The sequence below is a fragment of the Vibrio sp. 10N.261.46.A3 genome, assembly GCF_041472995.1.
In the GTDB taxonomy this organism is placed as follows: domain Bacteria; phylum Pseudomonadota; class Gammaproteobacteria; order Enterobacterales; family Vibrionaceae; genus Vibrio; species Vibrio coralliirubri.
In genome coordinates this window covers 7,055-64,725 of record NZ_JBFRRH010000054.1, presented here as the reverse complement: position 1 = coordinate 64,725, position 57,671 = coordinate 7,055, and the positions used below count along the sequence as shown (strand labels likewise).

The 57,671-nt window shown below is 44.2% G+C and carries 54 protein-coding genes (1 of these 54 cut by a window edge); 28 read left to right on the top strand and 26 right to left on the bottom strand.

Translation table 11 applies throughout. From position 1 onward, the window contains the following. The 4 genes from ptsI to cysZ all read right to left on the bottom strand — a co-directional run. Positions 1-757, bottom strand: partial view of a phosphoenolpyruvate-protein phosphotransferase PtsI gene (gene ptsI / locus AB4484_RS13580; protein ID WP_372078680.1) — the 5' end (the start) only. It extends 968 nt beyond the left edge of the window; the window shows 757 of its 1,725 coding nt (coding positions 1-757); it begins with the start codon at positions 755-757; the stop codon falls past the left edge of the window. Between the two features lie 136 nt (positions 758-893). Further along, positions 894-1,151 carry an HPr family phosphocarrier protein gene (locus AB4484_RS13575; RefSeq protein ID WP_004734263.1) on the bottom strand — a complete coding sequence of 86 codons (258 nt, stop codon included), beginning with the start codon at positions 1,149-1,151 and terminating at the stop codon, positions 894-896. A gap of 302 nt (positions 1,152-1,453) precedes the next feature. Beyond that, positions 1,454-2,422: a cysteine synthase A gene (gene cysK / locus AB4484_RS13570; RefSeq protein WP_017061934.1), complete on the bottom strand. Its 969-nt coding sequence runs from the start codon at positions 2,420-2,422 to the stop codon at positions 1,454-1,456. A gap of 237 nt (positions 2,423-2,659) precedes the next feature. Continuing rightward, positions 2,660-3,418 (bottom strand): sulfate transporter CysZ, encoded by a 759-nt coding sequence (gene cysZ, locus AB4484_RS13565; protein ID WP_029235129.1) that lies wholly within the window; start codon positions 3,416-3,418, stop codon positions 2,660-2,662. A gap of 229 nt (positions 3,419-3,647) precedes the next feature. Between cysZ and zipA the strand changes: the two genes are divergently transcribed. The 5 genes from zipA (at position 3,648) to cueR (ending at position 9,873) form a co-directional block, all read left to right on the top strand. Further along, positions 3,648-4,691: a cell division protein ZipA gene (zipA, locus tag AB4484_RS13560; protein ID WP_372078678.1), complete on the top strand. Its 1,044-nt coding sequence runs from the start codon at positions 3,648-3,650 to the stop codon at positions 4,689-4,691. A 92-nt stretch (positions 4,692-4,783) separates the two neighbouring features. Further along, positions 4,784-6,796: an NAD-dependent DNA ligase LigA gene (ligA, locus tag AB4484_RS13555; RefSeq protein WP_372078675.1), complete on the top strand. Its 2,013-nt coding sequence runs from the start codon at positions 4,784-4,786 to the stop codon at positions 6,794-6,796. A 525-nt stretch (positions 6,797-7,321) separates the two neighbouring features. Further along, a complete protein-coding gene (locus AB4484_RS13550) occupies positions 7,322-8,485 on the top strand; it encodes a porin (protein ID WP_048606511.1) in 1,164 nt (387 codons plus the stop codon). A gap of 98 nt (positions 8,486-8,583) precedes the next feature. After that, entirely contained in the window at positions 8,584-9,387 is an 804-nt protein-coding gene (locus AB4484_RS13545; protein ID WP_372078673.1) for a DUF2057 domain-containing protein, read from the top strand. A gap of 93 nt (positions 9,388-9,480) precedes the next feature. Continuing rightward, positions 9,481-9,873, top strand: a complete 393-nt coding sequence (cueR, locus tag AB4484_RS13540; RefSeq protein ID WP_048606508.1) for a Cu(I)-responsive transcriptional regulator — start codon at positions 9,481-9,483, stop codon at positions 9,871-9,873. Positions 9,874-9,937: 64 nt separating this feature from the next. On the opposite strand, the gene AB4484_RS13535 is transcribed toward cueR, so the two are convergent. From AB4484_RS13535 to AB4484_RS13510, 6 genes are all read right to left on the bottom strand, one after another. Continuing rightward, positions 9,938-10,117, bottom strand: coding sequence for a hypothetical protein (locus AB4484_RS13535; RefSeq protein ID WP_372078671.1), 180 nt, complete (start codon positions 10,115-10,117; stop codon positions 9,938-9,940). Between the two features lie 319 nt (positions 10,118-10,436). After that, on the bottom strand, positions 10,437-10,886 hold the full coding sequence (locus tag AB4484_RS13530; RefSeq protein WP_372078670.1) for an NfeD family protein: 450 nt from the start codon (positions 10,884-10,886) through the stop codon (positions 10,437-10,439). 3 nt (positions 10,887-10,889) lie between these two features. Then, positions 10,890-11,819 (bottom strand): SPFH domain-containing protein, encoded by a 930-nt coding sequence (locus AB4484_RS13525; RefSeq protein WP_048617816.1) that lies wholly within the window; start codon positions 11,817-11,819, stop codon positions 10,890-10,892. Between the two features lie 197 nt (positions 11,820-12,016). Continuing rightward, on the bottom strand, positions 12,017-12,871 hold the full coding sequence (locus tag AB4484_RS13520) for a co-chaperone YbbN (RefSeq protein ID WP_372078668.1): 855 nt from the start codon (positions 12,869-12,871) through the stop codon (positions 12,017-12,019). Between the two features lie 396 nt (positions 12,872-13,267). Then, positions 13,268-14,095, bottom strand: coding sequence for an SDR family oxidoreductase (locus AB4484_RS13515; RefSeq protein WP_017061923.1), 828 nt, complete (start codon positions 14,093-14,095; stop codon positions 13,268-13,270). Between the two features lie 43 nt (positions 14,096-14,138). Continuing rightward, complete coding sequence (locus tag AB4484_RS13510) at positions 14,139-15,053, bottom strand: TIGR01777 family oxidoreductase (protein WP_048606498.1); 915 nt, start codon at positions 15,051-15,053, stop codon at positions 14,139-14,141. A gap of 289 nt (positions 15,054-15,342) precedes the next feature. Between AB4484_RS13510 and AB4484_RS13505 the strand changes: the two genes are divergently transcribed. The 5 genes from AB4484_RS13505 to yfcE are packed head-to-tail and all read left to right on the top strand — an operon-like array spanning position 15,343 to position 18,205. Next, positions 15,343-16,077: a DUF1538 domain-containing protein gene (locus tag AB4484_RS13505; RefSeq protein ID WP_019820230.1), complete on the top strand. Its 735-nt coding sequence runs from the start codon at positions 15,343-15,345 to the stop codon at positions 16,075-16,077. Beyond that, positions 16,074-16,868: a DUF1538 domain-containing protein gene (locus tag AB4484_RS13500; RefSeq protein WP_372078666.1), complete on the top strand. Its 795-nt coding sequence runs from the start codon at positions 16,074-16,076 to the stop codon at positions 16,866-16,868. Before AB4484_RS13505 ends, AB4484_RS13500 begins: the two co-directional genes overlap by 4 nt. After that, positions 16,858-17,208, top strand: coding sequence for a P-II family nitrogen regulator (locus AB4484_RS13495; protein WP_017062207.1), 351 nt, complete (start codon positions 16,858-16,860; stop codon positions 17,206-17,208). The genes AB4484_RS13500 and AB4484_RS13495 overlap by 11 nt, the downstream gene beginning before the upstream one ends. Further along, complete coding sequence (locus AB4484_RS13490; protein ID WP_017062206.1) at positions 17,205-17,612, top strand: CBS domain-containing protein; 408 nt, start codon at positions 17,205-17,207, stop codon at positions 17,610-17,612. Before AB4484_RS13495 ends, AB4484_RS13490 begins: the two co-directional genes overlap by 4 nt. Before the next feature lie 47 nt (positions 17,613-17,659). Continuing rightward, positions 17,660-18,205 carry a phosphodiesterase gene (gene yfcE / locus AB4484_RS13485; protein WP_372078664.1) on the top strand — a complete coding sequence of 182 codons (546 nt, stop codon included), beginning with the start codon at positions 17,660-17,662 and terminating at the stop codon, positions 18,203-18,205. A 25-nt stretch (positions 18,206-18,230) separates the two neighbouring features. Here yfcE and AB4484_RS13480 read toward each other — a convergent pair whose 3' ends face one another. The 4 genes from AB4484_RS13480 to AB4484_RS13465 all read right to left on the bottom strand — a co-directional run bounded on the left by AB4484_RS13480 (position 18,231) and on the right by AB4484_RS13465 (position 20,863). Continuing rightward, the gene (locus AB4484_RS13480; RefSeq protein ID WP_372078661.1) at positions 18,231-18,551 is read right to left on the bottom strand and encodes a SelT/SelW/SelH family protein; all 321 of its coding nucleotides are present in this window, start codon (positions 18,549-18,551) and stop codon (positions 18,231-18,233) included. A gap of 18 nt (positions 18,552-18,569) precedes the next feature. After that, entirely contained in the window at positions 18,570-19,325 is a 756-nt protein-coding gene (locus AB4484_RS13475) for a sulfite exporter TauE/SafE family protein (protein WP_372078659.1), read from the bottom strand. A 109-nt stretch (positions 19,326-19,434) separates the two neighbouring features. After that, positions 19,435-19,950 (bottom strand): regulatory protein ToxS, encoded by a 516-nt coding sequence (locus AB4484_RS13470; protein WP_017066005.1) that lies wholly within the window; start codon positions 19,948-19,950, stop codon positions 19,435-19,437. Between the two features lies 1 nt (position 19,951). After that, the gene (locus AB4484_RS13465; RefSeq protein WP_372078657.1) at positions 19,952-20,863 is read right to left on the bottom strand and encodes a winged helix-turn-helix domain-containing protein; all 912 of its coding nucleotides are present in this window, start codon (positions 20,861-20,863) and stop codon (positions 19,952-19,954) included. Positions 20,864-21,133: 270 nt separating this feature from the next. Between AB4484_RS13465 and htpG the strand changes: the two genes are divergently transcribed. From htpG to hemH, 3 genes are all read left to right on the top strand, one after another. After that, positions 21,134-23,038 (top strand): molecular chaperone HtpG, encoded by a 1,905-nt coding sequence (gene htpG, locus AB4484_RS13460; protein ID WP_372078655.1) that lies wholly within the window; start codon positions 21,134-21,136, stop codon positions 23,036-23,038. Positions 23,039-23,427: 389 nt separating this feature from the next. Continuing rightward, entirely contained in the window at positions 23,428-24,072 is a 645-nt protein-coding gene (gene adk, locus AB4484_RS13455) for an adenylate kinase (RefSeq protein ID WP_048617835.1), read from the top strand. 277 nt (positions 24,073-24,349) lie between these two features. Continuing rightward, positions 24,350-25,312, top strand: coding sequence for a ferrochelatase (gene hemH / locus AB4484_RS13450; RefSeq protein ID WP_050633832.1), 963 nt, complete (start codon positions 24,350-24,352; stop codon positions 25,310-25,312). A gap of 126 nt (positions 25,313-25,438) precedes the next feature. On the opposite strand, the gene AB4484_RS13445 is transcribed toward hemH, so the two are convergent. Beyond that, positions 25,439-26,836, bottom strand: a complete 1,398-nt coding sequence (locus AB4484_RS13445) for a peptide MFS transporter (protein WP_017062198.1) — start codon at positions 26,834-26,836, stop codon at positions 25,439-25,441. A 502-nt stretch (positions 26,837-27,338) separates the two neighbouring features. On the opposite strand from AB4484_RS13445, the gene rfaH reads away from it, so the two are divergent. Further along, on the top strand, positions 27,339-27,845 hold the full coding sequence (gene rfaH / locus AB4484_RS13440; RefSeq protein WP_017062197.1) for a transcription/translation regulatory transformer protein RfaH: 507 nt from the start codon (positions 27,339-27,341) through the stop codon (positions 27,843-27,845). An 80-nt stretch (positions 27,846-27,925) separates the two neighbouring features. On the opposite strand, the gene asnB is transcribed toward rfaH, so the two are convergent. The 4 genes from asnB to nagA all read right to left on the bottom strand — a co-directional run bounded on the left by asnB (position 27,926) and on the right by nagA (position 33,856). Next, positions 27,926-29,596 carry an asparagine synthase B gene (gene asnB, locus AB4484_RS13435; RefSeq protein WP_017062196.1) on the bottom strand — a complete coding sequence of 557 codons (1,671 nt, stop codon included), beginning with the start codon at positions 29,594-29,596 and terminating at the stop codon, positions 27,926-27,928. 235 nt (positions 29,597-29,831) lie between these two features. Then, on the bottom strand, positions 29,832-31,418 hold the full coding sequence (locus tag AB4484_RS13430) for a cation:proton antiporter family protein (RefSeq protein ID WP_019820253.1): 1,587 nt from the start codon (positions 31,416-31,418) through the stop codon (positions 29,832-29,834). 84 nt (positions 31,419-31,502) lie between these two features. Then, positions 31,503-32,717: an ROK family protein gene (locus AB4484_RS13425; RefSeq protein ID WP_017062194.1), complete on the bottom strand. Its 1,215-nt coding sequence runs from the start codon at positions 32,715-32,717 to the stop codon at positions 31,503-31,505. A gap of 2 nt (positions 32,718-32,719) precedes the next feature. Next, positions 32,720-33,856, bottom strand: coding sequence for an N-acetylglucosamine-6-phosphate deacetylase (nagA, locus tag AB4484_RS13420; protein ID WP_048617843.1), 1,137 nt, complete (start codon positions 33,854-33,856; stop codon positions 32,720-32,722). Between the two features lie 475 nt (positions 33,857-34,331). Here nagA and nagE point away from each other — a divergent pair, with 475 nt between their 5' ends. Further along, complete coding sequence (nagE, locus tag AB4484_RS13415) at positions 34,332-35,891, top strand: N-acetylglucosamine-specific PTS transporter subunit IIBC (protein WP_048606474.1); 1,560 nt, start codon at positions 34,332-34,334, stop codon at positions 35,889-35,891. A gap of 302 nt (positions 35,892-36,193) precedes the next feature. Further along, positions 36,194-37,861, top strand: coding sequence for a glutamine--tRNA ligase (gene glnS / locus AB4484_RS13410; protein ID WP_017063407.1), 1,668 nt, complete (start codon positions 36,194-36,196; stop codon positions 37,859-37,861). Positions 37,862-37,993: 132 nt separating this feature from the next. On the opposite strand, the gene AB4484_RS13405 is transcribed toward glnS, so the two are convergent. Both AB4484_RS13405 and fcrX read right to left on the bottom strand, forming a co-directional pair. Beyond that, the gene (locus AB4484_RS13405; RefSeq protein ID WP_372078652.1) at positions 37,994-38,611 is read right to left on the bottom strand and encodes a prepilin-type N-terminal cleavage/methylation domain-containing protein; all 618 of its coding nucleotides are present in this window, start codon (positions 38,609-38,611) and stop codon (positions 37,994-37,996) included. 54 nt (positions 38,612-38,665) lie between these two features. Beyond that, positions 38,666-39,115 (bottom strand): ferric iron uptake transcriptional regulator FcrX, encoded by a 450-nt coding sequence (fcrX, locus tag AB4484_RS13400; RefSeq protein ID WP_048606469.1) that lies wholly within the window; start codon positions 39,113-39,115, stop codon positions 38,666-38,668. Positions 39,116-39,322: 207 nt separating this feature from the next. Between fcrX and AB4484_RS13395 the strand changes: the two genes are divergently transcribed. Next, entirely contained in the window at positions 39,323-39,829 is a 507-nt protein-coding gene (locus AB4484_RS13395) for a DUF4442 domain-containing protein (protein ID WP_372078650.1), read from the top strand. 96 nt (positions 39,830-39,925) lie between these two features. On the opposite strand, the gene fldA is transcribed toward AB4484_RS13395, so the two are convergent. The 3 genes from fldA to AB4484_RS13380 all read right to left on the bottom strand — a co-directional run bounded on the left by fldA (position 39,926) and on the right by AB4484_RS13380 (position 41,606). Beyond that, entirely contained in the window at positions 39,926-40,459 is a 534-nt protein-coding gene (gene fldA / locus AB4484_RS13390; protein ID WP_372078648.1) for a flavodoxin FldA, read from the bottom strand. Between the two features lie 58 nt (positions 40,460-40,517). Beyond that, a complete protein-coding gene (locus tag AB4484_RS13385) occupies positions 40,518-40,736 on the bottom strand; it encodes a DUF2788 domain-containing protein (RefSeq protein ID WP_004737900.1) in 219 nt (72 codons plus the stop codon). A 108-nt stretch (positions 40,737-40,844) separates the two neighbouring features. After that, complete coding sequence (locus AB4484_RS13380; RefSeq protein WP_372078684.1) at positions 40,845-41,606, bottom strand: alpha/beta fold hydrolase; 762 nt, start codon at positions 41,604-41,606, stop codon at positions 40,845-40,847. A 93-nt stretch (positions 41,607-41,699) separates the two neighbouring features. Between AB4484_RS13380 and seqA the strand changes: the two genes are divergently transcribed. Together seqA and pgm are read left to right on the top strand one after the other, a co-directional pair. Next, positions 41,700-42,239, top strand: coding sequence for a replication initiation negative regulator SeqA (gene seqA, locus AB4484_RS13375; protein ID WP_019820493.1), 540 nt, complete (start codon positions 41,700-41,702; stop codon positions 42,237-42,239). Between the two features lie 91 nt (positions 42,240-42,330). Beyond that, a complete protein-coding gene (pgm, locus tag AB4484_RS13370; protein WP_372078646.1) occupies positions 42,331-43,977 on the top strand; it encodes a phosphoglucomutase (alpha-D-glucose-1,6-bisphosphate-dependent) in 1,647 nt (548 codons plus the stop codon). Between the two features lie 121 nt (positions 43,978-44,098). Here pgm and AB4484_RS13365 read toward each other — a convergent pair whose 3' ends face one another. Further along, positions 44,099-44,857, bottom strand: a complete 759-nt coding sequence (locus tag AB4484_RS13365; protein ID WP_372078644.1) for a DUF1853 family protein — start codon at positions 44,855-44,857, stop codon at positions 44,099-44,101. A gap of 90 nt (positions 44,858-44,947) precedes the next feature. Here AB4484_RS13365 and AB4484_RS13360 point away from each other — a divergent pair, with 90 nt between their 5' ends. Continuing rightward, the gene (locus tag AB4484_RS13360) at positions 44,948-45,706 is read left to right on the top strand and encodes a Nif3-like dinuclear metal center hexameric protein (protein WP_372078642.1); all 759 of its coding nucleotides are present in this window, start codon (positions 44,948-44,950) and stop codon (positions 45,704-45,706) included. A 534-nt stretch (positions 45,707-46,240) separates the two neighbouring features. Here AB4484_RS13360 and AB4484_RS13355 read toward each other — a convergent pair. After that, the gene (locus AB4484_RS13355; RefSeq protein ID WP_048617859.1) at positions 46,241-47,530 is read right to left on the bottom strand and encodes a citrate synthase; all 1,290 of its coding nucleotides are present in this window, start codon (positions 47,528-47,530) and stop codon (positions 46,241-46,243) included. Between the two features lie 417 nt (positions 47,531-47,947). On the opposite strand from AB4484_RS13355, the gene sdhC reads away from it, so the two are divergent. The 8 genes from sdhC to sucD all read left to right on the top strand — a co-directional run bounded on the left by sdhC (position 47,948) and on the right by sucD (position 57,563). After that, a complete protein-coding gene (sdhC, locus tag AB4484_RS13350) occupies positions 47,948-48,340 on the top strand; it encodes a succinate dehydrogenase cytochrome b556 subunit (RefSeq protein WP_017061948.1) in 393 nt (130 codons plus the stop codon). After that, positions 48,334-48,681 (top strand): succinate dehydrogenase, hydrophobic membrane anchor protein, encoded by a 348-nt coding sequence (sdhD, locus tag AB4484_RS13345; RefSeq protein WP_010436768.1) that lies wholly within the window; start codon positions 48,334-48,336, stop codon positions 48,679-48,681. Before sdhC ends, sdhD begins: the two co-directional genes overlap by 7 nt. Further along, positions 48,682-50,448 carry a succinate dehydrogenase flavoprotein subunit gene (gene sdhA / locus AB4484_RS13340; RefSeq protein WP_372078640.1) on the top strand — a complete coding sequence of 589 codons (1,767 nt, stop codon included), beginning with the start codon at positions 48,682-48,684 and terminating at the stop codon, positions 50,446-50,448. A gap of 12 nt (positions 50,449-50,460) precedes the next feature. Continuing rightward, positions 50,461-51,174 carry a succinate dehydrogenase iron-sulfur subunit gene (locus AB4484_RS13335; RefSeq protein WP_010436773.1) on the top strand — a complete coding sequence of 238 codons (714 nt, stop codon included), beginning with the start codon at positions 50,461-50,463 and terminating at the stop codon, positions 51,172-51,174. Positions 51,175-51,271: 97 nt separating this feature from the next. After that, complete coding sequence (sucA, locus tag AB4484_RS13330; RefSeq protein WP_017061946.1) at positions 51,272-54,088, top strand: 2-oxoglutarate dehydrogenase E1 component; 2,817 nt, start codon at positions 51,272-51,274, stop codon at positions 54,086-54,088. Positions 54,089-54,109: 21 nt separating this feature from the next. Next, complete coding sequence (odhB, locus tag AB4484_RS13325; protein WP_017056410.1) at positions 54,110-55,318, top strand: 2-oxoglutarate dehydrogenase complex dihydrolipoyllysine-residue succinyltransferase; 1,209 nt, start codon at positions 54,110-54,112, stop codon at positions 55,316-55,318. A 206-nt stretch (positions 55,319-55,524) separates the two neighbouring features. Beyond that, the gene (sucC, locus tag AB4484_RS13320; RefSeq protein ID WP_010436793.1) at positions 55,525-56,691 is read left to right on the top strand and encodes an ADP-forming succinate--CoA ligase subunit beta; all 1,167 of its coding nucleotides are present in this window, start codon (positions 55,525-55,527) and stop codon (positions 56,689-56,691) included. After that, on the top strand, positions 56,691-57,563 hold the full coding sequence (sucD, locus tag AB4484_RS13315; RefSeq protein ID WP_004734209.1) for a succinate--CoA ligase subunit alpha: 873 nt from the start codon (positions 56,691-56,693) through the stop codon (positions 57,561-57,563). The genes sucC and sucD overlap by 1 nt, the downstream gene beginning before the upstream one ends. Positions 57,564-57,671: the final 108 nt, after the last annotated feature.

Below are 57,671 nucleotides of genomic sequence, written 5' to 3'. Positions count from 1 at the left end.
GTTCAACCGCTTCTGCTTCGAAATCTTCTTTGATTTTCTTAGCTTCTGCTAATTCAGCGTCTGAAGGGTTGATGATGATCTTGTTGTTCATCGCGTCTAGCACAAGCATGTCGCCGTTCTTAACTTGCTTAGTGATATCGTTAGTACCAACGATAGCTGGAAGCTCAAGAGAACGTGCCATGATTGAAGTATGAGATGTACGACCGCCGATGTCACAAGCGAAACCAAGAACGTAGTCTAGGTTGATTTGTGCAGTTTCAGATGGCGTTAGGTCGTAAGCTACTAGGATAACTTCTTCATTGATATCTGCTAGAGATACAATGTTGATGCCTAGAGCATTTTTAACGAAACGAGTACCGATATCACGGATATCAGTTGCACGTTCTTTTAGGTACTCATCATCAAGAGACTCTAGTGCAACAGCTTGCTCTTCGATCACAGTGTGGATCGCGTTGTCTGCGTGCATTTTGTCTTTCTTGATGAGTGCTAAAATCTCTTCTTCTAGCTCTTCATCTTCAAGCAGCATGATGTGGCCTTCAAAGATTGCTTCTTTTTCTTCGCCAAAAGTTTCAAGTGCTTTTTGCTTAACAACTTCAAGTTGCTGAGAAGATTTGTTACGAGCGTCAAAGAAACGCTGTACTTCTGCTTCAACTTGGTCGTCAGAGATAGATTGAGTGTTTAGGACAATTTCATCTTCTTGAAGTAGTAGTGCTTTACCGAAAGCAATACCAGGAGATGCTAGGATGCCTGAAATCATAGCCTTACCTTAGTTGTTCAACTGTAAACGGGAGAGTGTGTGACTTTAAGTCGTCGACTAATGTCGCGCTTATTCCTATCTATTTCGAACAAAGCCACTTTGCTATGCAAAATGGCTTTGAAAGAAGGAGACCGTATTAGTGTAGTTGATCCATAAGAGCAACTAGGTGGTCTACTGCTTGCTGAGCTTGAGGACCTTCAGCTGAAATAGTAACGTTAGTACCTTTTACTAGGCCTAAAGTTTGTAGTTTGAACAGGCTTTTCGCGCTAGCGCTTTTGCCGTTAGAAGTCACTGTGATGTCAGCGTCGAAAGATTTTGCTTCTTTAACGAACTGTGCAGCTGGACGAGTGTGAAGACCGTTTTCTGCTGTGATTTCTACTTGCTTCTCGTACATTTTATATACCCCAATTAATTTATTTTTTGTAAGTTTGTAACCAGATTAGCTTAACTGCTTTAGCCCAAATGCGCTAGAGGCTAGTACGCCATGTTCGTGTTAGAACTTAGACTGGTTATAAATTTTTATCCAGCCATGGTCGTCTTTTGTTGAGTACTCATGACTTTCAGAATTTGTTTATTGCTTCTTTTATTTTGAAGCGAAAAATAAAACAGACCCGATATTACCAAAGGTGGGGCAGGGATCAACAAAAAAGCCCCTAAACGGGGCTTTTTTGGACGAAAAATTGATTTGACCACATATTATTGTTGGTTCTCTTTTTCCGTAAAGATGCCAGCAAATAGGGCTGTACTTAGGTAACGTTCACCAGAACTTGGCAGTACAGTAACAATGGTTTTTCCTGCAAATTCAGGTAGTTCGGCGATTCTGTTCGCTGCTACAACTGCCGCGCCAGATGAGATGCCAGCAAGAATACCTTCTTCTTTCATTAGGCGTTGAGCCATCTCAATCGCTTCTTCAGAAGTTACCGATTCAACACGGTCAATAATCTCTAAATCTAGGTTTCCAGGGATGAAACCTGCACCGATACCTTGAATTTTGTGTGGAGCTGGCTTGATTTCTTCACCTGCAAGCGCTTGTGCAATGACTGGAGACTCAGCTGGCTCAACCGCTACTGAAGTGATCGCTTTGCCTTTTTCACCTTTAATGTAACGACTTGTACCAGTGATAGTACCGCCCGTACCAACACCCGCTACAAACACGTCGATTTCGCCGTCTGTTGCTTCCCAAATTTCAGGACCAGTCGTCTGCTCGTGAATCTGTGGGTTCGCTGGGTTGTTGAACTGTTGTAGTAGTAGGTACTTGTCTGGGTCTGAAGCGACAATTTCTTCTGCTTTAGCAATCGCGCCGTTCATGCCTTTTGGTGCTTCAGTCAGCACTAGGTTTGCGCCAAGCGCTTTAAGCAGCTTACGACGTTCTAGGCTCATTGATTCAGGCATAGTTAGCGTTAGTTTGTAACCGCGTGCTGCTGCTACGAATGCAAGTGCAACACCTGTGTTACCACTGGTAGGCTCAACAAGTTCGATACCTGGCTTAAGCGTACCCGCTTTTTCTGCTTCCCAGATCATGTTTGAACCGATACGACACTTAACACTGAAGCTTGGGTTACGAGCTTCGATCTTAGCTAGGACGTTACCTTTGCTTACTTTGTTAAGGCGGACTAGAGGTGTGTTACCAATCGTTAGGGTGTTGTCTTCGTAGATCTTGCTCATGCGATATTCCTTCATTTATTGACAGAACTAAACGTAGTATATCAATCACTTTACCGTCTAGTGTCTTTCGATGTTTGTTCAGCTTGAATTTAGATTAAACAAGTTGAAAAAAAGGTAAAAGGATTAAAAAGTTATATCATATAGATATGTAGCAGAATTCACGCCTATCTTTATTGAGATCAGAACTTCAAAAAGATAGGCGAAACTAGGAAGTATAGGCGGGGTAATAGACGAGAACTATAGACGAGAACGCAGAGCTTGGTCTTTAAACTCAGCAACCCACATCGCCGTCGCGCCGCAAACGGCAACGGGCATTACGATCAGGTTTAGAATTGGAATTGTGGTGAACACAGAAACAAGCGCGCCAAAGCTGTAGCTCTTGCCTTGTTTTTGTTTCAAATTGTTTCTCATGTCATCAAACTTGATTTTATGGTTATCGAACGGGTAGTCGGCGTATTGAATCGCTAACATCCATGCTGTGAAAATGAACCATAAAAACGGTGCAACGGTTTGTCCTAGTGCTGGAATTAACAAAAGCAGGAATAAACCGATCGCTTTTGGCAGAATGTAGACAAGCTTGCGCCATTCTCTCGCTAATATACGTGGGGTATCTTTGAGGACATCAAGTAAACCATCGTCATTAACTTTTTTACCACTCAACAACTCTTCAACTTTTTCCGCGAGTAAGCCGTTGAACGGTGCGGCAATGAAGTTAGCGAGCGTACTAAAGAAATACGAGAACGTGGCCAAGACGGTTAACACAAGCAGTGGCCATAAAATGTATGACAACCACGACAAGAAGCTTGGCAATGCACCAATCCAACCTTCAATCCAAGTATTTAGGTTGGAGAAGATATAAAACAAGGCACCACCAACGAGTAACACGTTCGCGATAAGTGGCATTAGTACAAACTTACGAATGCTCGGTGATAAAGCGATTTTTATTCCGAAAATAAAATAGCCAAAGCCGGAGCGGGGAACAGATTCAATAGTCATATTTAAATTAGGTCACATGTGAATTTGGTTAAATAGCAAACATGTCTAGTGTACTCGACCGAAATTAAGAAAAAAAGCGTGGTGAAAATCACACCATGTAAGGAACTAATTGTATTAAGTTGTTCTAAAACAGTGGCTACTTTTGATAGAGTAGTGAGATTAGCCAAATTAACCCAACTTAGTGACAGCGTGTTTATAGCTAGTTGACTAAGAAAGCTGAGAGCGAAAAATGCAGGAATTGCGATTTGTACTCATTATTGTTGGCGCATTAGCTATCGCCGCATTATTGTTCCATGGTCTATGGACGAGTAAAAAAGAAGGGAAAGCAAAGTTTGGAGATAAGCCGCTCGGTAAGCTTGATAACGACAGCTTAGATGAAGCAGAAACTATTCCAAACCGTTCATTCGCCCCAGAAGATGATTTTGAGATAATCCGAAAAGAACGTAAAGAGCCGGATTTTGCTGTTTCACCCTCTGAGACTGATCCGCTGATCGACTCAGATCCGCTAACAGCGCCACAAGCGAAAGAAGCTTACGAAGATGACATCGAATTGAATGATCTTCCTTCTTTCAGCGTAGAAGACCCAATTAAGGTTGAAAGTGAGCCTGAAGTAATTGAGGAAGAGAAGGTCGTTGAGCCTGAAGTTCCAAGCTTTGAGTTGACTGACGAGCAAAAAGAAAACCATGCCGGCTTTAAAGAGCAGTACGGTTCGTTTGAAGAACCTTCTGAGACAGTTGATGAGCCAGTCGTTCCAACCGAAACGCTTACTCAACGAGAGCCCGTTGTTGCGAAACAAGTCGTGACTCCACAAAGTACGCCTGTTGAAGAAACTCAGCCAGATGAAGAACTTGGCTTAGAAGTGATTGTTCTTAATGTTCACTGCGCTGGAGAGATCCCTTTCGTTGGGACTGAACTTTTCCGCAGCATGGAGAACAACGGTCTAACTTATGGTGAGATGTCTATCTACCACTGCTTTGCACAATCTACAGACGCACCAAAGGTTATTTTCAGCGTAGCAAACATGATGCAGCCAGGAACGTTAGAACATGATGATCCTGCTGACTTCACGACTAAAGGTATTTCGTTCTTTATGACGTTGCCTTGTTACGGTCAAGCTGATCAAAACTTCAATGTGATGCTGAGTGCGGCGCAGAAAATTGCCGACGATATGGGCGGAAACGTGTTGGATGAGTCACGCAACTTAATGACACCAAACCGTTTATCTGATTACCGCAAGCAAATCAGAGACTTTATGACGGCATCGAATGCCTAGCCGTATTGTTTAGCCTTGTAAATAATCTATATTTATAGAAAAGGGCTCCTAAGGGAGCCCTTTTTGATATTTCAATCACGACAGAGAATGATATGAAAGAATCGATTCAAGTTACCTTAGAGCAGTTAAGAGAAACTCTGCATTATCACGCCGTTCGTTATTACGTAGAAGATAGCCCTGAGATCCCTGATGTCGAGTACGATCGATTAATGCAGCAATTGCTAAAGATCGAAGAAGAGAACCCAGAGCTAGTGACGGTAGATTCTCCGAGCCAGCGTGTAGGTGGTCAGCCTCTCGATGGCTTCACTCAAGTGACTCATGAGATCCCAATGCTTTCTCTGGACAATGCTTTCTCTGATGGAGATTTGGATGCGTTCAATAAGCGAATGTCTGATAGAGCGCCAACCGCTAACCTCAAGACTTTCTGTTGTGAACCTAAGCTTGATGGCCTTGCAGTTAGCTTGCTCTATGTGAATGGTACTTTAGTTCAGGCTGCGACACGTGGCGACGGTGCCACGGGTGAAAACATCACTGAAAACGTGCGTACGATCAGCTCTATTCCACTAAAGTTGCAAGGTGAAGGCTGGCCGGAGCGTATTGAAGTTCGTGGCGAAGTGTTTATGCCAAAAGCGGGTTTCGATAAGTTGAATGAGATGGCGTTGAAGAAAGGCGAGAAAGTCTTTGTTAACCCACGTAATGCCGCTGCAGGTAGCCTGCGTCAACTTGATTCTCGTATTACAGCGAAACGTCCGCTGGCTTTCTACGCATACAGTGTCGGTGTTGTACAAGGCGCTGAGCTATCAAATAGTCACTACCAACGCTTCTTACAGCTTAAAGGTTGGGGCTTACCTATGTGTCCCGAGACTAAGCAACTGAGCTCTCTTGAAGACGTGAAAGCCTATTACCAAGATATTATGACTCGTCGTGATGCTCTGGCTTACGAGATTGATGGCGTTGTTATCAAAGTCGACGATATCGCGGCTCAAGAAGTGCTTGGCTTTGTTGCTAGAGCACCACGTTGGGCGATTGCTTACAAGTTCCCAGCTCAAGAAGAGATTACCCTGCTCAATGACGTTGAGTTTCAGGTGGGCCGTACTGGCGCTATTACACCGGTTGCTAAACTAGAACCTATCTTCGTAGGCGGCGTGACGGTTAGTAATGCCACCCTTCACAATGCCGATGAGATTGCTCGTTTAGGCGTGAAGGTAGGCGACAGCGTTATTATCCGTCGTGCTGGTGATGTTATTCCGCAAATTGTGGCTGTTGTACAAGATCGTCGCCCTGAAACAGCGAGAGACATTGTTTTCCCTGATGCTTGCCCTGTGTGTAATTCTGCAGTTGAGCGCGTAGAAGGCGAAGCTGTAGCGCGTTGTACTGGCGGTTTAGTATGTCAGGCGCAGCGTAAAGAAGCGCTTAAGCACTTTGTATCGAGAAAGGCATTGGATGTTGATGGTCTTGGTGTAAAGGTGATAGAGCAGCTTGTAGACCGTGAGATGGTAGAAACGCCCGCTGACCTGTTCAAGCTCAGCGCAGGTGTGATTACAGTTCTTGATCGTATGGGGCCTAAATCGGCGCAAAATGTGGTGAGTGCGCTTAATAAAGCCAAAGACACAACATTGGCACGTTTCCTTTATTCGTTAGGTATTCGTGAAGTGGGTGAAGCAACTGCGATGAACTTGGCGCAACACTTCAAAACACTGGAGCTGGTTCAAGCCGCAACCCATGAACAATTAGTTGAAGTGTCCGATATTGGTGACATCGTCGCTAGCCATATCACAAGCTTTTTTTCGCAAGAGAAAAACAGAGCGGTAGTCGATCAGCTGATAGAACTTGGCGTTAACTGGCCTGTCATCGAAGAAGCTGCGGATGACCAAGAGCTACCACTAGAAGGTAAGGTAGTTGTGTTAACAGGGTCACTTTCTCAACTGGGTCGAAGTGAAGCCAAAGCGGCATTGCAAGCATTGGGTGCGAAAGTTACGGGTAGCGTATCTAAGAAAACGGACATCTTGTTTGCCGGTGAAGCTGCGGGTTCTAAATTAACTAAAGCACAAGATTTAGGTATCGAAATAAGAACAGAAGAAGATCTAATAGCCCTTATTTCGTAAGTAAATACAGGTAAAAAAAGCTCAAAGGCACTCCTACCAAGGGAGTGCCTTTTTTGTTTCTGATATAAAAATGAGGGCTTTTTAATTGTTGAGAATTTTGTTCCTATACGAACTCTAAAATCAGGACAGTGACGCTGCTCAACATTAATGAAATACCGTTATAGTTGTATCAAAAATGCGAGTCACTTCTATGTTTATAAGAGTGGTAGTTATTTAAATGTTTGATATTTATTGTTTTTATTGTTTTTGGTTGTGAGCTTTACAATTTATCGATCTGGATCACTAAGTACCTACTAAATTTGCACCAACTCATATTTTTTTAGATGAAAATTAAGTTCTCATTGATCTTTTTGAGGGCGAAGTTAGTCTTAATGCCATGGATGCACACGATGTGCATAACCAGAAAGGAAATGGAGAATTCAGAGTTTAGGGTTCTCAAACAAGAAAAGGTATTTCTCTCTACGGCGGCCAACTTTAGGCGGGGAATATTCAAACAGCTATATCCATTTTTAGGAGTTTTATTCCATGGAAAACAAAATTTTCAAACGCACTCTACTAGGCGCATCCGTTGCACTTTTATCGACAGGCGTAATGGCGAAAGAAGTTGGTATCAACTCTGACTTTAACGTTGACGTATACGGTGTTGCAGCTATCTCTGTAGTTAACTACAACACAACTGACAACAGAGACGACAGCTCAGGTTACGCTGTAGAGAATGAATCTCGTATCGGCTTCCGTGCTCATAAAGATATGTTTGATGATGTATTAATCACAATGCAAATCGAATCTGGCTACGTAGATAGCACAGACTGGTCTCATGGCGGTGTTTCAGGTGGTGTTCTAGGTTTCCGTGATACTTTCGTTGGTGCTTCAGGCTCTTGGGGTAACCTACGTGTGGGTCGTGTTCTTACGCCACTATACGAAATCGTCGACTGGCCATTCTCTAACCCTGGTCTAGGTTCTGTATTCGATTGGGGCGGCATCAACGGTCACTACGATCGTCAATCTAACCAAGTACGTTACGATTCAGCTAAATTTGGTGGTTTCTCTTTTGCAGCTTCTGTTGGTCGTGATGATAACGACAACGGTGGTGGTGCAGCGACTCGTGATGCTAACTTCGTTGGTGCGAGTGCTAAGTACAGCTTTGAAAAAATTACATTTATGGCAGGTGTTGAATCTGGTACTCGTGTAGTAGCTAGTACATCAGACGTGTACGCTGTAGGTACAGCTGCAGATGTAGCGAATGGTGTTAAAGATGCAGATAAAAACTTAGTTACTGAAGGCGATAACTACCTTCAGTCTAAAGGCGTAGCGGGTTATGATGACGACACATTCGCATACATCGTTGGTTTTGAAGCAAGTTTACCAGCAGGTTTCGGTATTGCAGCTGCATATAAAGGCGAAGAGCTAGACAACGGTATCCGTAAGCAAACACAAGACTCTTACTCTGTTATTGGTCAATACTGGAATGGTCCAATCGGTTTCAAATTGGGTTACGCAGCCAACTTAGAGTCTGAATTGAATGGTCAAAAAGAAGCTGGTTCAGATAGCAGCACTATTTCTGGTCAGTTAATGGCTGTTCATAACGGTTTCGTACCTTACCTACGTGTAGCGGGTCGTACTTTCTATAAAGATGGTGTTGAAGACACAGATATCGTAACTCGTATCGGTCTTGAATACGGTTTCTAAGCTAGAGTTTTCAGCTTAAACTGTTAAATAAAAATCAAAACGCTGGTAAATTTTGTTTGCCAGCGTTTTTCCATAGTGAACATAAGGAATTAGTCATAATGAATAAAGTTAGTGTAGTTGTATTATCATTATTTTTGGGAGCTTGTAGTTCACTCGATTCAAAAAGTAATTTTGTAGATTCAGTGGCGGATGTGCAGCCTAAAGGTGGTTATGTTCAAGTTACTGGACAATCTTATGTAGCAGAAAGTAAAGCGAATGTTGGGGCTGACATCCTGAAATCGTCACTCTACTTTACATACAACAAAGAAGTAACACAGAACTCAGCTCCAGAATCTTCAATCACTATGGATGTAAGTTACTTCCAAAGTTATAAAGAGTACGAAACTGTTAGCTTTTTCGGCAAGACGATAGAGCTAGAAGAGAGACAAACCCCAAGAGAAAGTTGCAGCGAACACTGCACAAAGACTCAATATATTAAATTTCCATTGAGCGACGCTGACATCCAGCAAGCAAGAGAAAAGAACCTAGAATTTACACTTGATGGACAAAACTCAGTAATGAGTACAACTTTCATTGTGCCGAAAGCGTATATCGACACAATTTATAACGGTGCAAATAATCATACGGCTATCGCTGTTGCTCCGGTTGCGGTACCTGTTGCGGCTGTAGTTGCTGAAGAACCAAAAGCGTCTCAAGCTCAAGAGATGGTTAATTACTGGTATGGTCAAGCGACAAAAGAAGAGCAAGCTGCAGTGACGGATTGGGCATTCCAAAACCGTAAGAACGCGACGCCGGCATCACTAGAAGGCTCAAAAGAAATCGAAATGGTTTCATACTGGTTTAATAAGCTAAACAGCGAAGAAAAATCTCAAACTATGATTTGGCTGTTGGAGCAAGAGTAGGCTTCTAACGTAAGTCTCTAGCTATGTTTTTCAACCGCAGTATTGTATAACAGCAGTACTGCGGTTTTTCATTTTAGGCTTACAGGTAAGATTGTGAATATTGGTGAAGTAGCGAAACGTGTTGGTACAACAGCGAAATCTATTCGTTTTTACGAAAGTAAAGGCATGATGAGTCCACCGCACCGATCAGAAAATGGTTACAGGCAATATGGCGAGATTCATATAGAACAGTTAGAGTTCGTATTGAGAGCTAAAATGGTTGGCTTCACTCTCGAAGAGTGTAAGTCACTTGTCGAGTTGGCAATGAATCCAAACAGAGAAAGCTACGAAGTAAAGAAGAAGGCCACTCAGAAGTTAGATGAAATAGAGTTGAAGCTTGCGGAGTTAAACAAGATGAAGGCGCAGCTACAATCTTGGGTGCATGACTGCCCTGGAGATACTTCAACGGAATGCCCTATCTTGAATAATCTATCTGGCCGCAGTTAGGTTATTCCAGTTCTAAATAATCGTCAGGCAGCAATTACATTACTAGCCTGACTTTAGTCACCTATCACAGCACCTTTCCGCCGTAATGTTTACAGATCAACAATGGTACATGATTGACTGCGTTACCATCTGAACACTTAACGATAGGCCCCATGTTTCCGTTACCAGGAGACTGGCTGCTCGCTAGAGCGCTTCCAAATGACAAGCTGAAAATAGCCGTTAGAATTATTAAAAAATGTCTCATACAAACTCCATTAGGTTTATCTCTGATTGAGATAAATGAAAGTATGGACAAGGAAAAGAAAATTTCAAAAATTTGACGGACTTAACATTTTTAATGATTATAAATAAGCGAGAGTAAGGTTAACTATTCATATATATATTGGATAATAAATCTAACTTTCTTATATCTTTTTATCTCAATCAAACTTTTTAGCTTTACGAAATAAGAACTTATTTTTTTTTCAATTCAATCTATCGCAATGATAATTCGAATATTATTAAGGTTAAAAAATAGAAAAAGCCTGCATTTATTGAAAATGCAGGCTTCATATAGCTCTTGTTTATAAAGGTTCTATTATTAGAACGATTCCGTCTAAAGCGACAATCTTAATTTCGGTTCCAGATGGAATATCTTGACTGGCCTTTGCTGACCAAGAAGAGTCACCGAACTTAATTCGACAGCTACCTTTCTTTACGTCTTTACTTAAAATAACGGTTTGACCTACCAGTTGTTTTTCTCTTTGGTTTAGCTCTCGCCCTGCATCGGACTGCTTGTCATTAGACAGTTGTCTTCTCCACCACAACCAAGTGGTAATCAGAGAGAAGCTTGCAAAGGACAGCCATTGCATCTGCCAACCGATTGGTAGTGCGCCTAATAGGGCACCGACCAACATGGCAGATATGCCTATCCACAAAAAGTAACCAGCGGTCCCAATTAGCTCAAGCGCTAACAATGCTAGACCAAACGCTAACCAATGCCAGTGGTTTACTTGTTCTAGTAATTCGACCATAAGTTAGTCCTTACTACCTTTGTCACTCTTATGTGCAAACATCTCCGCGATACCCGCGACAGAACCCATAAGGCCAGTTGCTTCGAGTGGTAGCATGATGATCTTGCCGTTTTCAGCTTGGCCTATAGATTTCAATGCGTCGGTGTAACCTTGTGCAATAAAGTAATTGACCGCTTGCATGTCACCTTGAGCAATCGCCGTTGATACCATTTCTGTTGCTTTAGCTTCTGCTTCTGCAGCACGCTCACGGGCTTCTGCTTGCAATATTGCTGCTTGCTTCTCACCTTCGGCTTTCAGGATCTCTGATTGCTTGTGACCTTCTGCTTTCAAGATCTCAGCTTGTCGTACACCTTCTGCTTCTAGGATATCAGCACGTTTATTACGCTCGGCTTTCATCTGGGCATTCATCGCAGCAGTAAGGTCTGCTGGTGGCTGTACGTCTTTAATTTCGATACGGGTGACTTTTACGCCCCAAGGGTTTGTCGCTTCATCAACGATGTTCAGTAGCTTGGTATTGATCATGTCACGCTGGCTCAGCATCTCATCCAGTTCCATCGAGCCAAGCACAGTACGGATATTGGTGAGGGTTAAGTTACGGATCGCATGTTCAAGGTCATTCACTTCATAAGCCGCCTTAGGCGCGTCGATAACTTGAACAAAACAAACCGCATCGATAACCACATTTGCATTATCTTTGGAGATGACTTCTTGTGCTGGGATGTCGAGAACACGCTCCATCATGCTGATGCGCTGTCCAACTTTATCAATAAATGGAATGATTAAGTTAAGACCCGGTTTAAGGGTGTGTGTGTATCGCCCGAAGCGTTCAACGGTCCAGTTGTTGCCTTGTGGGACGGTTTTTACGCCAGCGAAGATAAATAACAGTGCGACGGCAGTAAAGACGCCGATAGTAATCAAGGTATCAATAGGCATACAAAATCCTTTGCAAGTTTAAGTTTTTGATAGTTCAGTATTGATACTGGCTCATATTTAAATTCTGAGCAAATGTATAAACGAGAAATGGGCCATAAAATATTGATTTTATGGCCCATTTTACATTCTATTATGCGATAAACTAATTGATTGAATTGTCAATTTTCGATGTTTAATCTAACGCTTTTTACGTTTAACTAGTAAAGCAGAGAGTACAGTTGTCGACGGTACTTACTGGCTACTGGGTTACCTTGCCCAAGCGCACTCAAGATGTCCATGAACTCTTTTTTCATGTCACCATCGAGAGCATTAAGATCTTTGGCTAGGAAAGACCACAATAGATCCATAGCTTCTTCACTGCGGTTCACTTGGTGATATTGCAATGCTAATTCAGATGCCGTTTTAGCGTCGCTCGAGTTTTGCTGAAGAGCGGCTTCTAATGCTTGTATTTCAGGGCTGTCTGCTGCCTGCTTGTGAAGCTCAAGCTTTGCAACTAAGCCTTTGTAGTAATTGTCTTGGTACTCAAGAGGGATGGTTGCTAGCTGAGCTTCAGCAAGGTCAAATTGTTGCGTTTCTAACAAACACTCTGCGATCGCCAGTTTTACTTCACCTTTATTCGTCAGCTCTGCTGGAAGTTGCTGCATTGCTGCTAGTGCTTGTGTGTGCTCGCCAGCTTGCATTTGCTCAAGAGCTTGACGCAAAGCAAGCTCATCTTGGCTAGGAAGGTGCTTGCTTAGCATATCGACGATAGCTTCTATGCTTTGAGGGCCACCGAGCCCATCGACTGGCTGACCGTTAACAAACAGTGCGATAGTAGGCAGTGCTTGAACACCAAACTGGCTAGCAATAGCTTGCTCTTGTTCGCAATTGAGCAGGGCTAAGGTGAAGGCACCGTTGTATTGCTGAGTTAAAGTTTGAAGTTCAGGAATGACTTGGGCGCTCTCTTGGCTCATTGGTGCCCAAAAATGGATGAGTACAGGGGTCTGCATCGAACCTTCTAATACTTGACGAAAGTTCTGCTCATTAAGTTCAACAATATGCGGAGATTGCATTTACGTTCCTTGAGGTTTGTTTTGTGGATACGTTGCAAATATGGGGGGATTAGTCGGTAACTTCAAGATCTAACTCGGTTATCTCGGATAAAAAGAACCAAAAATAGAAAAACGCTATGCTTCGATGTTGATAGAGTTGTTATCTCAACATGGAAGGCATAGCGTTATCATCGAGGTAGTCAGTGAGGCGTTGCGTGAGATACTCAAAACAGAATAAACAACGTAATAGCCAGACCCACACCTACCCAATTAAGGCGGTTTAAAGTCATGAGATTTCCAGAGTAGAACCATCAATTGGGAATAACTGATGGGATAGGATAATCATGACATCTTATTGTTACGGAAAAATTACATCGTTACATTAAAGTTTGCGACTCTGCATTCAAAGTTAGTAATTTATGCAGCTTTTCTCAAAATAGGGTCTAGCAAGCGACTCGGTAGGATCCTTTTCAATACCGCGAACACTTTAGTTGGGGTGGTAACTCGGTATCTTAGCTTGGGTTTGTCGGCGGTGAGAGCATGGAATACCGGCTCAATACAACTTTCTGGAGGCAGAACAAAAGCGTTATTCGATGACTCTTTTTCAAGTCGATCTTTTTGTTGTTGGTACGCGTCTTGGTGAGCGCTGCCAGAAATGTTGATCCATTTATTGAACGCTTTCAGGGCATTGGTTCTAAATTGAGTCTCAATTGGCCCAGGTTGCAGTAATGAGATCTGTATACCGCTGCCATGCAGTTCTAATCGTAAGGTATCCGTCCAACCCTCAATCGCGAATTTAGAAGCATTATAAGCGCCACGATACTTCATGGCTGCAAAACCTAATACGGAACTGTTTTGTACGATTCGACCTTCGCCACGCTCGCGCATGTGTGGAAGGATCTGGCAGACGAGATGATGCCAACCAAAGAAGTTGGTTTCGAATTGTTCTCTGAGTCCTTGGGTTGGTAAGTCTTCTAGCGCACCTGCTTGACCGTAAGCACCGTTATTGAATAATCCATACAATCCATTAGGTGCGAGATCAATAGCAAGCTTGGCGCCATGCTCAATACTTTCTTGGTTGGAAAGGTCTAATTGAATACAGGTGAGGCCTTCATCTTGAAGGCGTTGAACGTCTTGTGGATCACGACAAGATGCAATGACATGAAAACCACGCTTTTGAAGTGCATGAGCACATGTATAGCCAATACCTGTTGAGCAACCGGTAATAAGAATCGACTTGTTCACACTTAATCCTTTATTAGAGTCTCTATCGCTCTAGGGTAAAGAATTAGTCTTGATGTTGTAACAAGTTTTTTAGTGCTGGCTCGATTCTTGAGTAACTAAAGATGAATCCCATCTCAGTGAGTTTCTTCGGCTTGGAGCGAATGCTGTCAAATAGCAAACAAGATGATTCCCCCATGAGAATCGACATTGCCCATTTCGGCGTGAATAAGAAATGCGGTCGGCCTAATTGTTTAGCTAACGTGCTGCTGAACAGTTTGTTGGTAACAGGGTGAGGGGCACACATATTGAATTCCCCTTGAGCGTGAGGGATAGACAGCAAGTGGTTGATGGCTCTCACCATATCGAGAATGTGAATCCATGGCATGTACTGCTCACCTGAACCTAGTGGACCACCGACGCCGAGCTTATAGGGCAATAACATCTTCTTGAGTGCGCCGCCATTCTCGCCTAGTACAACCCCTGTTCTCAGTAGTATCACGCGTGTGCTTTCTGATTGTGCTCGCTTGGCTATCTCTTCCCAGTGGGCACAGACTTTATGAGGAAAGCTTTCATCTTCTACTTGCAGTGACTCGTCAAATGGGTGCTGCTGTTGATCGCCATAGTAGCCCACGGCTGAACCGCTAATAAAAGCGTGTGGCGGGTTGCTACTGGCATGAATTAATTCGACCAGCTTTTCAGTGATGTGCCAGCGGCTGTTACAGATCCTCTCTTTTTGCTCTGTACTCCAACGCTTATCGGCAATCGGTTCACCCGCGAGGTTGACCACCACATCAAAGTCATTGAGATCACTGAGCTCATCAAGGGATTGAATGTAATGAAGGTTGTTCTGGTTGAGGTGATTTAGGTTTTGCTTCGCATTTTCAGGACTCCGCGTCAGCAGTGTCACGTCGTCAGTGTTCCAACTCTTGACCAATTCAGAGCCAATAAATCCAGTACCACCCGTTAACAATATCTTCATACCAATCTCCCTATTAAACATAATTATAGACATGGCTTGTTTTTAGTCGCCAATCAATACGAAAAAATCACTATAACGATCATAAGGTTTCAATCGTGTGATGCCCAAATTACGCCTTTTTCAATTTACAAAGGAGTGAAATTAAATTCATCAAGTCAGGATGTGTACCGTTATCACACTTACGCACTTTACTCGGATATGTTACCAACTGCGTAATATTTGTCACATAAGCAATGATAAGGATTTGCCATGATTATTATTAATTCATAACCAGCGACAAGGAATTGCGATGACGGCGGTGCTTGCTTTGTTTCGATCCATGTTAGGTAGCCTGAGGGATCTATTGCCAATCGTGGCGGTAATCGCTTTCTTCCAGCTTGCTGTCTTACAAGAGCCACTTCCTCATCTTTTATCTATTCTGACTGGCTTAGTGCTCGTCGTTTTTGGACTCACTTTCTTTATCTTTGGCCTTGAAATGGGGCTGTTTCCGATTGGCGAATCGATGGCTCAAGCATTTGCTAGAAAGGGGAGTGTGTTCTGGTTATTGATCTTCGCCTTTTGTTTGGGTTTTGGTACCACCATAGCCGAGCCAGCGTTAACCGCAGTCGCTGCCGAAGCCGCAGAAGTGGCTGCCGAGGGAGGGGTAATCCCCAATACGTTAGATGAAATGGAGCAGTATGCCGATGGCCTGCGCTTTACTGTGGCACTGTCAGTCGGTATCGCTATTTTACTCGGTGTGCTAAGAATCTTAAAAGGTTGGCCAATCCAGTACATGATCATCGGTGGATATATTGGAGTGGTGGTGCTCACTGCTTTCGCTCCTGAAAACATCATTGGAATTGCGTATGACTCTGGCGGAGTGACGACATCGACGATCACCGTCCCATTAGTGACCGCATTAGGAGTGGGTTTAGCCTCGGCAATTAAAGGGCGTAATCCGATGATCGATGGTTTTGGGTTGATCGCGTTTGCCTCGTTGCTGCCGATGATGTTTGTCATGGTGTACGGGATGGTGGTGACATGATCAGTACTCAACAATTTATCGACACTTTTCTCGGCACTGTGATGGATGTGATCCCGATTGCGGTCATCATATTCGGTTTTCAGTTGGCGGTATTACGAAAGCCAGTCAACAACCTAGCCAAAGTGCTCATCGGTTTCTTTTACGTCATCCTAGGTTTATCTCTATTCTTGATGGGGTTGGAACTCGCGTTGTTTCCTTTAGGGGAGACGATGGCAATGCAACTTACCGAGCCAAGCTTTTTGACTGAGTTTAAGATCAGTTCTGGTCTTGCTTTGGTTTGGTTTGATTATTACTGGGTTTACCTGTTTGCGTTCTGTATTGGCTTTAGTACCACGATCGCCGAACCTTCATTGATTGCGGTGGCGATTAAGGCAAATCAAGTCTCAGGCGGCAGTATCAGCGTCAATGGGCTGAGGATCGCCGTGGCATTGGGCGTTGCTATTGGTATCTCACTGGGCAGCTACCGTATCGTTGCGGGTGATCCGATCCATTACTACATCATTTTTGGTTATGTCGTCGTGGTCATTCAAACCTTTTACGCCCCAAAACTCATTATTCCATTGGCCTACGATTCGGGTGGCGTAACTACATCAACGGTGACAGTCCCTTTAGTGACGGCGCTCGGGCTTGGACTCGCTTCAACCGTACCAGGAAGAAATCCTGTCATTGATGGCTTTGGGTTGATCGCCTTTGCCAGTTTATTTCCCATCATTTCAGTGATGGGCTATGCCCAAATAACACAATGGTTAAACCGTTTACACACCTCTAAGGAGAGCAAAGATGCGCTTTAAACTTATCTTAGCGTTTGTAGAAGAGAGTAAGACCGACACTGTGCTCGATGCCGCGCGTGATGCGGGCGCGACTGGAGCAACGGTGATTAATAACGCCAGAGGGCAAGGCTTAAACCAAAAAACCACCTTCTTCGGCTTAACGTTAGAGGTGCAAAAAGATGTGTTGCTGTTTGTAGTTGAGGAACACTTAGCTCGGCATATTCTTGAAACTATTGGCGAAGTCGGTGAGTTTGACCAGGAGTCAGGACAAGGTATAGCGGTGCAGATCGATATCGAAGACGCAGTCGGGGTAGCGCACCAAGTCGAGACTTTAACTAAGGTTGTGGAGGACGAGTTATGAGTACCAGTGAAAAAATCCGAGTAGGCGATGTCATGGCCAATACGTATGTGATTATCGATGGGCTAACGACAGTGTTAGAAGCGATAGAGATGGCGAAGAAGCACAAAGTGAAAGCAATTATTGTCGATAAGCGCCACGAAGATGATGAATACGGCATCGTATTGATGAATGACATTGCCAAGAAAGTACTGGCTAAGAACCGATCTCCGAAGCGAACTAATGTTTATGAGATCATGACCAAGCCAGCGCTAAGCGTGTCTGCTGAGATGAACGTAAAGTATTGCGCTCGCCTGTTTGAACGCTTTGGTATCAGTCGTGCGCCAGTAGTTCGTGATAACAAGATAGTCGGTATGGTTAGTTACAATAATATCGTGATCAACGGTATGGCGAGAGATGACGTGTAGCATTTAGATACGTACAATAGGCTCATAAATTTTATGGAGAAGTACGTGTGAAATTATTTTTTGCTTCAGACCTACACGGTTCGCTGCCAGCAACAGAAAAGGTATTAGAACTCTACCAAGCGTCTGGTGCGCAATATTTAGTTCTATTGGGTGACATTCTGAATCATGGACCAAGAAACCCGATCCCAGAAGGGTATAACCCGCCGGCGGTTGCAGATAAGTTGAATGCGTTTTCTCAAGAGATCATTGCTGTTCGTGGTAACTGCGATAGCGAAGTGGATCAGATGTTGTTGTCTTTTCCAATGATGATGGATTACTCGTGGGTGCTATTAGAATCAGGTCAACGTATCTTCCTAACGCATGGCCATTTGTACAACACCAATAAACGCCCTGCGCTGAAGGCGGGCGATATCATTGCACACGGTCATACCCATATTCCTGTCGCCGAATACCAAGATGACATCTTTATCTTTAATCCTAGCTCGGTGACATTCCCACGAGAGGGATACGCGGCGAGCTATGGCATCTATGAAAACAATACCTTCAAAGTCATTAGCCTTGAAGGTAATGTTCTCGTGAGTGGCCAGCTTTAAATCATTAGATCGGCCGTTAAAGGGCTTATTTTGAGTCCACGTGGCCGAGATCTCTGTCTGGAGCAATGATGTCTCGCACTCTTTGCTTCAGAACTTTCGCCTCTGGAAAACCGTCATCTGCTTTTCTTTCCCAAATCTGCACACCATTACAAAAGATTTCGAACCTGCCTCCGGTGTCTGGGTGTAAGCTCACTTGTTCAATTTCTTCGCTGAAGGTATGCAGTAGCTCTTGGCATAACCAACTAGAGCGAAGCATCCAATTGCATTGACGGCAATAGTGTATGGCGATTGTGGCTTTTGCTACTGTTTCTTTCGCTGGCGCTAGATTGGGTTGTTCCGTCTTCATGGTTAATCCTTTTAAATTCTATATCAGTAGTTTAATGCCAACGGCAAACGTCAATATTTCAAAAGCGGTTTTGACGAGCTGATTGCTTGAACGGTTGGCTAGATAGGCTCCTAAACTGCCACCTAAAAATGAACTTGCCAACAATATTGGTAGCCATAACCAGTAGACGGGGGCTCCCGCTTGAACGATGGCGAACCCGCCGATGCCATTCCAGAATAGACCAACACATATCATGGTAAGCGCCACGGCCTGCTTATAAGTGAAACCAAACCATCGAACGAGAAACAAGGTCACCAATAGCCCTGAACCTGCGGTCAGTGAGCCGTTAATAACACCGATCAGTGCCAGACCAAAGCCACCTATGATCCACCCTCTGGTATTGCGGTTTTTCAGGTGTTCCTCTTGGCCTAGTTGTTTCTTTAGTCGAGAGTAGACGCCTAGCGCTAAGATCATTGCCCCAAGCAGTTTCTGAGCAATATTGTCGGGAATCAGTAGCACAATATTCGCGCCAATGACCACGCCGATGCTGCCGACAACAATCAAGTAACAACAAAGCTTCCAATTCAGAGTTCCGCCTTTAATGTGGGTATACGCGGCGCCCAAACCTAATGCGACACTGGCGACTTTGTGAGTGGCTAAAGCGACTGAAAAGGGTAAGCCAAGAAATATAAGCAGTGGGAATTGCAGGAGTCCTGCTCCGCCACCCGATAAGGAGGCTAGGGTATTGGCGATTAAAGAGCCAAAGAACAGAGCTAGCGAGTTTATCCAATCCATAGAGTCTTCGTTTGTTAGATAACAAAAAAGGGGCTTCATGCCCCTTTTTCTATTGGTTTAGCCTTTCATGGTATTCAGCTATTCATAAACAGTAAATAGCGATCCAATCTTAGTTTGAAAACAATACGGTAGAACCATGATTTAAGCTAGTCAGTAGCAGTGCCTTCGGGTTAACAATATCTATGCGGCGGCTTTGCTCTGCGTCCATCTTAATGACTTGAGTGATCAGCTCTAGCTGTTCTTCTGAAAAGTCTTGGCGCTGAGCCGAAGTCACATCTTTAAACTCCGTTGGCGAAACCAGTAAGTAGTTATCGTTAATATCCCACTGACCTGTTTCAGAGATGTTGATGACATTCGCAGGCTCAGTTTGATTACCGTAAAGTCTCACCACTGACATTCTTAAATATGTACCATTTGGTAGGTATTTCGCATTCGATGATAGTTCAACTCTACGAAGCGGGCCGATTGAGTCAGCTTGCTTGTTATCGCTAATCAGCGTCACCATTTTCGACTGCCACTCATGCTGAGTGAGCAAGCGCTCTACTTTTGCATCGCTGCCCCAATATAACCAACCACTCAAGAATGCAGATAGAACCAGTAAAATAATCGATACTTTTAATTTCATGTTACTGACCACCGTTACAAATGTCGTTTAGATCCGACTGATTTGCGTAAATTCTTAGAGTTACATTTTCGCTCGAGTAATCTTGCGGGTGAATGTAGTTGAGGGCTAGGTTATTGGTTTGTCCACCTGTTGCGATTACTTCAGTCGGCTTTAGTATGCCAGTGTGATTCGTGTTGTAACGTAATACACACTTTTCTATCGCTGGCAGCCAACTGCTGAGGTCTGGGTGGTTAACCGGTGATTGAACCTTTACACCATCCACTTCAGTCAAAGTTTTGAACTCAGACTCTGCCGGGTTAGTAAACGTTAAAACGAGAATCGGCATGATGAAAGCGGCAAGCAGCAACCAAAATGTTAGCCATTTATTGGTGCTTTTAGTCGGAGCTACAACAGGAGCGGTTGCTGGTTCTAGTTCTACCTTGTTCTCTTGAACTTTTGCAATTGGCTCAGGTTCAATCGTTTCAGTGATCGCATCTTCAGTCGCTGCAGGCGTTGCAAACGTTAGGATAGGCTCTACGTCATTTTCTGCAATTTCAGCGGCTACTGGCTGATCATTTGATGATAGTGGGGCAGAGCGCTCAACGGTCGCAATAAATTGGTAACCGCGCTTAGGTACTGTCTTTACGAATTCAGGAGATTTAGTCGAGTCTTTGAGCATTTTTCTCAGCGTCGATACGGCTTGCGTCAAGCTTGAGTCATCCACCTCAAAACCTTGGTCTCGCCAAACATACTCGTGCAACTCATTGCGAGTGATAACTTCATTGGGTCTTTCTGACAGCATCAGGAGAATGCGGCTTTCATTGCTACCAAGACGTACGACTTCACCGTCGCTCATTTGATCAACAAGTGAATTGCTGTTTGGGTCGAATACGAACCGCTGTGCGAGAATAAACTTTGTGCCGATATTGCTCATTGAATTCTTCTATTTTGGGTTGTTTTGGGTGCGAAATAGACAAATCTCAGGTGAAGTTCCGTTAATTCTTCACCAAATCATGGCTTCTTTTATGTTCTTTTATATTTATCAGACTCAAGGATAATAAAAACAGATCAAAAAAACAGTGTTTTTATGATTTTTGACCTTGAATTTACATTTGTCATCCTCATGTTAATGAACAGAAGAGTGGCATCAAGTGTTACGCCCCTATGGTTATTCAACATAAAGTATAGATGTTTTGGAGTAAAAATGAGCGAAACGGCAACGCAAAATAAAGAGACTCGTGGCTTTCAATCTGAAGTAAAACATCTACTTCATCTAATGATTCACTCACTGTATTCAAATAAAGAAATCTTTCTACGTGAGCTGATCTCTAACGCATCTGACGCGGCTGATAAGCTTCGTTTTCAAGCTCTATCGAACGGTGACCTTTACCAAGGTGATGCAGATCTAGGTGTAAAACTTTCATTCAACGCGGAAGCAAACACGTTAACCATTTCTGATAACGGTATCGGTATGAGCCGTGACAACGTTATTGAGCATTTAGGTACGATTGCTAAGTCAGGCACTGCAGACTTTTTCTCAAAGCTGTCTGAAGACCAAAGCAAAGATTCTCAACTGATTGGTCAATTTGGTGTGGGTTTCTATTCTGCATTCATCGTTGCAGACGCGGTAACGGTTCGCACACGTGCAGCTGGCCTGCCGAACAATGAAGCTGTTCAGTGGCACTCTGCAGGTGAAGGCGATTACACAATCGAAGACATCACTAAAGAGTCTCGTGGTACTGACATCATTCTTCATATGCGTGAAGACGGTAAAGAGTTCTTAAATGAGTGGCGTCTGCGTGAAGTGATTGGTAAATATTCTGACCACATCGGCATTCCTGTTTCTATCTTCACAGCAGTGAAAGATGACGAAGGTAAAGACACCGAAGAGAAGCATTGGGAACAGATCAACAAGGCGCAAGCACTTTGGACTCGTAACAAGTCTGATATCGAGAAAGAAGAGTACCAAGAGTTTTACAAACACGTATCTCACGACTTTGCTGATCCACTAACCTGGAGCCACAACAAGGTTGAAGGTAAGAACGATTACACAAGCCTGCTTTACATCCCAGCGAAAGCACCTTGGGACATGATGAACCGTGACCACAAGAGTGGCTTGAAACTTTACGTGCAGCGTGTATTCATCATGGATGACGCAGAGCAGTTCATGCCATCTTACATGCGTTTCGTTCGCGGTCTGATTGACTCAAACGATCTGCCATTGAACGTGTCTCGTGAAATTCTGCAAGATAATAAGGTAACTCAGTCTCTTCGTGGCGCATGTACCAAGCGTGTACTGACTATGCTTGAGCGCATGGCGAAGAATGACAATGATAAGTACCTAGAGTTTTGGAAAGAGTTCGGCCTAGTATTGAAAGAAGGCCCAGCTGAAGACATGGCGAACAAAGAGAAGATCGCTGGTCTACTTCGTTTCTCGTCAACGGAAGTGGATTCTGCTGAACAAACTATCAGCCTAGAATCTTACGTTGAGCGCATGAAAGAAGGCCAAGATAAGATTTACTACCTAACAGCAGATAGCTACGCTGCCGCTAAGAACAGCCCACACTTGGAGCAGTTCAAAGCTAAAGGTATTGAAGTAGTTCTAATGTACGATCGTATTGATGAGTACGTAATGAACTACCTGACTGACTTCGACGGTAAACAGTTCCAATCGATCACTAAAGCGGGCTTAGACCTAAGCAAGTTTGAAGGTGAAGAAGAGAAAGAGAAGCAAAAAGAGACAGAAGAAGAGTTCAAATCTGTTGTTGAGCGTACTCAATCTTACCTAGGTGGTCGTGTTAAAGAAGTTCGTACGACCTTCAAGCTAGCAACAACACCTGCGGTTGTCGTGACTGACGACTTCGAAATGGGCACGCAAATGGCGAAGCTTCTTGAAGCTGCGGGTCAAGCGGCACCGGAAGTTAAGTACATCTTTGAGATTAACCCTGAGCACGCACTTGTGAAACAGATGGCTGATGAAGCCGATGAGCAAGCGTTCGGCCGTTGGGTTGAGTTACTCCTTGGCCAGGCTATGCTAGCTGAAAAAGGCTCAATGGAAGATCCGTCACAATTCTTGGGTGCAATCAACGAGCTACTAACAAAGCGTTAGTCTTTCGACTTTAGGTTAAGCCAACAATTGTAACAAAAAGCTCGCAAATGCGGGCTTTTTTTTATGAACGTCGTTGAAAAGTGACCTAACGTGGTCAACGCCACCGTTATCGTCACAACAAATGTTGTCGATGCATTCTTTAGTCGTAAATTCAGCCAAATTGAATATTAATGTGATAGAATGCTCGACCTAATCAGCTGGGGTTAGGAAGCGACTATCTCCAGTTGTATGATTTTTAAACGTTATACCGAAACTTACCGTTTTGCTTCTGTTCACAGTTTTGCTTAGCCTCAATGGTTACTTAACGCTTTCTGTTCATCCTAAAAATGAGCAAGAATGGAGGGATAGTGAGCTTCGGTATAAATCATAATTTTATAAGAGGATTAAACATGCGCATCATTCTTCTAGGTGCTCCTGGCGCGGGTAAAGGTACTCAAGCTAACTTCATCATGAACAAATTTGGTATCCCTCAAATTTCAACTGGTGACATGCTACGTGCTGCTATCAAAGCGGGTACTGAGCTTGGTAAGCAAGCAAAATCAGTAATCGACGCTGGTCAGCTAGTTTCTGATGAAATTATCCTTGGTCTTATCAAAGAGCGTATCGCTCAAGATGACTGTGAGAAAGGTTTCCTACTAGACGGTTTCCCACGCACAATCCCACAAGCTGATGGCCTAAAAGAAATGGGCATCGCTGTTGATTACGTTGTTGAATTCGACGTAGCTGACGATGTGATTGTTGAGCGTATGGCTGGTCGTCGTGCTCACCTTCCTTCTGGTCGTACATACCACAATGTGTACAATCCACCTAAAGAAGAAGGTAAAGATGACGTAACTGGTGAAGACCTAGTTGTACGTGATGACGACAAAGAAGAAACAGTTCGTGCACGTCTAGGTGTATACCACGATCAAACAGCTCCGCTAATCTCTTACTACGGTAAAGAAGCTGAAACAGGTAACACTCAGTACCTTAAGTTTGACGGTACTAAGCAAGTAGCTGAAGTTAGTGCAGAACTTGAGAAAGCACTAGCATAATTGGCTAACAGCCAGTTTTAGAATTTGATATATTGGAAGCGACCTTAAGGGTCGCTTTTTTTGTTTCAATTTTTAGTACGATACCAATCTAGATAATTTGATTGCACATGATTCAGAACGGTTCAGACCCGATGGCAGTGGCTAGCAATTGAGAGTGGATGTTGTGTATCTCATATGAAGAATGATTATTCAGACTTTCATTGAGGCGCAATGATCTTAAACTTATGCAGATTAGTATATTACTTTCCAGAAAATCACATATTGGTCTCAGGTATCTATGGAAAATAATAAAAAGCAGGGCGTTTTACTGGTGAACTTAGGAACTCCAGATTCGGCGACCCCAGCTGGCGTTCGTCGATTTTTGAGTGAATTCTTACACGACAAGCGAGTTGTAAACCTAACGCGTTGGCTTTGGTGTCCTATATTACATGGAGTGATTTTACCGATTCGCTCGCCTAAAGTGGCCAAGCTGTATCAGTCTGTCTGGATGGATGAAGGCTCACCACTGCTTGTGTACTCTCAAAGACAAGCTGAAAAGCTCCAGAAGAAGCTAGAGATGCCTGTTGCACTGGGTATGACCTATGGCAACCCAAGCCTAAAGACAGGTGTTGAACAGCTGATGGAGCAGGGCGTTGAGGACATCATCGTACTGCCTTTATATCCTCAGTACTCTGGCACAACCACAGCGGCGGTTTCTGATGGTTTAACCAAAGCCTTTAAGCAGATGCCAGTTATCCCGAGCTATCGCTTTATTCGCGACTACTACGCGCACCCAAGCTATGCAAAAGCATTGGCTGAAAGCGTTCGCAGTCATTGGGATAAAAATGGCAGAGCCGATCATTTAGTGTGTTCTTTCCACGGTATTCCGAAGCGACTGGCTGATGAAGGCGATATCTACCCTCAGCATTGTGAAGCGACAACAAAGTTGCTTGCGGCAGAGCTAGGTTTATCAGAAGAAGACATCACCATGACCTACCAATCGCGATTTGGTCGAGAAGAGTGGTTGAAGCCTTACACTGACGAGACACTTGAATCACTGCCAAGCAAAGGTATCAAGAAGATCGACATCATGGCGCCTGCCTTTTCGGTTGACTGTTTGGAAACGTTGGAAGAGATTTCAGACCAGTGTAAAGAGACGTTCATTGACGCTGGTGGTTCGGACTTTAGCTACATTATGTGTCTAAACGACAGAGACTCGCACATCGATATGATGGCAGAGTTAGTCGCTCTATATCGCTAACAGCTGCTGAGCCTTGATTACGGCTTATCGCTAACCGTCGTAAGATGCATAATACAAATAACAAAAGGGCTGCTCATAGAGCAGCCCTTTTTGGTCAGGATATTTGGTGTTGAAACAGCGTGAGAGTTAAGCCGCAGATGTCTCTGTTGCTTGCTTAGCTTTAGGCTCTGCTTCAAGTGTCATGTTGGTTTCTACGCCATGCATCCATGACACAAGCTTACCCGCACAAAGCAGCAGTAATATGCCACTCACCGTTGCTGTGATAGCAATACCACTGAAGATAGACATAGCACCAAGCTCACCAACGTGAGAACCCACTAGGCCAGCCACGTAGTTTGCTACCGCATTGAAGCCAAACCATGCACCCATCATCAATGATGCTAGGCGAAGCGGGGCTAACTTAGTGACCAACGACAGGCCAATAGGAGATAGACAAAGCTCACCAAGGGTATGGAAGAAGAAAGCACCGACTAGCCATAGCATTGATGTTTTCACTGTTAGGTCGCCGCCTTGCTCCATTACCGCGCCCATCATGCACACAAAGCCCAGCGCTAAGAAGAACAATGCCATTGCAAACTTAACAGGAGAGTTGGGTTCACGCTTGCCCAGTTTCACCCAGAACGCAGCAATGATTGGAGCAAGTGTAATAATGAAGAATGGGTTCAAAGATTGGAACCACGCAGCAGGAACTTCAAAGCCACCAATCATACGGTCAGTATATTGTTGAGTGTAGATGTTCATTAGGCCGCCAGCTTGTTCAAAGCCCGCCCAGAAAACAATCACGAACAGACCCATGATAAGAATCACTTTTAGTCTGTCGAACTCTTCTTTGGTCAGTGGCGCTTTTTCTTTAGATTTGTTCAGTGCTTTCGCTCGAGCAGCAGCAGGTACAGAACCGATGTTGCCTAACCAAGACTGAGCCATTGTCACTTGCATGATCAAGCTAATAACCATACCAATACCAGCGGCTAGGAAACCTGCTTTCCAACCGAATGAATCGACAGCAGCACCTGAAATTAAGCCACCAAGCAGCGCACCTAAGTTGATGCCCATGTAGAAAATGGTGAAAGCACCGTCACGGCGGTTATCGCCTTCTTGGTACAGATCGCCAACCATGGTTGAGATGTTCGGCTTAAACATACCGTTACCACTGATTAGCAGTGCTAAACCAAGGTACAGAGCGTTCACTTGGTCTAAACCGATGAAGCCGTTAGGTAGAGCCAGTGTAAATTGGCCAAGTGCCATTAATACACCGCCAATCAGAATTGATTTACGCTGACCTAGGTAGTTATCGGCAATCCAGCCACCAATTAATGGTGTGATGTAGACTAAACCGGTGTAAATACCGTAGAGATCGAGTGCGTCTTTCGTTGACCAACCCAGTCCACCGTTGAGGGTAGTGTCAGTCAAAAATAAGACAAGGATGGCGCGCATCGCATAGTAAGAGAAACGTTCCCATAGCTCTGTGCTAAAAAGTAGAAATAGGCCTCTAGGGTGGCCAAAGATGTTGTGGTTGCTTGGCATAAGTTTTACTAATTTTAGGTATTAAAAGATTTTATAGTCATTCATGTATACACAGTGGGATAAAAGTCTGCAATAGACGTATTTTATGGTCACGATAACTCGGATTAACTAAGGTGTTGATATTTATGGCTTTTACTTTTAATGTTACCCATTTTAAGTGTACTGCAAACTAATTTTCCAGATTTGAGCTGGTTGGTTAATAACCTTCTTTAAAGCCATGTCGAATAAAGATTCTTAGATGCATTGCTCTGGTGTATCGTTTTGAATTTAAATGGAATGGCATGCTCATTAATTGGGGCGTACATATGCTTACAACAATGAGCCTTTTGATCTCTAAATGATCCCTGTACAATGCTTAACCACTTTCGACACCTATAACTTTTTGTTGATAAATTGGTCTGCTACGCATTATTTTTCGTTCGCGACGATTCATTTTATTAATGGCGATTCAACCGTTTTAGGCATGTGGTAAAATATCTAAAAATATAAAATGGCTAGTTAAATGAAACGTTGGTATTTGCTTTACTGTAAGCGTGGTGATCAAAAACGCGCTCAGCAGCACTTAGAGAATCAAGGGGTAGAGTGTTTTTACCCTCAAATAGAAGTCAAAAAGGTGGTGAGAGGGAAAGAAAAGCAGGTCAAAGAACCGCTGTTTCCGTCTTATATCTTTGTTCGCTTCGACTATGAGCAAGGCCCTAGCTTCACGACCGTTCGTTCAACACGTGGTGTTGTGGACTTTATTAAGTTCGGTTCACTGCCGCACGAGGTCCAAGGAGACTTGGTGTTTGAACTTAAAGAGTTTGAGAAGTGCTGCAGTAACGAAGTGGAAGATTGTTGTGTTGAGTTTGAATCTGGACAGGTAGTTAAGATTCAGAGTGGCCAGTTTGCTGGGGTTGAAGCTATTTTCGACCAGAAAGACGGTGAGGCTCGATCGATTATGCTGGTGAAAATGATCAGCCAAGTCGTACCAATCAGTATTGAGAACGAAGCACTACAAGCTCGCGCATAACTGCAGTAATAAAAAATAGGCTTAAAACAAAAAGGCGCATAATGCGCCTTTTTTAGTCTTTAGGGTTTGTTCAAAACGCTCTAAGCGTTGTAAGCATCGTTGTGAACGGCTTGTACTGCACGGCCTGATGGGTCGACACAGTTTTTGAATGACTCATCCCACTCAATCGCTTTCGCTGATGAACAAGCCACTGAAGGACCACCAGGTACACACTCTGCCGCAGATTCTAGAGGGAATAGCTCCTCAAAGATTTCACGGTAAGCATAACCTTCTTTGGTCGTTGGCGTGTTGTAAGGGAAACGGAACTTAGCAGCTTCCATTTGTTGATCCGTTACTTTTGCTTCAGCCGTTGCTTTTAATGTATCAATCCAATCATAGCCAACACCATCAGAGAACTGCTCTTTTTGACGCCATGCGATTGAATCTGGTAAGTAGTCTTCAAAACACTCACGCAGGATGTGCTTCTCCATCTTACCGTTACCACACATCTTATCTTCAGGGTTCAGACGCATTGCGACATCGATGAACTCTTTATCCAAGAATGGTACACGGCCTTCGACACCCCATGCCGCTAGCGATTTGTTTGCACGAGCACAGTCGAACATGCTTAGAGCAAGCAGCTTACGTACTGTCTCTTCGTGGAACTCTTTCGCGTTTGGCGCTTTATGGAAGTACAGGTAACCACCAAAGATCTCATCAGCACCTTCACCAGACAGTACCATTTTGATGCCCATTGCTTTGATCTTACGAGCAAGCAAGTACATTGGCGTTGATGCACGAATCGTCGTTACATCGTAAGTCTCGATGTGGTAGATAACATCACGGATGGCATCTAAACCTTCCTGAATGGTGTAAGTCATCTCGTGGTGCACAGTACCGATCTTGTCCGCAACTTCACGAGCAGCGATAAGGTCCGGTGCGCCTTCAAGGCCAACCGCGAATGAGTGCAGTTGTGGCCACCAAGCTTCAGATTGCTCATCATCTTCGATACGCATTGCAGCAAAGCGTTTTGCGACGGCTGAAGTAATTGATGAATCAAGGCCGCCAGATAGAAGTACACCGTAAGGAACGTCAGTCATTAGTTGACGTTTAACTGCTGCTTCTAGCGCTTCAGTCAGTTCTTCTTTGCTTGTGCTGTTGCCTTGTACCGCAGCGTACTCGTTCCAATCGCGGATGTAGTATCGTTGAGGTTCTGCATCTTTCGAAGAGTAGAAGCTACCTGGAGGGAATTCACTGATCGTCTTACATACTTCAACCAATGCTTTCATCTCTGAAGCAACGTAGTAGTTACCGTGCTCATCGTAACCTTGGTAAAGCGGGATAATACCAATATGGTCGCGGCCCACTAGGTACTCGTCTTTCTCTTCGTCGTATAAAACGAATGCGAAAATACCGTTAAGCTCTTCTAGAAGGTCTGCACCCATCTCTTGGTAGAGCGCTAGGATAACTTCACAGTCAGAATCGGTCTGGAACTGGTACTTATCTTCATAGCGTGCGCGAAGTTCTTTGTGGTTATAAATTTCACCGTTTACTGCAAGAATGTGCTTTTTGTCTTGGCTGTATAGTGGTTGAGCACCACTGTTCAAGCCAACAATAGCAAGACGTTCATGAGCAAGGATTGCTTTTTCACCGGCATAGATACCAGACCAGTCTGGACCACGGTGACGAAGCTTCTTAGACATTTCTAAAGCAATAGGGCGAAGTGCTGCGGCATCACTTTTAATGTCGAGAATGCCAAATACTGAACACATAGAACTTCCTTTTAAATAATTTCCAAATCAACTGCATTTAATTTGCCATTCTGGCTAAAAAAAGCAACCGGATGTGAGCAAAAAAATAATATAAAGGGTGTTCTGTTAGAAATTATCTAATTTTTATGTGCTTTTGGTGTGTGATGTTTAATTGCGGTTGGTTTTTTAAACAAAAACCTCTCAAAAGTGCGAAAAATAGGCAATTTTGAGAGGTTTAGTTGAACACCGTCTAATACTAGATTTTATTGATATTTGGATTTAACTGTTCGCAAACGTGGCGAGCAAAACCACTACCAGCCTCGCTGTAAATGTTAAATGCCGCATCAACGCCATTCTCTTTCAGTGTTTCGAGTTGATCGGGATATTCAGCAATAGCCGCAATTTGGCCTTTAAAGTTACGTGACTTTAATTGTTCTAAAGCGGTTTGATTACCTTGGTGGTGAGGCATTGCCAAAATCACCAGTTTTACGTTGGCCGTATCTAAGATGCGTTCCCAGAAATCCGGGTCAGTTGCGTCACCAGAAATTACGTTTCTGCCATGGCTTCTGTGGTTGTGCGCAGCTTCTTCACGAACTTCGACACCTAAGCTCACCTTGCCGTAGCGAGAACGTAATTCGTCATAAGCACCAGTACCAATTCGTCCCATACCAAGAATCAGCACTTGGGCACGACCTGGGTCAATTCGCTTATCACGTCGGTGAAGCTTTTCTGACGCATGCTCTTTTAGCCATTTACCTGACTGCTGATAAAGCTTGTGACCAGCTCGGTTTAAAGGTGCTGCGATTAAGAACGACAGTGAAACAGCAATCGCCACAGCCACCAAGATGTCGCCTGACATCCAGCCCATCTTGAAGGCGAGACCACCAACGATGAGGCCAAACTCGCTATAGTTAAACAGTGATAGCGAGGCAAGTAGAGACGTTCGAACACGGAACTTGAAGCGGTTGAGTACCAAGAAGTAGAGAACGCCTTTCACTGGCAGCATCAGCAAGAACAAGATTGCGAGCATAAAGCCTTGAATGGTTGGTTGCTCTGACAAACCAATATTCAAGAAGAAGCAGACAAGGAAAAGTTCTTTAAGGTTAAACAGCGACTTTGATAATTCTGAGGCTTTTGGGTGACCAGCAAGTAACATACCTAGAACAAGAGCACCCAAGTCTGGTTTCACACCAACCAAATGGAATAAACCAGCACCGACGACTAATGCGAAGAATATGCCGGAAAGAACCAGCATCTCACCGTGACCAACCCAATCGAGCACTTTGTAGAACAGTGGGCGTAATAAGGGTAGGGCAAACAGAGCAATCGCATACCACTCAGGTATTTTGCCCGTAGAAGCCGTTAAGAATACTACGGCGAAGATATCCTGCATGACCAAGATACCAATCGCTAACGTTCCGTAGGTCGCATTCATTTCGCCTTTCTCTTGCAGAGTCTTAACCGCAAATACGGTACTAGAGAATGAAAGAGCAAAACCGAGCAGAACGATCTGTTCTACCGACATGGCAGCTAGCGATGAAATACCTAAGAACTTAAAGCCAAACAGGGCGACGGCGAAAAACAGAGTGGATAAAAGGTTGTGGATTGTCGCGCCAGCCCAGATCTCTTTAGAGAGTAGAGTTTTGATATCGAGCTTTAAGCCGATAGTAAATAGAAGCAGCGTGACACCAAGGTCAGCTAAAGTAATGATGGTGTCATTGGTTTCAAAGCCAAAGGCAAAAAGCCCAAAGCCTGCAACCAAAAAACCAACTAATGGGGGAAGGTGACACTTTAAAGCAATAAATCCTGCGATAAACGCAGTGGATATTAATATAAGTTCCATAACTTGTTGTTGTAGTTCCCTAGCTTAAAAAAACGGGCCGTGTTTATACAAACACGGCCCGCGGAAAATCAGAATTGTTTTTCTCTAGTCTTCGAGAAGCTTCTGCAGTAACACGCCGTTGAGCATAGCGCGCTTAATCATGGCAAAAGCTCCCATCGTAGGATGTTTATCGATCTGTGATGCTACAATAGGCAAGCCGCTATGGAAAGTCGTTAACGACTGATTCTCTACATTGCGCTTAATTGCAGGGAAAACAATCTCTTGTGCCTTGGTAATATCACCAGCAATGATCACTTTTTGAGGGTTAAATAAGTTAATCGTCATCGCGATAGCCTTACCTAACTGGTTTCCTACTCGAACTAAGCTTTGCTTGGCTAGCTCATCACCATTAATCGCGTGGTCACAAACATCTTGAATCGTAATATGCTCAAGCTCTGTTAAAGAAGACTCATAGCCTTGTTTAATCAGCTTCTGCACGCGTTCAACGATAGCTGGGTTTGCCGCTACGGTTTCAAGACAGCCGAAGTTACCACATTGGCATTGCTCGCCTAGCGGATCAATTTGGATATGACCAATTTCACCCACATTACGGTTATGACCTAGGAACACCTGACCATTAACGATAATACCTGCACCTGTACCACGGTGAACACTGACCAAAATAGAATCTTGGCTGTCTTTACTTGCACCGAAGTAGTGCTCAGCAAGCGCCATTCCACGAACATCGTTACCAACAAAACAAGCAACATGGAATGTATCACGAATAATGTCGCTTAATGCGAGGTTATCGATGTCGGTATTCGGCATGTACTCAACAACACCGGTCGTCGGGTTAACTAGACCTGGAAGCGTGACACCAATAGCAATCAATTGGTCGATCTTTGGTTGATGCTCAGCAATGAAAGCCTTGAGGTTATTGACCAAGCCTTGGGTAAGGTCTGATTGGTCTGAATAATTCAGGTCTTGCTGTTGGAAAGCCAATTCACGACCACCAAGGTCATGCAGGCTTATTTGAATGTAGTCTCGACCCAAACGCACAGCGACAGAATGGAAAGGCTCTACTTCTGTGGTTAGGGAGATAGCGCGTCTACCGCCAGTAGACGCTTGCTGCGCAACCTCTTTAATTAGGCCGCGCTCTAAAAGTTGGCGGGTAATTTTTGTAACACTTGCCGGTGCGAGTTGGCTTACATCAGCCACTTGTATACGACTGATAGGCCCTTGTTGGTCTATAAGTCGATATACCGCCGCACTGTTTAGTTGTTTAACTAAGTCTACGTTACCTATTTGTCCGCCATTCATACTTAATTGTGCTCGTATTGTCCGTTAACAACAGTCGCTTTAACGTTAAAGTCTCGGTCAAATACAGCTAGGTTTGCAACCATGCCTTTTTTGATTCGACCTAGCTTGCTTTCTACACCGATAGCCGTAGCTGGGTATAGCGTAGCCATGCGAAGAGCTTCGTCTAAAGCGATACCAGCGTGCTCAACTGTATTCTGAACTGCTTCAATCATAGTCAGAGCTGAGCCGCCCAGTGTGCCGTTTTCATCAACACACTTACCATCTCGGTAATATACTTTCTTACCGACAAAAATAAAGTATTCCATGTCAGCACCTGCAGGAGCTGTGGCATCCGTCACTAATACCAACTTTTCTCCCTTGATTTTATGCGCAATTCTGATGTTTGCGTAATCAACGTGGAAGCCATCGGCAATAATGCCAGCGTAAACCTCAGGCGTATCATAAATCGCGCCAACAACGCCAGGCTCACGACCCACCATCGGCGTCATTGCGTTGAACAGGTGAGTGGCGAACGTGATACCAGATTCGAAACCTTGACGCGCTTCTGCGTAAGTTGCGTTGGTGTGGCCGATAGAAACGACAACGCCAGCTTTGTGCAGGCGTTCGATGTGTTCTGGATCGTTAAGCTCTGGAGCCAATGTTACTTTTGCAACAAGGTCACGGTTCTCACAGATAAGCTCAATCATTTCGTTGTCAGATTTACGAATGTGATCGACGCTATGGATGCCTTTTTTTGCAACGTTCAGGTAAGGGCCTTCAAGGTGCAGACCTAAAGATTGGTTTTGGTACTGGTTGTGGTATTCACGAGCTGCAGTAATAACCGCACGCATATCTTCGTCTGAAGAGGTGATAAGCGTTGGTAGGAAGCTAGTACAGCCAGATTTCAGGTTTGCTTTGTGCATGATCTGCATGGTTTCTGCAGTGATCTCATCGTTAAGCATTACACCGCCACAACCATTCAGTTGTAGGTCAATGAAACCTGGGCTTAGGTTTGCTCCGTCTAGGTCGCGAACCTCGATTCCTTCTGGCAATTCAGAGATAGGACAGACTTTTTTGATCAGTTCGTTTTCGATTACAACAGCATGATCGGTTAGAACATCACTACCAGTGTAAATTTTACAGTTACTTAGCGCGTACATAGTCAGCTAATCCTTATTTCGTGAGATCTTTTAAATTCGTTCGTTACCTAAATGTGGACTTAGTTTGCGAGCATCATTTACGTAACGATTTATCTTTTATGGGCAAACGGCTTCAAAACGGGAAGCGATTTAAGTTCTTGAAAAATATATGAACAATTGATCGTTATTATACATTTAGGTTCATCATTAATGATTATTCACGAAGCACTATAAGCTCTGAGATACCATCTTTTTGCCTAATGATTAGATTTGGATTTTATCTATAAATGTTCATTTTTTTGAATGATAAAATAAGTTTTATGATCTCGCTAGCAAAAACCTCTGGATTTGGTAAAAACTGGTGATTAGGATCACAAATGGTAAGGTTTTAATTTGCGGAGCAAAATTAATTGAATACACTGAATAGGACTAAATTGAGCGACTAAAATAAGTTTCTCAAACGAATTCTAAAAAATCCTATAGGGGGAAACAACTGGTGAATATTCTAGGATATGCACAGAAGCTTGGTAAGGCGTTAATGCTACCAATCGCAACGCTTCCGATTGCGGCGCTTCTTTTACGTTTAGGTCAAGGCGATCTACTTGATATTCCATTCATGGCGCAAGCTGGTGGTGCTATCTTCGGTAACCTACCATTGCTCTTTGGTCTAGGTATCGCGATTGGTCTTTCTAAAGACGGTAACGGCGCAGCAGGTCTTGCTGGTGCAGTTGCTTACTTCGTACTAACTGCTACAGCAACGACAATTAACGCAGACGTTAACATGTCATTCTTCGGCGGTATCTTCGCAGGTATCATCGCAGGTCACTCTTACAACGCTTTCCACGCGACACGCCTTCCTGAATGGTTGGCTTTCTTCGCGGGTAAACGTTTAGTACCTATCATGGCCGGTCTATTCGCACTTGTTGCAGGTGCTGTGTCTGGTGTGGTATGGCCTGGTGTTCAATCTGGTCTAGACGCACTTGCTCATGCAGTATCAACGTCTGGCGCTATCGGCCAATTCGTTTACGGTACTCTTAACCGTGCACTTATCCCTGTAGGTCTACACCACGTATTGAACTCATACTTCTGGTTCGGTATGGGTACATGTCAAGAAATCATCGTTGCTGGTCAAGGCGCATTCGCTAACATCACTCAACTTTGTGTTGACCCAGCACTTGCTAAAACTCTAGTTGTTGGCCAAGAGCACACATTCACATTCGCTAACTCTGTAACTCCAGAAATCACTACTGTAGTTAAAGAAGTGACTGAAACTGTTAAATCTGGCGACCTACACCGATTCTTCGGTGGCGATAAAGGCGCTGGCGTATTCATGAACGGTTTCTTCCCAGTAATGATGTTCGGTCTACCAGGTGCTGCACTTGCAATGTACCTAGCTGCTCCTGCTGAAAAACGTAGCCAAGTTGGTGGCGCACTATTCTCAGTTGCATTCTGTTCATTCCTAACAGGTATCACAGAGCCGCTAGAATTCATGTTCGTATTCCTAGCTCCTGCTCTATACGCAATGCACGCTGTATTTACAGGTCTGTCTCTAGTAGTTGCTAACATGTTTGGTACTCTGCACGGTTTCGGTTTCTCTGCTGGTCTTATCGACTTCGTATTGAACTGGGGTCTAGCAACTAAACCATTCGTACTACTACTAATCGGTCTTGGCTTCGGTGCTCTATACTTCTTCACTTTCTCTTTCGCAATCCGCGCTTTCAATTTGAAATCGCCAGGTCGTGAAGATGATGACGAAGCTGTTGCTGCTCCTGCTGGCGACGCACCAAAGGGCGACCTTGCACGTCAATACTTGAAAGCTCTAGGTGGTCACGAAAACCTAACTTCAATCGACGCTTGTATCACTCGTCTACGTCTAACTCTTAAAGACCGCTCTGTTGCAGATGAAGTTGTTCTTAAGAAACTAGGTGCTAAAGGTGTGGTTAAACTAGGTGAAAACAACCTACAGGTTATCCTAGGCCCACTAGCTGAAATCGTAGCTGGCGAAATGAAAGCTATCGGTGCAGGCGAAGACCTATCTGATGTAAAACTTCCATAGTAAGGGTAGTACTTAATTAAGACGTAAAGTTACTCTTAAGTAAGTGTCAAATTGAAAGCCTCCCACATGGGAGGCTTTTTTGTGCCTGCAGTTTAAGACCAGCGAACACGGTTCGTTCTATTCTTCATCGAATAGCAGAAATAATCGCAATTAACGGACGGTTCTTATTGTGCAAAGGCTAAGAATTGTGGATGATTAGCAACAATGATCTTTCTATCTTTGACTGGCGCTATAAGCGACCGTTTTCTTGGGGACGAAAGATAACTTTCTCTGACAATACTAAATACATAGAGGTGCTATAGATGAGTGAAGCTGAGGCTCGTCCATCGAATTTCATTCGCCAAATTATTGATAAAGATTTAGCGGATGGTACACACAGTAGCGTGCATACTCGTTTCCCGCCGGAGCCAAATGGCTACCTGCACATTGGTCACGCTAAATCTATTTGCTTGAACTTTGGTATTGCTCAGGACTACCAGGGACAATGTAATCTTCGTTTCGATGATACAAACCCTGAAAAAGAAGACGTTGAATACGTTGAGTCAATTAAGAATGATGTAAGCTGGTTAGGCTTCGAATGGTCTGGTGATATTTGTTACTCATCAAACTACTTCGATACGCTTTACGCTTATGCTGTGGAATTAATTAATAAAGGCTTAGCGTATGTTGACGAGCTAAGTCCTGATCAAATCCGTGAGTACCGTGGCACGCTAAAAGAGCCAGGTAAAGCGAGCCCATACCGTGACCGCAGCCCTGAAGAGAACCTAGCGTTGTTTGAAAAAATGCGTGACGGTGGCTTCGAAGAAGGTAAAGCGTGTCTACGTGCTAAGATCGACATGAGCTCTTCGTTCATGGTTATGCGCGATCCTGTTATCTACCGTGTTCGTTTTGCTCACCACCATCAAACGGCTGACAAGTGGTGCATTTACCCAATGTACGACTTTACTCACTGTATCTCTGATGCGCTGGAAGGTATTACGCACTCTATCTGTACGCTTGAATTCCAAGATAACCGTCGTTTGTACGATTGGGTTCTAGATAACATCACGATTGACTGCCAACCTCGTCAGTACGAGTTTAGCCGCCTGAATCTTGAATACACAGTGATGTCTAAGCGTAAGTTGAACCAACTTGTGGTTGAAAACCTAGTTCAAGGTTGGGATGACCCACGTATGCCTACTATTTCTGGCCTACGTCGTCGTGGTTTTACTTCAAGCTCGATTCGTGAATTCTGTAAGCGTATTGGTGTGACTAAACAAGAGAACATGATTGAGTTCGGTTCACTTGAATCTTGCATCCGTGATGATCTGAACGAAAATGCACCTCGTGCAATGGCTGTTCTGGATCCAGTTAAGATCGTTATCGAAAACTACGAAGCAGATACAGTAGAAACGCTAACGGTTGCAAATCACCCAAACAAGCCAGAAATGGGCACTCGTGAAGTACCATTTACACGTGAAGTTTGGATTGAGCGTGATGACTTCCGTGAAGAAGCAAACAAAAAGTACAAGCGTTTGGTTCTAGGTAAAGAAGTTCGTCTACGTGGCGCTTATGTGATCAAAGCTGAACGTATCGAAAAAGATGCAGAAGGCAATATTACGACTATCTTCTGTTCTTACGACAATGAAACATTGGGTAAGAACCCTGCAGATGGCCGCAAAGTGAAAGGCGTTATCCACTGGGTATCTGCTGATAAAGCGCTGCCTGCTGAGATTCGTTTGTACGATCGTCTATTCACAGTGCCAAACCCAGCCGCTGCTGATGACTTCGCTGCAACGCTAAACCCTGAATCACTTGTTACGCTAAATGGTTTTGTTGAACCTAGCTTAGCAGAAGGTGTGGCAGAGCAAGCGTACCAGTTTGAACGTACAGGTTACTTCTGTGTGGATTCGAAAGACTCTAAAGCAGATGCACTAGTCTTCAACCGTACGGTTGGTCTACGTGATACTTGGGGTAAAACTGAAGCTTAATGCTTGAGTATTTAGTTTGTTAATAACGACCCAATAAAAAACCGGCTTAGAGCCGGTTTTTTTGTATCTTAAATTTGATTACTAAGGTGCTTCTAGTGACCAACTAGCGTTTTAAGCACTAGAGCTAGAGCTTTAGGGATTATTGGGGTCTTGTTGGGTTACTTCACCCGTGCGTGAGTTGTACCAGAAAACATAACCTGCATTTCCAGGATCGCTGTCGAAATCGACTCCAGTGTAGATGTAGTAGCAAAGCGCGAGTTTGTTTTGAGGAGTACCGTCTTTGGCAACAAAGCTATGGTTTTGACGGCGGGTAATAAAATCAAAATTGTTGGACTGGCTCGGGTCTGTGGTAGCGGTCAGGTCGGTTGTCATTATGGCATTCCATATTGACACACACCCTTGATCACCTTGACCTATGTTGTAAGGCTGACCCATAGGGTTGCCTTTATCTACGCCAAGTGGGTAGCCGACGTCATTTATGTCCAATTGAGCATTGCCGTCTGCGTCTTCCCCAAAACCTGGCATGTCATTCATTTCAGCGTTGCCGCCGCCGCTGACTAGCCATTTACTGTGAGCAAACGTGATCGCACTTTGAAATTGAGATTGAGCAGCGTCAAACAGAGCGATACGGCCATCGGTTTGAATGTTAAGAAAACGGGGAAGGGCAACAACAGCAAGTACGGCGATAATCACCACAACAACCAACATCTCAATTAAAGTAAAAGCCTTAACTAGCGGGATTCTTTTCATGGATACTTTATGGAGCCCTATATAAAAAACGCCGGCCTAAGCCAGCGTTCTGTATTACTTCTTCGCTTTATGCGCGTCTGGATTGCCTTTGCAATCTCCGCTAATGCTTTTGCCGTACAAGTACAAACTGTGGTTTGTTAGTTGCACGTTGTAACGCTGAGCAATCTCTTTCTGTCTTTCTTCGATGATGTCATCAGAGAATTCGATCACTTCGCCACAATCTAAACATACAAGGTGGTCGTGGTGGTGCTGTGTAGAAAGTTCAAATACAGACTTGCCGCCTTCGAAGTGGTGACGAGTTACAATGCCAGCGTCATCGAATTGGTTAAGTACTCGATAAACGGTTGCAAGACCGATTTCTTCACCTAGGTCGATCAGCTTCTTATATAAATCTTCAGCACTAATATGTTGGCAGTCTGGCTGTTGTAATACTTCTAAAATTTTGAGCCGTGGAAGGGTCACTTTAAGACCTGCATCTTTTAGCGCTTGATTATTGTCTGACATATACTTTCCTGTTGATGATCTGCAGCAATTAACAGAATTCAATATTAATACCATTATAGTTTAGTCAGGCATAACAATAAACCACGAACTTCAAAGGGTTACTTACTGACATCACAATCTGTTTTGTAAATTGGAAGTATCTCACTTATAGTGGAGGTACGACCAGTCAAGGTGACGGTGTTTCTGATATGAACATGGAATGTTGTTATGAATAAGCAACTCGCAAAAATATATAAACCCAACATTGTAAAATTTGCTCTTAATATTTGGCCTCCCTTTTGGGGAGCGGGTATTCGAATAGCCCACATTAGCGGTGACTTTAGGGTTGTTAAGACAGTACTTAAGCTACGCTGGTGGAATAAGAACGCCAATCGTACTCAATATGGCGGCAGTATCTTTTCTCTTACTGATCCCGTTTACTCATTGATGTTAATGGGAATTTTAGGTGAGCGATATTATGTTTGGGATAAAGAAGCGAGCATTAACTTCATCAAGCCGGGGCAATCGGACTTGTATGCAGATTTTGAGATAAGCCAAGGGCAGCTTGACGATATCTATCGTCAGACGCAACTTGGTGAAAAGTGTTTCCCCGAATTTATTATTCACGTGAAAGATAAGCAGGGTAATGTGGTTTCAGAAATTCAACGCACCCTCTATGTAAGGAAGAAGCCGCAATTTAGAGATGACGATGAAGCATTAGAAGCTGAGTGCTAATTAATAGATTTTAAATAGCAAAAAACCTCCTATAAGGAGGTTTTTTCATATCTACATAATGGTTATTAATTGTAACAATTAACAACCACTAGAGAATTAGTCTTCTAGCTCTGCTAGGCACATCTCTTCGTGGATTTGTTTAACCCAGTTAGATACGCGCTCATCAGTTAGCTCAGGTTGACGGTCTTCATCGATACATAGACCAACGAATTGGCTGTCATTGCCTTCAACTAAACCTTTCGATGCTTCGAATTCGTAGCCTTCAGTTGATGTGTGACCTAGGATAGTACCGCCTTTCGCTTCAACGATGTCACGGATAGTACCCATAGCATCACAGAAGTATTCTGCGTAATCTTCTTGGTCGCCACAACCAAAGATAGCAACAAGCTTAGTTGAGAAATCAATAGCTTCTAGCTCTGGGAAAAAGTCATCCCAATCACATTGTGCTTCGCCGTAGTACCACGTAGGGATACCAAGCAGCAGTAGATCGAAGTTATCGATATCTTCTTTGCTGCTTTTTGCAATGTCTTGAACGTGAACGAGCTGTTTGCTCAATTGCTTTTGAATCATCTTAGCAACAGCTTCAGTGTTACCTGTATCGCTACCAAAGAAGAGACCTACACTTGCCATAGAATCATTACCTTTCATTTTGTCTGTTGTCGGTGTAATAAAGTTCGGAAGAGAATCGTTAGATCCCAGTTCCTTCCCAGCTTAGTTGGATTATCCCTTTGGCGATAAAACCCGCACAGCCAAGGAAAAGTACTAACCATACGATGCGACGACCAAATGGAGGAACATTTCCCTGTTTGAGAACGTCCTTAATTGCCATACCGATTAAAAAGAAAATCGCGGCAAACAGGAGATCTAAACCAACAGATTCGATGATGTTCATGTAGTCGTAAAGCATGGGAACCTTATATACCAATTTTGCTTGGGCGCACTATATCACTGTTGTGAGATAAAGTTAATCTGCAGTAATTACACAGCTCTCATTTATCTGCACGAAAAAGCGCAGTTAAGCGATGAATTTTCTAATTGCTCTAAGTACTTCTGCTGGTTTTTCAGCATGCAGCCAGTGACCCGTGTTGGCAATGACATGCGCTTTGGCGTTAGAAAATTGCTGCTGAACGGCTGCTTGATGTTCTGCGGTGAGGTAATCAGAATCCCCACCTTTTATGAGTAAGGTTTTGACCGAGGTTTTCTCGATCGGTTCCCAACCAATAATGTGTGGGTAGTTGCTCAATAACGAAGCAACATTGAAGCGCCATTCCATGATGCCTTGCTCTGTTTTGAACAAAGATTTGGTTAAAAACTGGCGAACGCCATCGATCTCGATATGTTTTGCGAGAACCTTGAGTGCGTCTGAGCGTGAAGTCGGTTTTTCTTCTATCACGGCTCGCAGGCCTGCGAATACATTGTCGTGGCGACTTTGAGTGTACGCGACTGGCGCCATATCCAAGACAATCAATTTATGCAGTGCAAGATGCTGTGTCAGTGCCATCGCTACTTTGCCACCCATCGAGTGACCAATCACAGTGACGTCTTCTAACTTAAGATCATGCAGCAGTTGAGCCACGTCTTGTGCCATCGCTTGATAGTTATGAGTGTCACTATGGAAGGATTGACCGTGGTTGCGTAGATCGATACTAAGTACCTGATGATCGGCTTTTAGATCCCTAGCGAGCAAGCCAAGGTTGTCCAGATTACCGAATAATCCATGGATCAAAACAATGGTGTGACCCTCACCTTCAATTTTATAGTTGAGCTGTACTGACATTTTTATCTTATTCATGGTGGGTTTGACGTAGAGTATCCGCGCGGATCTCGCTATAATCCCCCAGAGTTTAAACATTGAGATTGTGAAAAGCGAATGAAAACAATTGAGGTTGATGAGGACCTATACCGTTTTATTGCGGGTCAGACAGAACGTATTGGCGAAAGCGCTTCAGATATTCTGCGCCGCTTGTTACAGGTTGATAGCCAAGGCATGGCTCCGATCGAAGAGATCGTTGAGCCAAAAGGTATCGTTGTTAGCAAAGAGGTAGGCTTTACTCCAGAGAAGTTCGATGGCGTTAAAGAAATGCGCTCACTACTAATATCAGATGAGTTTGCATCACTAAAGAAAGCCATTGATCGTTTCATGCTTGTGTTATCAACACTGCATAAAATCGACCCTTTAAGCTTTTCAGAAGCAACTCAAGTAAAAGGCCGTAAGCGCGTTTACTTTGCAGATAACGAAGCGACGTTGCTAGCAAACGGCAACACGACTAAGCCTAAAGCTATTCCACAAAGTCCTTTTTGGGTTATTACTAATAACAATACAAGCCGAAAAAGACAGATGGTTGAGCAGCTTATGAGCCGCATGAGTTTCCAAGCAGAATTGATAGAAAAAGTAACAGGTTCAATTTAACGAAATCTGATTTAAACCTCATAATATCCATGGATAAGAAGATATTATGAGGTTTTTTTGTTTTTAAATTTTATATATAAGGATGTCGAAAATGGCTATGCACCCTCGTGCTGGGCAGAAAGCTCAGCAGGAAGATCTTCATAATATCCCGGCTTTAGTTGCTAACTATTTCTTACAGCAACCGGATGCTACGAACCCAGATCATAAAGTACTTTTCGGTACTTCCGGTCACCGCGGTACAGCAGACAAATCAACATTTAACGAAAACCACATTCTAGCAATTGCACAAGCGGTTGCTGAAGTTCGTGCCGAGCAAGGTACAACTGGCCCTCTTTTCTTAGGTAAAGATACTCACGCTCTATCTGAACCTGCGTTTTCTACGGTTATCGAAGTGCTTGTAGCGAACGGTGTTGAAGTTATTATTCAAGAAAACAATGGCTTTACTCCAACACCGGGTATCTCGCACGCGATTCTCACGCACAACCTAGTGAATGACAAAAAAGCCGACGGCATCGTTATCACGCCTTCGCATAACCCACCTCAAGACGGCGGTATTAAATACAACCCGACACACGGTGGCCCGGCTGAAGCTGAACTGACTCAAGCGATTGAAGACCGTGCGAACGTGATCATTGCTGAGCGAATGCAAGGTGTTAAGCGTACGCCTATCGCACAGGCTAAACAGTCTGAGCTAGTAAAAGAAGTTGACCTAGTGGCGCCATACGTCGCTGATTTGGTTAACGTCGTGGATATGGAAGCGATCCAGAAAGCAAACATAAAGATTGGTGTTGATCCACTGGGTGGCAGTGGTATTGATTACTGGCGTCAAATTGGCAAAGCGTACAATCTAGATCTTACTCTGGTAAGTGAAGCGGTTGACCCTTCATTCCAATTCATGTCTCTAGATAAAGATGGCGTGGTTCGTATGGACTGTTCTTCTCCATACGCAATGGCAGGCTTACTGGCGCTTAAAGACGAGTACGCTCTAGCGTTTGGTAACGACCCAGATTACGATCGCCACGGTATCGTTACACCTAAGGGCTTGATGAATCCAAACCACTTCTTAGCGGTTTGTATTGATTACCTATACCGTAACCGTGAAGGTTGGGGTAAAGACGTTGCTGTTGGTAAGACACTGGTATCAAGTGCATTAATCGATCGCGTAGTTGCTGACTTAGGTCGTGAGCTTTGCGAAGTGCCAGTTGGTTTCAAGTGGTTCGTTGATGGTCTATACAACGGCCAGTTTGGTTTTGGTGGTGAAGAGAGTGCAGGTGCTTCTTTCCTACGTAAAGACGGTACGCCTTGGTCAACAGATAAAGATGGCCTGATTCTTTGCCTACTTGCGGCTGAGATCACTGCTGTGACGGGTAAGAACCCACAAGAATACTACGAAGAGCTTGCCGCTAAACACGGTGAATCTAAGTACAACCGTATTCAAGCGGTAGCAAATGGCGCACAAAAAGACGTACTGAAGAAACTATCTCCAGAGATGGTTTCTGCTGAGACGCTGGCTGGTGATGCAATTACTGCACGCTTAACACACGCTCCAGGTAACGGTGCTGCGATTGGTGGCTTGAAAGTGACAACTGAGAACGGCTGGTTTGCTGCTCGTCCATCAGGCACTGAAGACATCTACAAGATCTACTGTGAAAGCTTTAAGGGTGAAGAGCACCTGAAAGCAATCGAAGCAGAAGCTCAAGAGATTGTTAACCAAGTATTTGCAGCCGCTGGCCTATAATCGAATCTCGATTACTAGAGTTGCTACGTAAATAGAAGAAGGGTTGATGTGAAAGCATCAACCCTTTTTATTTGTGTTGGTTTCGTATAATTGGGAAAGGTAACTGAGTTAGCTCAGACGACTAACCGTGTGGCCAGCTTTGCGGCATCACAAACCAGAATTGCCCCGACTTTGTTTGCCCATGGACGAAGCGATCACCGAACTCGGTGATAGGTTCACAGGTGAAATTATCCGTACCAGCTGCCCATTGCTCTTTGGTGAGAGGGTAGAGCGCTTCAGTGATTAGATGAGCTTGGTCTTGATAGCACCAAAAGCCGTTAACTTGGCTCGAGTTGATGTCATAGCCCAAGCATTTTGTCGGTACGTTTTGCTCTAAGAATGGGTTGGTGTATAGACGGCCTTGCATCAGTAAGTGCTTTGAGTCGACATCGATTTCTGGATATTGCTCAACAAAGGCGGCAGAAGAGGACATTTCGAGTTGGTGGCTGAGCATCCTGTCGAGTTTCTTATCTAATTGGTCGTGAGAGTTGGGGCCAAACCATGTTTGTTCATGGAGTAGATAAAATTTAATCGCCACTTCCCAATGTTCCAGCTTTTGGCTGCTTTCTTCTTCAAGAATAAAGTCGATTGCACCAAGAGTTCTGCCTTCCACATTGATCTGAATCTCGTCGTGCTTTATCGAGTAATTCGGTGAGGCAGTGATCACTTGTTCACATAGATGCTGGTAGAGGAAGCCTAATCTAGGATTACCATCATAAGTATGTGATGAGTCGATGGCATAGTGGCTAGAGAATGCACTGAGATCCGAAATCGGTGGCTTGATTTCTAGTAATGGCGGTGAGTTGATAACCCATTGGTAAAAACGTTGCAGTGCTGTCATCTCTTCCTCATAAACTCATCGTGGGGCTTTCGACATTCTACCCGTAAATTGATATAACGACGTTATTATAAAGGTAAGCTGGAAAGAAAAATGAATAACTTACAATTAGAAAAGCTACTTAACGAAAAACTGCAGCCACAGCAGATTAAAGATTACTGTCCTAATGGTCTTCAAGTTGAAGGTGCAGCAGAAGTTAAGCGCATCGTTACTGGTGTGACAGCTTCTCAAGCCTTGATTGATAAAGCGGTAGAACTAAACGCCGACGCTTTGTTAGTCCATCATGGCTTTTTCTGGAAAGGCGAGTCAGAAGCGATTCGTGGCATGAAGGGTAAGCGCATTCGTACCCTGATTAAAAATGACATCAACCTTTTAGGTTATCACTTGCCGCTTGATATCCACCCTGAACTTGGCAACAACGCAAAATTGGCGGAGTTACTTGAGATAGAAGTCGAAGGCGATTTGGAAGGGCACCCACAATCGGTTGCTATGTTTGGTAAATTAAAAACACCAATGACAGGTACTGAATTTGCAGCAAAAATCGATCAAGTTCTAAATCGTAAACCGCTGCATATCGCTCCAGAAAACCAAGACAAAATGATTACGACCGTCGGTTGGTGTACTGGTGGTGGTCAAGACTACATTGAGCTAGCGGCTTCTCAAGGTATTGATGCTTTTATCTCTGGTGAAATTTCAGAGCGCACTACTTACTCAGCACGCGAGCAAGACATTCATTATTTTGCTGCTGGCCACCATGCGACTGAGCGCTACGGTGTAAAAGCGCTAGGTGAATGGTTAGCGAAAGAGCATGGCTTGGATGTTGAGTTTATTGATATCGATAATCCGGTATAAGAGAAGTTGCGAGATGAGGGATACGAGTAAATAGTATTCGTCATTCCCTAGACTGACGAAGGAGGGAGTAGGGAATCTCTTAAGGTTCTCTATAAATTAAATGAGATCCCCAAGTCACTCGTCCCTCGTTCTTGAGGATGACGAGTAACTATAAATTTGTATCCTTCGATTAGGCGGGCTAATTAGAACTCTAATGGACTCTACTTAGAGAGTTCATAAGTAATTCGTCATTTCCTAGACTGACGAAGTAAGGAGTAGGGAATCTCTGAAAGCTTGTCGATACAATTAATGAGATCCCCAACTCGCTCGTTCCTCGCTCTTGAGGATGACGACATTGTTTCGCTCTATAAGTACTGTCATTCCCTAGACTGACGGAGGAAGGAGTAGGGAATCTCTGAAAGCTTGTCGATACAATTAATGAGATCCCCAACTCGCTCGTCCCTCACTCTTGAGGATGACGGAGTTAAGGGCATATAAAAGAAAAGGGGTTGATGTTCTCACATCAACCCCTTTTAACATTATGATTTATAGCAACTATTCACGTTCGTGAAGTGCTTTAAAGTCACGTTGTTCTTCACCAGTATACAGCTGACGAGGACGACCGATACGGTTCGTCGGATCGCTGTGCATTTCGTTCCAGTGCGCAATCCAACCGATGGTACGAGACATCGCGAAGATTACAGTAAACATAGATACTGGAATACCGATTGCTTTGAGAATGATACCTGAGTAGAAATCTACGTTCGGGTATAGTTTCTTAGAAACAAAGTACTCATCAGAAAGAGCGATACGCTCAAGTTCCATCGCTACGTCTAGTAGTGGATCTTGGATGTTTAGCTCTTTAAGTACTTCGTGACACGCTTCGCGCATTACTGTTGCACGTGGATCGTAGTTCTTGTAAACACGGTGACCGAAGCCCATCAAACGGAATGGGTCATCTTTGTCTTTTGCTTTCGCAACGTATTCTTCAATGTTATCTACGCTACCGATCTCTTCAAGCATGCGCAGACAAGCTTCGTTTGCACCGCCGTGAGCTGGGCCCCAAAGTGATGCGATACCTGCTGCGATACACGCAAACGGGTTAGCACCAGATGAACCAGCAAGACGCACTGTAGACGTAGAAGCGTTCTGTTCGTGGTCAGCATGTAGAGTAAAGATTTTATCCATTGCACGAGCAACGATAGGGTTCACTTCATACTCTTCACATGGGTTTGCAAACATCATGTGTAAGAAGTTTTCTGCGTAGCCTAGGTCGTTACGTGGGTAGATAAACGGCTGACCGATTGAATATTTGTAACACATTGCAGCCAGTGTTGGCATTTTTGAAATCAGGCGGTATGCCGCAATTTCACGGTGTGTATCGTTGTTGACATCAAGTGAGTCGTGGTAGAACGCCGCTAGAGCGCCTACAACACCACACATTACAGCCATAGGGTGAGCGTCACGACGGAAGCCGTGGAAGAAACTAGCGATTTGCTCATGCACCATAGTGTGACGTGTCACGGTAGTCTTGAACTTTTCGTACTCAGTTCGAGATGGGGCTTCACCGTAAAGAAGTATGTAACATACTTCTAAATAATCAGCGTTATTGGCAAGTTGATCAATTGGATAACCACGATGTAAAAGAATGCCTTTTCCACCGTCAATAAAAGTGATTTGAGACTCACAGGATGCAGTGGCAAGAAAACCAGGGTCAAAAGTGAAAAAACCATTAGAACCTAGTGTACGAACATCGATCACTGGAGTACCAAGTACACCTTCTGTAATCGGCAGCTCGATTGGCGCTTGACCTTCAATGTGAAGGGTAGCTTTCTTATCCGCCATAACAATCTCCTTTGTTTATTATTTAATCTGTCCAGGATGTTTATGTGCCATTTTTTTACTGGTCTTACGTGGGAAAGTCAATTTTTCTGAAGCTTTGTGTGCACTTGTTAGTGTTTTTTACATTAAATTCGTTAAAAATCTGGTCTGTGTAGCATTATTTGTTACATCAATTGTATTAGAATGTTGCCAGCCGTATAGTGGCGCTGAAAAGTTTGGTTAAAACCTTATAAATGCAAGGCTAAGAAGAAATGTGAGGTGTCTTTCTTAATCGAGCAGTTAACAATTATTTTACAATTATCTAAGGCTCAACTTCAGTTATTTGTTAAGTTAATGTTAAATTTTGAAGGTTTGCAATCAAATTTTGTCCATAACAATATCATAAGGTTATTTAATGACCATAATGCTCAATGGAGCTGAGTGAGCAAGCCCGTGAAAGAAAGAAAGACAAGACCTGTTAATTTAGATTTACAGACCATCCACTTTCCAATCACAGCAATAGCTTCCATCCTACACCGTGTGTCTGGGGTGATAACTTTTGTCGCGATTGGAATTTTGCTTTGGTTACTATCCATTTCCCTCTCATCCCCAGTAGGCTTTGCCGAAGCTAGCGACATTGTCGATGGTTTCTTCGTGAAGTTTATTCTGTGGGGCATTTTAACCGCTTTGGCTTACCACATTGCTGGTGGTATTCGTCACCTTCTTATGGACCTTGGTCACTTTGAAGAGCTGGAATCTGGCGCTAAGAGCGCTAAGGTTGCATTCGCAGCAACAGCGGTATTGTCTCTACTAGCGGGGATCTTAGTATGGTAAACAACGTTTCTACTTTTGGTCGTAATGGTGTCCACGATTATCTATTGATTCGTGCAACTGCCATCATTATGACGCTTTACACTATCTACCTAGTCAGCTTCTGTGCTTTCTCTGGTGATATCTCTTACGCATCTTGGACGCAATTCTTTGGTGGAACCTTCACTAAAGTCTTCACCATGTTAGCGCTTACTTCTGTTTTGGTTCACGCGTGGATCGGCCTATGGCAAGTACTAACTGACTACATCAAATGCGCAAAACTGCGTGTTGGTCTTCAAGTCGGTGTTGTTGCAGTTCTTCTTGGATATTTCTTCTCTGGTCTGTTTATTTTGTGGGGTGCGTAAGTGACTATTCCTGTTCGTGAGTTTGATGCCGTAGTGATCGGCGCTGGTGGTGCAGGTATGCGTGCCGCACTGCAAATTTCTGAGCAAGGCCTTTCTTGTGCATTGCTTTCTAAAGTTTTCCCTACTCGTTCTCATACGGTTTCAGCGCAAGGCGGCATCACTGTTGCTCTTGGTAACGCGCATGAAGACCATTGGGAACAACACATGTATGACACAGTAAAAGGTTCTGATTACATCGGTGACCAAGACGCTATCGAATACATGTGTAAAAACGGTCCTGAGTCGGTAATCGAACTTGAAAAAATGGGCCTACCTTTCTCTCGTTTTGAGAACGGTACTATTTACCAGCGTCCTTTCGGTGGTCAATCTAAAAACTTTGGTGGTGAGCAAGCGGCTCGTACCGCAGCTGCAGCCGACCGTACTGGTCACGCTCTGCTTCACACGCTTTACCAACAAAACATTAAACACAAAACGACCGTTTTCTCTGAGTGGTATGCACTGGATCTTGTTAAGAACGAAGATGGTGCAATCTTAGGTACTACTGCGCTTTGTATGGAAACCGGTGAGGTTTGCTACTTCAAAGCGAAGGCAACAATCCTTGCTACCGGTGGTGCTGGTCGTATCTACGCATCAACAACCAATGCTCACATTAATACTGGTGACGGTGTTGGTATGGCGATTCGTGCTGGCGTTCCTATGCAAGACATCGAAATGTGGCAGTTCCACCCAACGGGTATCGCTGGTGCAGGTGTATTGGTAACGGAAGGTTGTCGCGGTGAAGGTGGTTACCTTCTCAATAAAGACGGTGAACGCTTCATGGAACGTTACGCACCAAACGCTAAAGACTTAGCGGGTCGTGATGTTGTTGCTCGTTCAATGATGGTTGAAATTCGCGAAGGTCGCGGTTGCGATGGCCCTTGGGGTCCACACATCAAGCTTAAGCTTGATCACCTAGGTAAAGAGACACTTGAATCTCGTCTTCCTGGTGTATGTGAACTTTCTCGTACCTTTGCTCACGTTGATCCAGTGAAAGAGCCAATCCCAGTAATCCCGACATGTCACTACATGATGGGTGGTGTGCCAACACAAGTTTCTGGTCAAGCTATTAAGCAAACTGAAGACGGCAGCGATGTTGAAATCCAAGGTCTATTTGCTTGTGGTGAAATCGCATCAGTATCAGTACATGGTGCTAACCGTCTAGGTGGTAACTCACTACTTGATTTAGTGGTATTTGGTCGTGCGACAGGTCTACACCTAGGTGAGACACTGAAGAAGCAAGACGAAGCGAAACCTGCAACTGAAGCTGACATTGAACGTTCACTAGAGCGTTACAACCGTTGGGAAAACAGTACAAATGGCGAAGATCCAGCGCAAATTCGTAAAGATCTTCAGCAATGTATGCAGAATAACTTCTCGGTATTCCGTGAAGGTAAAGCAATGGCTGAAGGCCTAGAAGAGCTTAAAGCGATTCGCGAGCGTCTGAAGAATGCACACCTATCTGATAAGTCTACAGAGTTCAACACTCAGCGTATTGAGTGTCTAGAGCTTGAAAACTTGATGGAAACGGCATTCGCAACGGCTGTTGCTGCAAACTTCCGTACAGAGAGCCGTGGCGCACACGCTCGATTCGATTTCCCTGACCGTGATGATGAGCAATGGCTATGCCACTCACTTTACAACCCAGAGTCAGAGAGCATGACTAAACGTGGTGTAAACATGGAACCTATCCATCGTGAAGCGTTCCCACCAAAAGCACGTACGTACTAAGGAGATATGACCATGAAACTGAATTTCTCTTTATACCGTTACAATCCAGATGTCGACCAGAAGCCTTACATGAAGGAATACACTCTAGAAGTGGATGAAGGTTCAGACATGATGCTTTTGGACGCGCTTATTCTGTTGAAAGAGCAAGATCCAACAATCTCATTCCGTCGCTCATGCCGTGAAGGTGTATGTGGCTCGGATGGTTTGAACATGAACGGTAAGAATGGCCTAGCGTGTATCACGCCATTGTCTGCGCTTTCTGGCCAAGACAAGATTGTGATTCGCCCACTGCCTGGCTTACCCGTTGTTCGTGACCTGATTGTAGACATGACTCAGTTCTACGATAACTACGAAAAAGTGAAGCCATTCTTAGTGTCTGATGGCAATGTGCCACCGGCACGCGAAAACTTACAAAGCCCTGATGAGCGTGCTCATTTAGATGGATTGTACGAATGTATCATGTGTGCATGTTGTACAACGTCATGCCCATCGTTCTGGTGGAACCCTGACAAATTCATCGGACCAGCAGGCCTGCTTGCAGCGTACCGTTGGCTAATTGATAGCCGAGATACAGCGACAGACGAACGTTTGTCCGATCTTGATGATGCATTTAGCGTTTTTCGTTGCCATGGCATCATGAATTGTGTAAGTGTTTGTCCTAAGGGATTAAATCCGACGAAAGCGATTGGTCACATCAAGACCATGCTAGTGAATCGTTCGGTTTAAGTTATATAAAAATTGCCGCCCTAGAAGTTTTGGGGCGGCCTTTTAATAGCTCGGCATAGACCGCAGCAAACGTGAAAACTACTGGTTAAGGGAAAATATGCACAACGGCGTGATGAAGGCATGGCTCGAGTCTTCACACTTGGCTGGCGCCAATGCAACGTACGTAGAAGAACTCTATGAACTGTATCTAAGTGACCCAGATTCGGTAAGTGACGAATGGAGAAGTGTTTTTGAAGAACTGCCTGTGCAAGCTTCAGAGACAGTGGAACAACCACACTCTCGTGTTCGTGAATACTTCCGTCGACTCGCTCAAGAAACAAAGCATTACAGTGTCCAAGTTAGTGATCCAGATGTCGATGCGAAACAAGTAAAGGTTCTGCAACTTATTAATGCCTATCGATTCCGAGGGCATCAAGCAGCAAATCTAGACCCCCTAGGTTTATGGAAAAGAGCGACAGTTGATGAACTGGACCCTTCTTTCCACACTCTTACCGAAGATGACCTCAATGAGACGTTTAACGTCGGCTCTTACGCCATTGGCCAAGAGACGATGGTGCTTAAAGATCTCTACAAATCTCTAAAGCAAACGTATTGTGGCTCTATTGGTGCTGAATACATGCACATGACAAATACAGAGCAAAAGCGTTGGATCCAACAACGTTTAGAGTCTGTATCTGGTCAACCCTCTTTCAATAAAGAAGAAAAGCAAGCTTTCCTAGAAGAGCTAACTGCTGCTGAAGGTCTTGAGCGCTATCTTGGTGCAAAATTCCCAGGCGCAAAACGCTTCTCGTTGGAAGGTGGTGATGCTCTTATCCCAATGACGAAAGAAATTATTCGTCATGCTGGCGGACAAGGCATGCGTGAAGTTGTTGTTGGTATGGCTCACCGTGGTCGTCTAAACATGTTGGTCAACGTGCTTGGTAAAAAGCCACAAGACCTGTTTGACGAGTTTGCGGGCAAGCACGATGACACGTGGGGTACTGGTGATGTGAAATACCACCAAGGCTTCTCTGCGGACTTCGCAACGCCAGGCGGCAACGTTCACTTAGCACTAGCATTTAACCCATCTCACTTAGAAATCGTAAACCCGGTAGTTATCGGTTCAGTACGTGCACGTCAAGATCGCCTTGGTGATAATGATGGTAGCCGTGTACTTCCAATTACTATCCATGGTGACTCAGCTATCGCTGGTCAGGGTGTAGTACAAGAGACGTTTAACATGTCTCAAGCGCGTGGTTTCTGTGTTGGTGGTACGGTTCGTATCGTTGTAAACAACCAAGTTGGTTTTACAACGTCTAACCCTCGCGATACACGCTCTACGATGTACTGTACCGATATCGCGAAGATGGTTCAGGCTCCGATTTTCCACGTTAACTCTGATGATCCAGAAGCGGTTGCGTTCGTTGCGCGTCTTGCATTGGATTACCGTAATACGTTTAAGCGTGATGTTGTTATTGATTTGGTTTGTTACCGTCGCCACGGTCACAATGAAGCCGATGAGCCGAATGCAACACAGCCTTTGATGTACCAAAAAATCAAGAAGCACCCAACACCACGTAAGCTTTACGCTGACGTGCTAATGGAGCGCGGTGAGTTTGGTATTGATACAGCAACTCAGCTAGTTAACGAATATCGTGATGCACTTGATCACGGTGAAGTTGTGGTTAAAGAGTGGCGTCCAATGGCACTTCACTCAGTAGACTGGTCTCCTTACCTAGGTCACGACTGGAACATCGAATGGGATAACAAGATTGATATCGAGCGCCTGAAAGAGCTTGGTACCAAACTTTGCCAATACCCAGACAGCCACAAGCTGCAAAGCCGAGTAAATAAACTGTACAACGATCGTACTGCCATGGTGAATGGTGAGAAACAAGTCGATTGGGGTATGGCTGAAACTCTGGCTTACGCAACACTTGTTGACGACGGTAAGCGTATTCGTATCTCAGGCCAAGATTCAGGTCGTGGTACGTTCTTCCACCGTCACTCAGTACTGCACAATCAATCAGATGCAAGCACGTATGTTCCTCTTGCGAACATTCATGATAAACAAGGGCCATTCCAAGTGTTTGACTCGGTGTTATCTGAAGAAGCGGTACTCGCATTTGAGTATGGTTATGCAACAGCAGAGCCAAGCGGTCTAACCCTTTGGGAAGCACAATTTGGTGACTTCGCAAACGGTGCACAAGTTGTTATCGACCAATTCATTTCATCAGGTGAGCAAAAGTGGGCACGTCTATGTGGTCTAACTATGCTGCTTCCTCACGGTTATGAAGGCCAAGGCCCAGAGCACTCTTCTGCACGTCTTGAGCGTTACCTTCAGTTATGTGCTGAACAAAACATGCAGGTTGTTGTTCCTTCAACACCAGCACAGGTTTACCACATGATTCGCCGTCAGGTTGTTCGACCAATGCGTCGTCCACTGATTGTAATGTCACCTAAGTCATTGCTTCGTCACCCTCTGTGTACTTCTTCTCTTGAAGATTTGGCAGAAGGCACGTTCCAACCAGCTATCGCAGAAATTGATGACCTGGCTCCTGAGAACGTAAAACGCGTCGTGTTCTGTTCAGGTAAGGTTTACTTTGACCTGCTTGACCAAAGACGTAAGAACGAGCAAGACGATGTCGCTATTGTACGTATTGAGCAACTTTACCCGTTCCCTTATGAAGACGTGAGAGCTGCCATCGCACAATACACAAATGTAGTCGATTACGTTTGGTGTCAAGAAGAGCCACAAAACCAAGGTGCTTGGTACAGTAGCCAACATAATTTCCGAGCTGCTATCCCAGTAGGTGCTGATATTCAATACGCAGGTCGTCCTGCATCAGCATCACCAGCTGTTGGCTATATGTCGGTACACTTGAAACAACAAAAAGCGTTAGTTGACGACGCTTTGACCCTACTTAAGAACTAGAAGTAAAAGGAAAATACGCACATGACAATTGAAATTCTGGTTCCAGATTTACCTGAATCTGTGGCTGATGCAACAGTTGCTACTTGGCACAAAAAACCGGGCGAAGCGGTTGCACGTGATGAAGTCATTGTAGATATCGAAACAGATAAAGTAGTTCTAGAAGTACCGGCTCCTGAAGCGGGTGTTCTGGAAGCTATCATCGAAGAAGAGGGTGCTACGGTACTTTCTAAGCAGCTTCTGGCTAAAATCAAGCCGGGTGCTGTCGCTGGTGAACCAACGAAAGACACCACTGAAGATACAGAAGCATCTCCTGACAAGCGCCATAAAGCGGCGCTAACAGAAGAGAACAACGACGCACTAAGCCCAGCTGTTCGTCGCCTGCTTGCTGAGCACAACCTACAACCAGCTGACGTTAAAGGCACTGGTGTTGGTGGTCGTATTACTCGTGAAGACATCGACGCACATCTAGCAGCAGCGAAAGCGGCTCCGGCAGCAGCATCTGCACCAGCAGTTGAAGCGCCAGCAGCGGCTCGCAGCCAAAAACGCGTGCCTATGACTCGCCTACGTAAGACAGTTGCAAACCGTCTTCTAGAAGCGAAAAACAGCACAGCAATGCTGACTACTTTCAACGAAGTGAACATGAAGCCAATCATGGACCTTCGTAAGCAGTACAAAGACCAATTCGAGAAGCGTCACGATACGCGTCTTGGTTTCATGTCTTTCTACGTGAAAGCAGTAACAGAAGCACTGAAGCGTTTCCCTGAAGTTAACGCTTCTATCGATGGTACAGATATCGTTTACCACAACTACTTCGACATCAGCATGGCGGTATCTACGCCACGTGGTCTAGTGACTCCAGTACTGAAAGACTGTGACACACTAGGTTTCGCTGATATCGAAAAAGGCATCAAAGAACTAGCAATCAAAGGCCGTGACGGCAAGCTAACTGTTGATGAACTGATGGGCGGTAACTTCACTATCACAAACGGTGGTGTATTTGGTTCTCTAATGTCTACGCCAATCATCAACCCGCCTCAAGCGGCAATTTTGGGTATGCACAAAATCCAAGACCGTCCAATGGCTGTTGATGGCAAGGTAGAGATTCTACCAATGATGTACCTAGCGCTTTCTTACGACCACCGTCTAATCGATGGCCGTGAATCAGTTGGCTTCCTAGTGACCATCAAAGAGCTTCTAGAAGATCCTGCACGTCTGCTATTAGACGTTTAGTATCGCTAAAACGTCTAGTTAACCCCGTTAGCTAGACGTAAAAAGTTTCAAAGGCTAGGCTGCTCAACGTCTGGCCTTCAATTGAACTGTAAAGCCATTAGAAAATGGACAGCAGTTGATTTGAGAAGACCCTACAGACGTAACACAGGAAACTGTGTCGTTATGGAAATAATAATCCCTTAAGGGAAAATAAACGGAATATCAAAATGAATTTGCATGAATACCAAGCCAAACAGCTGTTTGCAGAATTCGGTTTGCCTGTACCAGAAGGTTTCGCATGTGATACTGCACAAGAAGCTTTCGAAGCTGCAGGTCGTATCAGTACAGCCAAGAAAGTCGTTAAGTGTCAAGTACACGCTGGTGGTCGCGGTAAAGCGGGCGGTGTAGAGCTACATGACACCAAAGAAGGCGTTAAAGAGTTTGCACAAAAGTGGCTAGGTAAAAACCTAGTGACTTACCAAACAGACGCTAATGGTCAGCCTGTAACAAAGATCCTAGTTGAAGAAGCATCAAACATTGCTAATGAACTTTACCTAGGTGCTGTTGTTGACCGTGCAACGCGTAAAATTGTATTCATGGCGTCAACTGAAGGCGGTGTGGACATTGAGAAAATCGCTGAAGAAACTCCAGAGTTGATTCACCAATCAGCGATCGATCCTCTAGTGGGCCCTCAAGCTTACCAAGGCCGTGAACTGGCGTTCAAACTTGGTCTAGTTGGCGATCAAATCAAACAGTTCGTTAAGATCTTCATGGGTCTTGGCCAAATGTTCTCTCAGTACGACCTAGCTCTACTAGAAATCAACCCGCTTGTAATTACTGGCGAAGGCAACCTGCTTTGTCTTGACGGCAAGATCAACATTGACTCAAACGCAATGTACCGTCAGCCAAAACTTCGTGAAATGCACGATCCTTCACAAGAAGACGAGCGCGAAGCTCACGCAGCACAGTGGGAACTGAACTACGTAGCACTAGATGGTAACGTTGGCTGTATGGTTAACGGTGCAGGCCTTGCTATGGGTACGATGGATATCGTAAACCTACACGGCGGCAAGCCAGCAAACTTCCTTGATGTAGGCGGCGGCGCGACAAAAGAGCGTGTAGCTGAAGCATTCAAGATCATCCTTTCTGATGACAATGTTAAAGCAGTACTCGTAAACATTTTCGGTGGCATCGTTCGTTGTGACATGATCGCTGAAGGTATTATCGGTGCAGTTAAAGAAGTCGGCGTAACAGTTCCTGTAGTTGTTCGTCTAGAAGGTACAAACGCAGACCTAGGTCGCGAAGTACTTGCTAATTCTGATGTTGATATCATTGCAGCTGAATCTCTAACAGATGCTGCTCAGAAAGTTGTTGCTGCTGCGGAGGCTAAATAATGTCTGTATTAATTAACAAAGACACTAAAGTAATCTGTCAGGGTTTCACTGGCGGTCAAGGTACATTCCACTCAGACCAAGCTATCGCATACGGTACGCAAATGGTTGGTGGTGTTTCACCTGGTAAAGGTGGTCAAACTCACCTAGGCCTTCCAGTATTCAACACAGTACGTGAAGCGGTAGAAGTAACTGGCGCAACAGCAACAGTTATCTACGTACCAGCTCCTTTCTGTAAAGATGCAATCCTAGAAGCGATTGATGCAGGTATCGAACTGATCGTAACGATCACTGAAGGTATCCCTACAACAGATATGATCGACGTTAAAGTGAAGCTAGAAGAAACTGGCGTTCGCATGATCGGTCCTAACTGTCCAGGTCTTATCACTCCAGACGAGTGTAAGATTGGTATCATGCCTGGTCATATCCACAAGAAGGGTAAAGTAGGTATCGTATCTCGTTCAGGTACTCTGACATACGAAGCAGTTAAGCAAACAACAGATGAAGGCTTTGGTCAGTCTACATGTGTTGGTATCGGTGGTGACCCTATCCCAGGTTCAAACTTCATTGATATCCTAAAACTTTTCCAAGAAGACCCAGAAACTGAAGCAATCGTAATGATTGGTGAAATCGGTGGTACTGCGGAAGAAGAAGCTGCTGAGTTCATCAAAGCAAACGTAACTAAGCCAGTTGTATCTTACATCGCTGGTGTTACTGCTCCTCCGGGCAAGCGTATGGGCCACGCAGGCGCAATCATCTCTGGCGGTAAAGGTACTGCTGAAGATAAGTTCGCAGCACTAGAAGCAGCAGGCGTTAAGACTGTTAAGTCTCTTGCTGACATCGGTAAAGGCCTACGTGAAATCACGGGTTGGTAATCAGCTGGCTTTTATCGATTGAGATAGAAGTTAACTGAACGATATTAAAAAGGCTTGGTCACTGACCAAGCCTTTTTTATGTTCTCGGGATACGAGATACGAGATACG

Coding starts and splice junctions, on each gene's coding strand:
- AB4484_RS13365 (WP_372078644.1), bottom strand. CDS start 44,857: ATGACAGCACTGCAACGTTTTTACCAATGGGTTATCAACTCACCGCCA.
- asnB (WP_017062196.1), bottom strand. CDS start 29,596: ATGTGTTCAGTATTTGGCATTCTCGACATTAAAAGTGATGCCGCAGCA.
- AB4484_RS13550 (WP_048606511.1), top strand. CDS start 7,322: ATGGAAAACAAAATTTTCAAACGCACTCTACTAGGCGCATCCGTTGCA.
- cysK (WP_017061934.1), bottom strand. CDS start 2,422: ATGAGCAAGATCTACGAAGACAACACCCTAACGATTGGTAACACACCT.
- odhB (WP_017056410.1), top strand. CDS start 54,110: ATGACAATTGAAATTCTGGTTCCAGATTTACCTGAATCTGTGGCTGAT.
- AB4484_RS13335 (WP_010436773.1), top strand. CDS start 50,461: ATGAAACTGAATTTCTCTTTATACCGTTACAATCCAGATGTCGACCAG.
- AB4484_RS13470 (WP_017066005.1), bottom strand. CDS start 19,950: ATGAAATTAAAAGTATCGATTATTTTACTGGTTCTATCTGCATTCTTG.
- AB4484_RS13360 (WP_372078642.1), top strand. CDS start 44,948: ATGAATAACTTACAATTAGAAAAGCTACTTAACGAAAAACTGCAGCCA.
- AB4484_RS13405 (WP_372078652.1), bottom strand. CDS start 38,611: ATGAAAAGAATCCCGCTAGTTAAGGCTTTTACTTTAATTGAGATGTTG.
- nagA (WP_048617843.1), bottom strand. CDS start 33,856: ATGTACGCGCTAAGTAACTGTAAAATTTACACTGGTAGTGATGTTCTA.
- AB4484_RS13510 (WP_048606498.1), bottom strand. CDS start 15,053: ATGAAGATATTGTTAACGGGTGGTACTGGATTTATTGGCTCTGAATTG.
- AB4484_RS13495 (WP_017062207.1), top strand. CDS start 16,858: ATGCGCTTTAAACTTATCTTAGCGTTTGTAGAAGAGAGTAAGACCGAC.
- seqA (WP_019820493.1), top strand. CDS start 41,700: ATGAAAACAATTGAGGTTGATGAGGACCTATACCGTTTTATTGCGGGT.
- AB4484_RS13465 (WP_372078657.1), bottom strand. CDS start 20,863: ATGAGCAATATCGGCACAAAGTTTATTCTCGCACAGCGGTTCGTATTC.
- AB4484_RS13490 (WP_017062206.1), top strand. CDS start 17,205: ATGAGTACCAGTGAAAAAATCCGAGTAGGCGATGTCATGGCCAATACG.
- hemH (WP_050633832.1), top strand. CDS start 24,350: ATGGAAAATAATAAAAAGCAGGGCGTTTTACTGGTGAACTTAGGAACT.
- AB4484_RS13530 (WP_372078670.1), bottom strand. CDS start 10,886: ATGGTCGAATTACTAGAACAAGTAAACCACTGGCATTGGTTAGCGTTT.
- AB4484_RS13385 (WP_004737900.1), bottom strand. CDS start 40,736: ATGCTTTACGACTACATGAACATCATCGAATCTGTTGGTTTAGATCTC.
- AB4484_RS13430 (WP_019820253.1), bottom strand. CDS start 31,418: ATGGAACTTATATTAATATCCACTGCGTTTATCGCAGGATTTATTGCT.
- sucC (WP_010436793.1), top strand. CDS start 55,525: ATGAATTTGCATGAATACCAAGCCAAACAGCTGTTTGCAGAATTCGGT.
- pgm (WP_372078646.1), top strand. CDS start 42,331: ATGGCTATGCACCCTCGTGCTGGGCAGAAAGCTCAGCAGGAAGATCTT.
- AB4484_RS13505 (WP_019820230.1), top strand. CDS start 15,343: ATGACGGCGGTGCTTGCTTTGTTTCGATCCATGTTAGGTAGCCTGAGG.
- htpG (WP_372078655.1), top strand. CDS start 21,134: ATGAGCGAAACGGCAACGCAAAATAAAGAGACTCGTGGCTTTCAATCT.
- fldA (WP_372078648.1), bottom strand. CDS start 40,459: ATGGCAAGTGTAGGTCTCTTCTTTGGTAGCGATACAGGTAACACTGAA.
- zipA (WP_372078678.1), top strand. CDS start 3,648: ATGCAGGAATTGCGATTTGTACTCATTATTGTTGGCGCATTAGCTATC.
- AB4484_RS13425 (WP_017062194.1), bottom strand. CDS start 32,717: ATGAATGGCGGACAAATAGGTAACGTAGACTTAGTTAAACAACTAAAC.
- ligA (WP_372078675.1), top strand. CDS start 4,784: ATGAAAGAATCGATTCAAGTTACCTTAGAGCAGTTAAGAGAAACTCTG.
- AB4484_RS13575 (WP_004734263.1), bottom strand. CDS start 1,151: ATGTACGAGAAGCAAGTAGAAATCACAGCAGAAAACGGTCTTCACACT.
- adk (WP_048617835.1), top strand. CDS start 23,428: ATGCGCATCATTCTTCTAGGTGCTCCTGGCGCGGGTAAAGGTACTCAA.
- fcrX (WP_048606469.1), bottom strand. CDS start 39,115: ATGTCAGACAATAATCAAGCGCTAAAAGATGCAGGTCTTAAAGTGACC.
- sucA (WP_017061946.1), top strand. CDS start 51,272: ATGCACAACGGCGTGATGAAGGCATGGCTCGAGTCTTCACACTTGGCT.
- AB4484_RS13525 (WP_048617816.1), bottom strand. CDS start 11,819: ATGCCTATTGATACCTTGATTACTATCGGCGTCTTTACTGCCGTCGCA.
- cysZ (WP_029235129.1), bottom strand. CDS start 3,418: ATGACTATTGAATCTGTTCCCCGCTCCGGCTTTGGCTATTTTATTTTC.
- AB4484_RS13520 (WP_372078668.1), bottom strand. CDS start 12,871: ATGCAATCTCCGCATATTGTTGAACTTAATGAGCAGAACTTTCGTCAA.
- AB4484_RS13500 (WP_372078666.1), top strand. CDS start 16,074: ATGATCAGTACTCAACAATTTATCGACACTTTTCTCGGCACTGTGATG.
- sucD (WP_004734209.1), top strand. CDS start 56,691: ATGTCTGTATTAATTAACAAAGACACTAAAGTAATCTGTCAGGGTTTC.
- AB4484_RS13535 (WP_372078671.1), bottom strand. CDS start 10,117: ATGAGACATTTTTTAATAATTCTAACGGCTATTTTCAGCTTGTCATTT.
- AB4484_RS13395 (WP_372078650.1), top strand. CDS start 39,323: ATGAATAAGCAACTCGCAAAAATATATAAACCCAACATTGTAAAATTT.
- AB4484_RS13380 (WP_372078684.1), bottom strand. CDS start 41,606: ATGTCAGTACAGCTCAACTATAAAATTGAAGGTGAGGGTCACACCATT.
- AB4484_RS13480 (WP_372078661.1), bottom strand. CDS start 18,551: ATGAAGACGGAACAACCCAATCTAGCGCCAGCGAAAGAAACAGTAGCA.
- AB4484_RS13355 (WP_048617859.1), bottom strand. CDS start 47,530: ATGGCGGATAAGAAAGCTACCCTTCACATTGAAGGTCAAGCGCCAATC.
- AB4484_RS13545 (WP_372078673.1), top strand. CDS start 8,584: ATGAATAAAGTTAGTGTAGTTGTATTATCATTATTTTTGGGAGCTTGT.
- glnS (WP_017063407.1), top strand. CDS start 36,194: ATGAGTGAAGCTGAGGCTCGTCCATCGAATTTCATTCGCCAAATTATT.
- rfaH (WP_017062197.1), top strand. CDS start 27,339: ATGAAACGTTGGTATTTGCTTTACTGTAAGCGTGGTGATCAAAAACGC.
- sdhD (WP_010436768.1), top strand. CDS start 48,334: ATGGTAAACAACGTTTCTACTTTTGGTCGTAATGGTGTCCACGATTAT.
- AB4484_RS13445 (WP_017062198.1), bottom strand. CDS start 26,836: ATGCCAAGCAACCACAACATCTTTGGCCACCCTAGAGGCCTATTTCTA.
- AB4484_RS13475 (WP_372078659.1), bottom strand. CDS start 19,325: ATGGATTGGATAAACTCGCTAGCTCTGTTCTTTGGCTCTTTAATCGCC.